This window comes from Sulfurimonas sp. (assembly GCF_028694895.1).
Lineage (GTDB): Bacteria > Campylobacterota > Campylobacteria > Campylobacterales > Sulfurimonadaceae > Sulfurimonas.
This window is the reverse complement of the sequence record NZ_JAQVKA010000002.1, coordinates 1-56,482: the sequence shown is the minus strand read 5'-3', so window position 1 is coordinate 56,482 and position 56,482 is coordinate 1. Positions and strand designations below refer to the sequence as shown.

Annotated in this window: 65 protein-coding genes (1 of these 65 cut by a window edge); 28 read left to right on the top strand and 37 right to left on the bottom strand. The window is 33.8% G+C overall.

What is annotated here, in order from left to right; translation table 11 throughout:
- Window positions 1-196 carry the end of a biotin/lipoyl-containing protein gene (locus PHI38_RS00785; protein ID WP_299851402.1) on the top strand. 1,622 nt of this gene lie to the left of the window's left edge, so only the last 196 of its 1,818 coding nucleotides appear in the window; the start codon falls outside the window, past its left edge; its stop codon occupies window positions 194-196.
- 4 nt (window positions 197-200) lie between these two features.
- A complete protein-coding gene (locus tag PHI38_RS00780) occupies window positions 201-1,532 on the top strand; it encodes a sodium ion-translocating decarboxylase subunit beta (protein ID WP_299851399.1) in 1,332 nt (443 codons plus the stop codon).
- Window positions 1,533-1,576: 44 nt separating this feature from the next.
- On the opposite strand, the gene PHI38_RS00775 is transcribed toward PHI38_RS00780, so the two are convergent.
- Window positions 1,577-2,527: a chemotaxis protein gene (locus PHI38_RS00775; RefSeq protein ID WP_299851396.1), complete on the bottom strand. Its 951-nt coding sequence runs from the start codon at window positions 2,525-2,527 to the stop codon at window positions 1,577-1,579.
- A gap of 124 nt (window positions 2,528-2,651) precedes the next feature.
- Here PHI38_RS00775 and PHI38_RS00770 point away from each other — a divergent pair, with 124 nt between their 5' ends.
- The 5 genes from PHI38_RS00770 to PHI38_RS00750 are packed head-to-tail and all read left to right on the top strand — an operon-like array spanning window position 2,652 to window position 8,521.
- Entirely contained in the window at window positions 2,652-3,449 is a 798-nt protein-coding gene (locus PHI38_RS00770) for an HlyD family secretion protein (protein WP_299851393.1), read from the top strand.
- A complete protein-coding gene (locus PHI38_RS00765; protein ID WP_299851390.1) occupies window positions 3,442-5,175 on the top strand; it encodes a molybdopterin-dependent oxidoreductase in 1,734 nt (577 codons plus the stop codon). Before PHI38_RS00770 ends, PHI38_RS00765 begins: the two co-directional genes overlap by 8 nt.
- Entirely contained in the window at window positions 5,172-6,356 is a 1,185-nt protein-coding gene (locus PHI38_RS00760; RefSeq protein ID WP_299851387.1) for an aspartate aminotransferase family protein, read from the top strand. The genes PHI38_RS00765 and PHI38_RS00760 overlap by 4 nt, the downstream gene beginning before the upstream one ends.
- Window positions 6,313-7,539 (top strand): TolC family protein, encoded by a 1,227-nt coding sequence (locus tag PHI38_RS00755; protein ID WP_299851384.1) that lies wholly within the window; start codon window positions 6,313-6,315, stop codon window positions 7,537-7,539. Before PHI38_RS00760 ends, PHI38_RS00755 begins: the two co-directional genes overlap by 44 nt.
- Window positions 7,529-8,521, top strand: coding sequence for an SAM-dependent methyltransferase (locus PHI38_RS00750; RefSeq protein WP_299851381.1), 993 nt, complete (start codon window positions 7,529-7,531; stop codon window positions 8,519-8,521). Before PHI38_RS00755 ends, PHI38_RS00750 begins: the two co-directional genes overlap by 11 nt.
- A 30-nt stretch (window positions 8,522-8,551) precedes the next feature.
- Here PHI38_RS00750 and PHI38_RS00745 read toward each other — a convergent pair whose 3' ends face one another.
- Both PHI38_RS00745 and gatC read right to left on the bottom strand, forming a co-directional pair.
- Window positions 8,552-9,634, bottom strand: coding sequence for a type IV pilus twitching motility protein PilT (locus PHI38_RS00745; RefSeq protein ID WP_299851378.1), 1,083 nt, complete (start codon window positions 9,632-9,634; stop codon window positions 8,552-8,554).
- A 62-nt stretch (window positions 9,635-9,696) separates the two neighbouring features.
- Window positions 9,697-9,987 carry an Asp-tRNA(Asn)/Glu-tRNA(Gln) amidotransferase subunit GatC gene (gene gatC / locus PHI38_RS00740; RefSeq protein WP_299851375.1) on the bottom strand — a complete coding sequence of 97 codons (291 nt, stop codon included), beginning with the start codon at window positions 9,985-9,987 and terminating at the stop codon, window positions 9,697-9,699.
- Between the two features lie 127 nt (window positions 9,988-10,114).
- Here gatC and PHI38_RS00735 point away from each other — a divergent pair, with 127 nt between their 5' ends.
- The 11 genes from PHI38_RS00735 to PHI38_RS00690 all read left to right on the top strand — a co-directional run bounded on the left by PHI38_RS00735 (window position 10,115) and on the right by PHI38_RS00690 (window position 19,839).
- Window positions 10,115-10,702, top strand: a complete 588-nt coding sequence (locus PHI38_RS00735) for a hypothetical protein (protein WP_299851373.1) — start codon at window positions 10,115-10,117, stop codon at window positions 10,700-10,702.
- Window positions 10,703-10,706: 4 nt separating this feature from the next.
- On the top strand, window positions 10,707-11,705 hold the full coding sequence (locus PHI38_RS00730; protein WP_299851370.1) for a hypothetical protein: 999 nt from the start codon (window positions 10,707-10,709) through the stop codon (window positions 11,703-11,705).
- Between the two features lie 2 nt (window positions 11,706-11,707).
- On the top strand, window positions 11,708-12,343 hold the full coding sequence (locus tag PHI38_RS00725; RefSeq protein WP_367182595.1) for a tyrosine-type recombinase/integrase: 636 nt from the start codon (window positions 11,708-11,710) through the stop codon (window positions 12,341-12,343).
- A complete protein-coding gene (locus tag PHI38_RS10270) occupies window positions 12,337-12,534 on the top strand; it encodes a tyrosine-type recombinase/integrase (RefSeq protein ID WP_367182596.1) in 198 nt (65 codons plus the stop codon). The genes PHI38_RS00725 and PHI38_RS10270 overlap by 7 nt, the downstream gene beginning before the upstream one ends.
- Window positions 12,531-13,010, top strand: coding sequence for an HD domain-containing protein (locus PHI38_RS00720; protein WP_299851367.1), 480 nt, complete (start codon window positions 12,531-12,533; stop codon window positions 13,008-13,010). The genes PHI38_RS10270 and PHI38_RS00720 overlap by 4 nt, the downstream gene beginning before the upstream one ends.
- A 143-nt stretch (window positions 13,011-13,153) precedes the next feature.
- Entirely contained in the window at window positions 13,154-13,663 is a 510-nt protein-coding gene (locus PHI38_RS00715) for a hypothetical protein (RefSeq protein ID WP_299851364.1), read from the top strand.
- Between the two features lie 2 nt (window positions 13,664-13,665).
- Complete coding sequence (locus PHI38_RS00710) at window positions 13,666-14,379, top strand: sulfite exporter TauE/SafE family protein (protein ID WP_299851361.1); 714 nt, start codon at window positions 13,666-13,668, stop codon at window positions 14,377-14,379.
- A 45-nt stretch (window positions 14,380-14,424) separates the two neighbouring features.
- Window positions 14,425-15,234: an HDOD domain-containing protein gene (locus PHI38_RS00705; RefSeq protein ID WP_299851358.1), complete on the top strand. Its 810-nt coding sequence runs from the start codon at window positions 14,425-14,427 to the stop codon at window positions 15,232-15,234.
- 1 nt (window position 15,235) lies between these two features.
- Window positions 15,236-17,956, top strand: a complete 2,721-nt coding sequence (gene polA / locus PHI38_RS00700) for a DNA polymerase I (protein WP_299851355.1) — start codon at window positions 15,236-15,238, stop codon at window positions 17,954-17,956.
- Window positions 17,957-17,960: 4 nt separating this feature from the next.
- Entirely contained in the window at window positions 17,961-19,172 is a 1,212-nt protein-coding gene (locus PHI38_RS00695) for a PAS domain-containing sensor histidine kinase (protein WP_299851352.1), read from the top strand.
- Window positions 19,162-19,839, top strand: a complete 678-nt coding sequence (locus PHI38_RS00690; RefSeq protein ID WP_367182594.1) for a response regulator transcription factor — start codon at window positions 19,162-19,164, stop codon at window positions 19,837-19,839. The genes PHI38_RS00695 and PHI38_RS00690 overlap by 11 nt, the downstream gene beginning before the upstream one ends.
- On the opposite strand, the gene PHI38_RS00685 is transcribed toward PHI38_RS00690, so the two are convergent.
- The 4 genes from PHI38_RS00685 to PHI38_RS00670 are packed head-to-tail and all read right to left on the bottom strand — an operon-like array spanning window position 19,826 to window position 24,504.
- Entirely contained in the window at window positions 19,826-21,529 is a 1,704-nt protein-coding gene (locus PHI38_RS00685) for a nitrite/sulfite reductase (protein WP_299851346.1), read from the bottom strand. The two genes, PHI38_RS00690 and PHI38_RS00685, sit on opposite strands and share 14 nt — an antisense overlap.
- A gap of 45 nt (window positions 21,530-21,574) precedes the next feature.
- Complete coding sequence (locus PHI38_RS00680; protein WP_299851343.1) at window positions 21,575-22,276, bottom strand: anaerobic ribonucleoside-triphosphate reductase activating protein; 702 nt, start codon at window positions 22,274-22,276, stop codon at window positions 21,575-21,577.
- Entirely contained in the window at window positions 22,239-22,391 is a 153-nt protein-coding gene (gene nrdD, locus PHI38_RS00675; RefSeq protein ID WP_299851339.1) for an anaerobic ribonucleoside-triphosphate reductase, read from the bottom strand. Before nrdD ends, PHI38_RS00680 begins: the two co-directional genes overlap by 38 nt.
- A gap of 16 nt (window positions 22,392-22,407) precedes the next feature.
- Window positions 22,408-24,504 (bottom strand): ribonucleoside triphosphate reductase, encoded by a 2,097-nt coding sequence (locus PHI38_RS00670; RefSeq protein ID WP_299851336.1) that lies wholly within the window; start codon window positions 24,502-24,504, stop codon window positions 22,408-22,410.
- A 174-nt stretch (window positions 24,505-24,678) separates the two neighbouring features.
- Here PHI38_RS00670 and PHI38_RS00665 point away from each other — a divergent pair, with 174 nt between their 5' ends.
- Complete coding sequence (locus PHI38_RS00665) at window positions 24,679-25,230, top strand: thiamine phosphate synthase (RefSeq protein ID WP_299851333.1); 552 nt, start codon at window positions 24,679-24,681, stop codon at window positions 25,228-25,230.
- On the opposite strand, the gene PHI38_RS00660 is transcribed toward PHI38_RS00665, so the two are convergent.
- Window positions 25,214-26,461 (bottom strand): NAD(P)/FAD-dependent oxidoreductase, encoded by a 1,248-nt coding sequence (locus PHI38_RS00660; RefSeq protein WP_299851330.1) that lies wholly within the window; start codon window positions 26,459-26,461, stop codon window positions 25,214-25,216. The two genes, PHI38_RS00665 and PHI38_RS00660, sit on opposite strands and share 17 nt — an antisense overlap.
- A gap of 119 nt (window positions 26,462-26,580) precedes the next feature.
- Between PHI38_RS00660 and PHI38_RS00655 the strand changes: the two genes are divergently transcribed.
- Window positions 26,581-27,336: a carbonic anhydrase gene (locus PHI38_RS00655; protein WP_299851327.1), complete on the top strand. Its 756-nt coding sequence runs from the start codon at window positions 26,581-26,583 to the stop codon at window positions 27,334-27,336.
- Window positions 27,337-27,361: 25 nt separating this feature from the next.
- Here PHI38_RS00655 and PHI38_RS00650 read toward each other — a convergent pair whose 3' ends face one another.
- The 6 genes from PHI38_RS00650 to pgsA all read right to left on the bottom strand — a co-directional run bounded on the left by PHI38_RS00650 (window position 27,362) and on the right by pgsA (window position 32,089).
- Entirely contained in the window at window positions 27,362-28,588 is a 1,227-nt protein-coding gene (locus PHI38_RS00650) for an ArsS family sensor histidine kinase (RefSeq protein ID WP_299851324.1), read from the bottom strand.
- Entirely contained in the window at window positions 28,585-29,262 is a 678-nt protein-coding gene (locus tag PHI38_RS00645) for a response regulator transcription factor (RefSeq protein ID WP_299851321.1), read from the bottom strand. The genes PHI38_RS00650 and PHI38_RS00645 overlap by 4 nt, the downstream gene beginning before the upstream one ends.
- Window positions 29,234-29,716, bottom strand: a complete 483-nt coding sequence (locus tag PHI38_RS00640; RefSeq protein ID WP_299851318.1) for a Spy/CpxP family protein refolding chaperone — start codon at window positions 29,714-29,716, stop codon at window positions 29,234-29,236. Before PHI38_RS00640 ends, PHI38_RS00645 begins: the two co-directional genes overlap by 29 nt.
- Before the next feature lie 91 nt (window positions 29,717-29,807).
- On the bottom strand, window positions 29,808-30,482 hold the full coding sequence (locus PHI38_RS00635; protein ID WP_299851315.1) for a YggS family pyridoxal phosphate-dependent enzyme: 675 nt from the start codon (window positions 30,480-30,482) through the stop codon (window positions 29,808-29,810).
- A 3-nt stretch (window positions 30,483-30,485) separates the two neighbouring features.
- The gene (gene rseP, locus PHI38_RS00630) at window positions 30,486-31,538 is read right to left on the bottom strand and encodes an RIP metalloprotease RseP (protein ID WP_299851313.1); all 1,053 of its coding nucleotides are present in this window, start codon (window positions 31,536-31,538) and stop codon (window positions 30,486-30,488) included.
- Window positions 31,535-32,089: a CDP-diacylglycerol--glycerol-3-phosphate 3-phosphatidyltransferase gene (pgsA, locus tag PHI38_RS00625; protein ID WP_299851310.1), complete on the bottom strand. Its 555-nt coding sequence runs from the start codon at window positions 32,087-32,089 to the stop codon at window positions 31,535-31,537. The genes rseP and pgsA overlap by 4 nt, the downstream gene beginning before the upstream one ends.
- Before the next feature lie 101 nt (window positions 32,090-32,190).
- On the opposite strand from pgsA, the gene PHI38_RS00620 reads away from it, so the two are divergent.
- Genes PHI38_RS00620 through PHI38_RS00610 form a run of 3 tightly spaced genes read left to right on the top strand, consistent with a single transcriptional unit; the run spans window position 32,191 to window position 34,445 of the window.
- Window positions 32,191-33,399, top strand: a complete 1,209-nt coding sequence (locus PHI38_RS00620; protein ID WP_299851307.1) for a 1-acyl-sn-glycerol-3-phosphate acyltransferase — start codon at window positions 32,191-32,193, stop codon at window positions 33,397-33,399.
- A gap of 3 nt (window positions 33,400-33,402) precedes the next feature.
- The gene (locus tag PHI38_RS00615) at window positions 33,403-34,176 is read left to right on the top strand and encodes a glycerophosphodiester phosphodiesterase family protein (RefSeq protein ID WP_299851304.1); all 774 of its coding nucleotides are present in this window, start codon (window positions 33,403-33,405) and stop codon (window positions 34,174-34,176) included.
- Entirely contained in the window at window positions 34,173-34,445 is a 273-nt protein-coding gene (locus PHI38_RS00610) for a DnaJ domain-containing protein (RefSeq protein ID WP_299851301.1), read from the top strand. The genes PHI38_RS00615 and PHI38_RS00610 overlap by 4 nt, the downstream gene beginning before the upstream one ends.
- Window positions 34,446-34,475: 30 nt before the next feature.
- Here the strand turns inward: PHI38_RS00610 and PHI38_RS00605 are convergent, their stop codons facing one another.
- The 18 genes from PHI38_RS00605 to PHI38_RS00520 all read right to left on the bottom strand — a co-directional run bounded on the left by PHI38_RS00605 (window position 34,476) and on the right by PHI38_RS00520 (window position 48,805).
- Entirely contained in the window at window positions 34,476-35,009 is a 534-nt protein-coding gene (locus PHI38_RS00605) for a hypothetical protein (protein WP_299851298.1), read from the bottom strand.
- A gap of 69 nt (window positions 35,010-35,078) precedes the next feature.
- Window positions 35,079-35,987: a uroporphyrinogen-III synthase gene (locus tag PHI38_RS00600; protein WP_299851296.1), complete on the bottom strand. Its 909-nt coding sequence runs from the start codon at window positions 35,985-35,987 to the stop codon at window positions 35,079-35,081.
- Between the two features lie 33 nt (window positions 35,988-36,020).
- The gene (locus tag PHI38_RS00595) at window positions 36,021-36,803 is read right to left on the bottom strand and encodes an enoyl-ACP reductase (protein WP_299851293.1); all 783 of its coding nucleotides are present in this window, start codon (window positions 36,801-36,803) and stop codon (window positions 36,021-36,023) included.
- A 1-nt stretch (window position 36,804) separates the two neighbouring features.
- Window positions 36,805-37,698, bottom strand: coding sequence for a 4-hydroxy-tetrahydrodipicolinate synthase (gene dapA / locus PHI38_RS00590; protein WP_299851290.1), 894 nt, complete (start codon window positions 37,696-37,698; stop codon window positions 36,805-36,807).
- Window positions 37,699-38,955, bottom strand: a complete 1,257-nt coding sequence (locus tag PHI38_RS00585; protein ID WP_299851463.1) for a pitrilysin family protein — start codon at window positions 38,953-38,955, stop codon at window positions 37,699-37,701.
- Window positions 38,956-38,998: 43 nt separating this feature from the next.
- Window positions 38,999-40,057, bottom strand: a complete 1,059-nt coding sequence (locus PHI38_RS00580) for a quinone-dependent dihydroorotate dehydrogenase (RefSeq protein WP_299851287.1) — start codon at window positions 40,055-40,057, stop codon at window positions 38,999-39,001.
- A 122-nt stretch (window positions 40,058-40,179) separates the two neighbouring features.
- Entirely contained in the window at window positions 40,180-40,374 is a 195-nt protein-coding gene (locus PHI38_RS00575; RefSeq protein ID WP_299851285.1) for a type II toxin-antitoxin system RelE/ParE family toxin, read from the bottom strand.
- On the bottom strand, window positions 40,371-40,586 hold the full coding sequence (locus tag PHI38_RS00570; RefSeq protein ID WP_299851282.1) for a type II toxin-antitoxin system prevent-host-death family antitoxin: 216 nt from the start codon (window positions 40,584-40,586) through the stop codon (window positions 40,371-40,373). Before PHI38_RS00570 ends, PHI38_RS00575 begins: the two co-directional genes overlap by 4 nt.
- A gap of 8 nt (window positions 40,587-40,594) precedes the next feature.
- Window positions 40,595-40,906 (bottom strand): type II toxin-antitoxin system RelE/ParE family toxin, encoded by a 312-nt coding sequence (locus tag PHI38_RS00565; protein WP_299851279.1) that lies wholly within the window; start codon window positions 40,904-40,906, stop codon window positions 40,595-40,597.
- Window positions 40,891-41,079, bottom strand: a complete 189-nt coding sequence (locus PHI38_RS00560) for a hypothetical protein (protein ID WP_299851276.1) — start codon at window positions 41,077-41,079, stop codon at window positions 40,891-40,893. Before PHI38_RS00560 ends, PHI38_RS00565 begins: the two co-directional genes overlap by 16 nt.
- Before the next feature lie 113 nt (window positions 41,080-41,192).
- Window positions 41,193-42,593, bottom strand: coding sequence for a hypothetical protein (locus tag PHI38_RS00555; protein WP_299851273.1), 1,401 nt, complete (start codon window positions 42,591-42,593; stop codon window positions 41,193-41,195).
- An 81-nt stretch (window positions 42,594-42,674) separates the two neighbouring features.
- A complete protein-coding gene (locus PHI38_RS00550; protein WP_299851270.1) occupies window positions 42,675-43,172 on the bottom strand; it encodes a hypothetical protein in 498 nt (165 codons plus the stop codon).
- A gap of 313 nt (window positions 43,173-43,485) precedes the next feature.
- Complete coding sequence (locus PHI38_RS00545; protein ID WP_299851267.1) at window positions 43,486-44,064, bottom strand: HAD family hydrolase; 579 nt, start codon at window positions 44,062-44,064, stop codon at window positions 43,486-43,488.
- Window positions 44,061-45,533 (bottom strand): glycosyltransferase family 39 protein, encoded by a 1,473-nt coding sequence (locus PHI38_RS00540; protein WP_299851264.1) that lies wholly within the window; start codon window positions 45,531-45,533, stop codon window positions 44,061-44,063. The genes PHI38_RS00545 and PHI38_RS00540 overlap by 4 nt, the downstream gene beginning before the upstream one ends.
- A complete protein-coding gene (locus PHI38_RS00535; protein WP_299851260.1) occupies window positions 45,530-46,261 on the bottom strand; it encodes an SDR family oxidoreductase in 732 nt (243 codons plus the stop codon). The genes PHI38_RS00540 and PHI38_RS00535 overlap by 4 nt, the downstream gene beginning before the upstream one ends.
- Window positions 46,258-47,550, bottom strand: coding sequence for an FAD-binding oxidoreductase (locus PHI38_RS00530; protein WP_299851257.1), 1,293 nt, complete (start codon window positions 47,548-47,550; stop codon window positions 46,258-46,260). Before PHI38_RS00530 ends, PHI38_RS00535 begins: the two co-directional genes overlap by 4 nt.
- A gap of 2 nt (window positions 47,551-47,552) precedes the next feature.
- Entirely contained in the window at window positions 47,553-47,942 is a 390-nt protein-coding gene (locus PHI38_RS00525; RefSeq protein WP_299851254.1) for a GtrA family protein, read from the bottom strand.
- A complete protein-coding gene (locus PHI38_RS00520) occupies window positions 47,939-48,805 on the bottom strand; it encodes a UbiA prenyltransferase family protein (protein ID WP_299851251.1) in 867 nt (288 codons plus the stop codon). Before PHI38_RS00520 ends, PHI38_RS00525 begins: the two co-directional genes overlap by 4 nt.
- 163 nt (window positions 48,806-48,968) lie before the next feature.
- Between PHI38_RS00520 and PHI38_RS00515 the strand changes: the two genes are divergently transcribed.
- Both PHI38_RS00515 and PHI38_RS00510 read left to right on the top strand, forming a co-directional pair.
- Window positions 48,969-49,904: an HD-GYP domain-containing protein gene (locus tag PHI38_RS00515; protein ID WP_299851248.1), complete on the top strand. Its 936-nt coding sequence runs from the start codon at window positions 48,969-48,971 to the stop codon at window positions 49,902-49,904.
- Between the two features lie 14 nt (window positions 49,905-49,918).
- Window positions 49,919-50,476: a DJ-1 family glyoxalase III gene (locus PHI38_RS00510; protein WP_299851244.1), complete on the top strand. Its 558-nt coding sequence runs from the start codon at window positions 49,919-49,921 to the stop codon at window positions 50,474-50,476.
- A gap of 120 nt (window positions 50,477-50,596) precedes the next feature.
- Here the strand turns inward: PHI38_RS00510 and PHI38_RS00505 are convergent, their stop codons facing one another.
- A complete protein-coding gene (locus PHI38_RS00505; RefSeq protein ID WP_299851241.1) occupies window positions 50,597-51,508 on the bottom strand; it encodes a class I SAM-dependent methyltransferase in 912 nt (303 codons plus the stop codon).
- Between the two features lie 76 nt (window positions 51,509-51,584).
- Between PHI38_RS00505 and PHI38_RS00500 the strand changes: the two genes are divergently transcribed.
- Window positions 51,585-52,781 carry an FAD-dependent oxidoreductase gene (locus PHI38_RS00500; RefSeq protein ID WP_299851238.1) on the top strand — a complete coding sequence of 399 codons (1,197 nt, stop codon included), beginning with the start codon at window positions 51,585-51,587 and terminating at the stop codon, window positions 52,779-52,781.
- 4 nt (window positions 52,782-52,785) lie between these two features.
- Here the strand turns inward: PHI38_RS00500 and cysS are convergent, their stop codons facing one another.
- The 3 genes from cysS to PHI38_RS00485 are packed head-to-tail and all read right to left on the bottom strand — an operon-like array spanning window position 52,786 to window position 54,752.
- Window positions 52,786-54,186 carry a cysteine--tRNA ligase gene (gene cysS / locus PHI38_RS00495; protein WP_299851235.1) on the bottom strand — a complete coding sequence of 467 codons (1,401 nt, stop codon included), beginning with the start codon at window positions 54,184-54,186 and terminating at the stop codon, window positions 52,786-52,788.
- Window positions 54,187-54,201: 15 nt separating this feature from the next.
- On the bottom strand, window positions 54,202-54,507 hold the full coding sequence (locus tag PHI38_RS00490) for a CcdB family protein (RefSeq protein WP_299851232.1): 306 nt from the start codon (window positions 54,505-54,507) through the stop codon (window positions 54,202-54,204).
- On the bottom strand, window positions 54,507-54,752 hold the full coding sequence (locus PHI38_RS00485; RefSeq protein ID WP_299851229.1) for a type II toxin-antitoxin system CcdA family antitoxin: 246 nt from the start codon (window positions 54,750-54,752) through the stop codon (window positions 54,507-54,509). The genes PHI38_RS00490 and PHI38_RS00485 overlap by 1 nt, the downstream gene beginning before the upstream one ends.
- A 127-nt stretch (window positions 54,753-54,879) precedes the next feature.
- Between PHI38_RS00485 and PHI38_RS00480 the strand changes: the two genes are divergently transcribed.
- Together PHI38_RS00480 and PHI38_RS00475 are read left to right on the top strand one after the other, a co-directional pair.
- A complete protein-coding gene (locus PHI38_RS00480) occupies window positions 54,880-55,134 on the top strand; it encodes a type II toxin-antitoxin system Phd/YefM family antitoxin (RefSeq protein WP_299851226.1) in 255 nt (84 codons plus the stop codon).
- Entirely contained in the window at window positions 55,127-55,414 is a 288-nt protein-coding gene (locus tag PHI38_RS00475; protein WP_299851223.1) for a type II toxin-antitoxin system RelE/ParE family toxin, read from the top strand. The genes PHI38_RS00480 and PHI38_RS00475 overlap by 8 nt, the downstream gene beginning before the upstream one ends.
- Window positions 55,415-55,421: 7 nt before the next feature.
- Here PHI38_RS00475 and murJ read toward each other — a convergent pair.
- Window positions 55,422-56,482 (bottom strand): murein biosynthesis integral membrane protein MurJ (gene murJ / locus PHI38_RS00470; RefSeq protein ID WP_299851220.1); only part of this gene is annotated, 1,061 nt, incomplete at its 5' end.

Here is a 56,482-nt window from a genome sequence, read left to right as displayed (position 1 = left end):
GCTCCTTCCAGGTAGTGTTTGGAAAATAGTTGCTAATCCAGGCCAAAGTGTAAACGAAGGTGATGTGATTTTAATTTTAGAATCTATGAAAATGGAGATAGATATAGTAGCACCAAAAGGCGGTGTGATTAAATCTATTAATGTTGCTACAAATGATAAAGTAGTTGAAGGTCAAGTCGTAGCAGTATTAGGTTAGTAGTATGAGATTTATGATAATAAAACTACTTACATTTTTAATGCTTCTTAGTGCAACTGTTTATGCAGATGATGCAGCTCCAGTTGAAGCTCCACAAAAGGCTTCTACGCATAAAGAAGAGACTTATAAAACACAACCTTTTAGTGATATGATTGGTGGATTTTTAACGTCAACTGGTATTAATGCTCTTGTAAACCCAAATCCAAATGAAATGAATGCACATGGCGAAGCTATGAGTGACTTTCATAAAGGTTGGGGTAGAGTAATTATGATCTTAATTACATTTCTTCTCTTCTACCTAGCTATCGTAAAAGGTTTTGAGCCATTACTGCTTCTTCCTATAGGCTTTGGTGGACTTTTGGCAAATATTCCAGTAGCAAATATGGCTGGACCAGATGGTTTCTTGGGCATAATTTATCATATGGGATTAGCAAATCAGCTCTTTCCAATTCTGATATTTATGGGTGTTGGAGCTATGACTGACTTTGGTCCACTGCTATCAAACCCAAAAACAGCATTCCTCGGCGGTGCTGCTCAGTTTGGAATCTTTGGAACACTTGTTGGCGCTGTTGCTCTAGCAGAGTACACACCATTTTTTGATTTCACACTTCAACAAGCTTCAGCAATCTCTATAATTGGTGGTGCAGATGGTCCAACTTCTATATTTATAGCCACACAGTTAGCTCCTGAACTCTTAGGAGCAATCGCAGTTGCATCTTATTCATATATGGCTATGGTTCCTATAATACAGCCTCCAATTATGAAAGCGCTTACAACTGACGCTGAGAGACGAATTAGAATGAGTACAATGAGACACGTATCTCGCTTAGAGAAGCTTGTTTTTCCTATTATGGTACTTGTTCTTGCTATTTTAGTTCTTCCAGATTCAACGCCTCTAATTGGTGCATTTATGTTTGGTAACTTCTTAAAAGAGAGTGGTGTTGTTGATAGACTCTCAGATACTATGCAAAATGCTCTTATCAATATAGTAACTATATTTTTAGGGCTTGCTGTTGGTTCAAAACTAGCATCTGATCAGTTCTTAGTTGCAGATACATTAGCTATTTTGGCTCTTGGAATCGTTGCATTTTCTGCTGGAACAGCAGCGGGTGTAATTATGGCTAAGATTATGAATCTCTTCCCTGGAAGCAAGGTTAATCCGCTAATTGGTTCAGCTGGTGTTTCCGCTGTTCCTATGGCTGCTCGTGTATCAAATAAAGTTGGTATGGAGTATGATAGAACAAATATGCTTCTGATGCATGCAATGGGCCCAAATGTTGCGGGTGTTATTGGTTCAGCTGTAGCAGCTGGTGTTCTTATATCTATCTTTAAATAATTAAACTATAAATATACTCCTTCTTTAAAGGAGTATAAGTTTTTTTATATCTGCTCTTGCACCATGATTTCTACAATAAGTGGAATTATATTTTGGCTCTTTGTTTTATCTACAAAGCCATTGGCTCCTAAAACTTCTGCCTCTCTTTTATTATTTTGTCCAGTCATTGAACTATTTACAATTATTGGTATATTTTTTGTTAATGGATTGCTCTTTAAGAGTTTAACAACCGTAAAACCAGACATCTCTGGCATCTCTATATCTGTAATGATAGCTGGAATGTTTGCTATCTCTTCTCCAAGCGAATTTACATACTCTACTAGAAGTTTTCCATTATCAAAAAGCTTCATAGAGAGGTTTGCATTTTCAAAAATCTGTCTTAGATGTTTTTGTGCTGTTTTAGAGTCTTCTGCGATTAAGACAGTTCCATTTTTTAGTTTATTAGGAATAGTTAGACTCAATAGGTTTACAGGAGATTCAGTTACATCAACCATTGCTTGTGGAATTACATCTGCTAAAAGTTTTTCATAATCTAAAACAAGGCACAAGCTACCATCTTCAAGTCTAGTATCATTAATAACTACATTATCACTGCCAATTCTATAACTATCTGGTGCGTGCATTTCATTCCAATTCTTTTTTACAACTCTAAATGCAGACATAATTCTAAGCCCAATAACGACTCCATTAAAATCACAGACTAATATGTTTGATTTTTTTATATCTTCTTTACTTAGCGTTACACCTAGCCATAGAGGAAGATTTAGTATTGGGATTTGAAGGCCACGAAGAACTATAGTGCCCTCTAAAAGCCAATGTGATGAAGGGAGCTGAGTTATATAGTGATTTTTTGACTCTACTACCTCACGTGTTTTAAATACGTTGATTGCATAATATGCAGAGTCTAATTTATCACTAACTCTAAATACTAAAAGTTGGACTTCATTGTTTTTTGCTAGATTGGTAGCTGCATCAACATTATCTAAAACAGACATATCTCTCCCTTGAGTTATATTGTAAGATAGTACCAAAAATATGATGAATTATGCTTGAATATTAATAATGAAATGGTAAAATATCTCCCATTATCTAGGGAAGATACAACTAAAGGTTCAGTTTATGAGATTTTTAATAGCACTATTATTTTTGCTTGCTTATTTAGACGCAAAAGTTTATTATGCAAAAGTTGAGCCATATGAAATAAGAGATATCTCCTCTAATGTCTCCGGATTAGTTATTAGCGCAGATGAGAGTCTTGTAGGTAAGAAACTATCACAAAAGCCATATATAGAGATAGATTCTGAGCTTGATGAAAAAGAGCAAATAGCTGTACGCGAAAAATTAAAATATATAGAAAATATCATTAAAATAAATGAAGCAGAACTGATTAATCTCAATGAATCACTTGCTAAAAAGAGAGAAAATTATAAAAAGATAGAACCACTTAAATTTAAATCTTCTGTGGAAAAAGATAGAGAATTTTATGACTTGATCTCAAGTGAAAATCTATATCTAAATACAAAAAAAGAGATTCAAAACTTAAAAATTCAGGCTTCAGACTTGAAATTAAGAGATGCACAACTACAAAGAACTATTTCAGATAAAAACCTTGTTGCTAAAGATTTTGTTTTGTATGAGATGCTTGTAAAGAGTGGTCAAGTTGTAGGAATTTCAACGCCTTTGGCAAAAGTTGCAGATGTCTCAAAGGCTAAATTAACTATCTATCTTGATGAATCAGACGCAATAAATGCACAAAAAAAAGTTATCTATATAGATGGCCAAAAAAGTAGTAACAAAATTTCAAGACTTTTAAATATTGCTGATAGTAAAAATATCTCTAAGTATATGGCTCAAGTGATTATAGACTCTCCAGAGCTGTTTTCAAAATTAGTAAAACTTGAGTTAAAGGATGAGTAATATTACGGCATGTCCGCTAGATTGTTATGATGCATGCGAGATACTCTTTGAACAAGGAACTATAAAAGGCTTAAAAGAAGGGCATACGAATGGTTTTTTGTGTCAACATTTAAACCATTATGAAAAGCACGAAACTATACACGTCCCAAGATACAAGGGCTCTGAGATAACCATTGATCAAGCACTTTTAAAGTTGAAAGAGATGATAAACTCCTCTAAAAATGATGAGATTCTTTATTATAGAGGGACTGGTAATTTTGCTCTTATGCAAGAGGTTGGTGATCATTTTTTCTCCTCTTATGGAGCGACTTTAACTGATGGAAATTTATGTGATGGAGCTGGCGAAGAAGGAATTATTCAAGGTAGAGGCAGTAATAAAAATATGCCTATTCATGAAGTGGCTAAATCTGAGGTAGTCATTTTTTGGGGTAGAAATCCACATGTAACTTCTAGTCATATTTTACCGCTTATAAAAGGTAAAACTATAATTGTCATAGACCCTATAAAGACTAAAATAGCTAAAGCTGCAGATTTACATATTCAACTAAAGCCACATACTGATCTCTTCTTGGCGATGTTACTTAGTCGTTTTTTACACATAGAAAATGGTTGCGATGAGGAGTTTTTAGATAAGTATGCGAGTGGTTATGAAGAGTATTACGAACTAACTCAAAATCTAAGAATAAAAGCTACGCTGGAACAAATTGATGTTTCACTTGGAGAGTTGGGTGATTTACTGAGGCAGGTAAAGGGCAAGAGAGTAGCTATAGTGTGTGGTGTTGGAATTCAAAAATATAGTGATGGTGTAGATGTAATGCGAGCAATTGATGCTTTTGCAACTATGCTTGGACTTTTTGGCAAAGAGGGATGCGGAGTTAGTTATCTTGGTTCTTCAAGAGAAGGCATTGCATCTCCATTTAAAAAAGATGCAAAAAAGGTCTCAAAGGTAAACACTGACTTTAGTCTCTTTAAGACAGTTTTTATTCAAGGCTCAAATCCACTCTCTCAAATGCCCGATTCAATAAGAGTTAGAGAGTCAATTAGTAAAGTAGAGAACGTTGTCTATTTTGGGCTTTATGAGAATGAGACGAGCGAAATTGCAGACTTGGTTATTCCAGCGAAGAGCTTTTTATACAAAGATGATGTAAGAACATCATATTCACATAATAGAATCTCTATAATGTCAAAAGTTGTTTCTTGTGATATAGGTATAAGTGAGTATGAACTCACTGCATATCTATGTAAAGAGTATGCTCTGCCTATAGAGAGTGAAGAGTTTTATCTGAAGTATTTTAAAAGTTTTGCTATCAAGAAAATGGATGGACTCTCTTATGTAGATAAAAGAGAAGAGATACCATATAAGGATGGTTTTGATACAGAAGATAAAGAGTTTATCTTTCCTGATGAGTTTAACTCAAAGATAGGCGAAAAAGATGGCATGCATCTTATAACGTCTAAGAGCCAAAATAGTTTAAACACTCAGTTTAATCGCGAAGAGTCTGTATATCTACATAGCTCTTTAGGCTTCAGTGAGGGCGAGATTGTCACTGTTAGTTCAATTAATGGAAGTGTTGAGTTACCAGTGAAGCATAATGATGATTTAAGAGCGGATTGTGTTTTGATTTATAGCGGCACAAAAGGTGTAAATAACCTAACATCTTCAAAGCACGCATTAAGTACAAAAAGCGCAATATTTCAAGAAAATAAGGTAGAAATCAAAAGATGAATAGTATAAAAGAATTAGATAAAAAATATGTTTTACCAACTTATGCAAGAGCAGATGTTGAGTTTGTAAGTGGCGATAACGCAAGACTTACCGATGCCAATGGAAAAAAATATATAGATTTTGCTTCAGGTATCGCAGTTTGTAGTGTAGGACATGCAAACAAAAGAGTAAATGATGCTATCACTAAACAGATATCAAAGATAACACACACTTCAAACCTATACTACATAGCACCACAAGCACTTGCGGCTCAAAAGATTGTTGAAGCGAGCGGCTATGACATGATGTGCTTCTTTGGAAACAGCGGAGCAGAGGCAAATGAGGGTGCTATAAAGATAGCAAGAAAGTTTGGTGAAAAAGATGGAGAGCTAAAGCGCTACAAAGTTATAACACTTCAACACTCTTTTCACGGAAGAACTATTACTACTGTAAAAGCAACTGGGCAAGAGAAGATGCATAACTATTTTGGGCCATATCCTGATGGTTTTGTATATGCGGATAACATAGACCATGTTGCAAGTTTAGTTGATGATCACACATGCGCTGTTATGATAGAACTTGTTCAAGGAGAGGGCGGGGTTCAGCCTCTAGAGAGAGACTCAGTTCAAAAACTAGCAAAATTTTTAAAAGAGAAAAATGTTCTGCTTATAATTGACGAGGTTCAAACTGGAGTTTATAGAACAGGGAAGTTTTTAGCATCAAACTATTATGACATTGAGCCAGATGTTGTAACACTTGCAAAAGGTTTAGGCGGAGGTGTTCCAATAGGCGTTGTTATGACAACACTAAAAGATGTCTTTAGCGCAGGAGATCATGGCTCTACATTTGGCGGTAACTATTTGAGCACAACTGCTGCATGTGAAGTTGTAGATATTTTAAATGAGATGTATGAGAGTAAAGAGCTACAAAGAGGTATAGATTATTTTGATAGTGAATTAGAAAAATTTTATAACGCAAACAAAGGCATTTTTACATCAAAAGTAGGTATTGGAATGATGTGTGGTCTGCGTGTCAAAGATGGTGATACTTTAACTAAAATTATCTCAAATGCAAGAGAAGAGGGTGTTATAGTTCTAAAGGCTGGACGAGATACACTAAGACTACTACCAGCTTTAACAATAACAAAAGAGGAAATGGATGAAGGCTTTAAGTCTCTCAATCGCGCTATTAGCTCTTTATAGTAACTACTTATGTGCTCAAGATAAACAAGACTCTTTAGAAGAGTATATATCGGGGAATAAAAAAGAGTTTTATAAATTAGAATCAGATAAGGTAGACGCAAGCAGTAACGTTTTACGCGACTCTTGGATATCTCCTGTTATGCTTAACTACTCTTATGGAGTTAGTGAGGCGTATGATACTGAATCAATTACGAAAAAAACCTCCATTACTATCGATCAGCCGATTTTTCAAAGTGGAGGCATCTACTTTGGGATTAAGTATGCTGAGGCGACAAGGCTGTACTCACAATATTCAGTTGATGTTGCAAAGAGAAAAATTATAAAAGATGCGCTCTCTCTTTTGATACAGATAAAACAGAGTGAGATGAGAATCCAGAAGCAAAAACTACTTATAGAAAATGCAGAAATAAACTTGGCGCAAAAAAAAGAGAGTTATTTAAATGGCCAACTTGATTCTGGTTTTTTAAACAGCGCAATCATAGATAAAAACGTGGTTATTCAAGCTCTTTATGATGTAGAAACAAATAAAGAGAGACTTATATCAAAGTTTCGCGTTATTAGCGATTTGGATCATGGTAGCGCTATCTTACCTCATTTAGAGATTATACAAAAAGATGAGTTTATGGCAAATAACCTCTCTTTTAAACAATCACAAAGTTTGAGTGAAAAAAATAGATACTTTAAAAGTACGACTATCTCAAAGTATCTTCCAAAAGTCAGTATCTATGGTGGATATAACTGGGATAGAACTGAAAACTTTGCATTTCAAGCAGGAAGCGTTTCTGGTTCTAGAGCAACAGATTATGTAAGTTATGGTCTCAAAGCTTCTATACCTCTTAACATAAGCACTTTTGATGATATCCAGAGTGCAAAAGTTGAGTATCTTGAATCAAAGATAGAAGAGTTAGATAAGAAAAAAGAGATAAACGCGTTGTTTGAGCAAGTAATGCAAAACTTAGAAAGTTTAGAGAGAAAAAGAATCTTGAGTGTTGAAAATACGGAACTTTATGGAGAACTTTTAGCAGAGACACAAGAACTTTATGAGGCTGGCTATAAAACCAAGTACGATGTAGAGCTTCTTAGAAACTCTCTTGAAGTTCAAAAAAACGATATAGATATTTATGAACTTGATAGACAACTTGAACTTTTAACACTTTATGAGATGTATAAAAATGACATTTAGTGAGTATATGGGCGAGTGGCTGTACTCTGATGATGGCTACTATGCAACATATAAAAGTATTGGTAAAGCGGGAGATTTTTATACATCTGTTAGCTCGAGTAAATTTTTTGGTGGAACAATTGCAAAACATATCATCTCATTAGTTGATGATGGGTTTTTAAAAGAAGATAGTGTTATTTGTGAAATTGGTGCACATCATGGGTACTTTTTAGCAGATATTATTGAGTTTATATATACACTCCGGCCAAAACTCTTAAAGAGTTTAGAGTTTGTGATAATAGAGCGATTTGACGCTATGCAAGAGTTTCAAAAAAATTATCTCAAAGAGAGCTTTGGTGATGCTATAAAGCTTACACACTATAAATCATTTCAAGAACTAAAATGTAAAAATGCTTTTTTTGTTGCAAATGAGATATTTGACGCATTTGCGTGTGAGCTCTATTTTAAAGGCAAAATAGCAAGAGTTGATGATAATGGCGAGATAATCTTTGATATAGATGATGAGTGGGTTAGCAGTAAAGCTAAAAAGTATCATAAAGATAGGGGCGAGATAGCTCGTGGATATGAAGAGTTTGCTTTGGACATGGCAAGCAGTTGTGATAAGTTTGAATTTATGAGTTTTGACTATGGAGAGATGCAAGCGCGCCCAGACTTCTCCATAAGAGTTTACTCAAAACATGAAGTGATTCCTTTTTTTGATGAAAATATAAAAAGAGATGAGTTATTTGCTAAGTCAGATATAACTTATGATGTGACATTTGAGCATGTAAAAGATGCTTATAAAGAGGCAGGCGTAGAATTTGTAGAGCTAAAGGCTCAAATGGTTGCACTTGTAAATATGGGAATATTAGAACTACTAGAAATTTTAAAAGAAAATGTAGATGAGAAGATATACAAACAAGAACTAGAAAAAGTTAAAATTTTAATAATGCCAAACTTCTTAGGCGAGCGTTTTAAGATGATAAGATTTAGAAAAAATTAACACTTTGGCACAAAGTGCCAAAAATGTTAATTAGAGGTTATTTATAATTTTTATAATCTCTTCTGGTCTATTTGAGGCTGTTATTGCAGTCTCTTTTGAGATAACTTTTTTACGCAAAAGAGTGATTAGCTGATCTGTTTGTGTAGTCATATGTGTCTCATTTTGATTTAACTGCATTTGAGAGTAGATTTGATGAACCTTATCTTCTCTGATTAGGTTTTGAATAGCTGGATTTGCTATTAGAACCTCTTGAGTAGCGATAATTCCTCCGCCAACTCTTGGCATAAGCGATTGAGAGATAACAGATATCAGCGAAGATGCAAGTTGTGCTCTAACTTGTGATTGCTCTCCTGCATCAAAAACATCTATGATACGGTTTATTGTCGAAGGCGCAGAGTTTGTATGAAGTGTTCCAAAAACGATGTGACCAGTCTCAGCCGCAGTAAGAGCTGCAGAAATTGTCTCTTTATCTCTCATCTCCCCAACTAGGATAACATCAGGGTCTTGTCTTAGAGCATATTTAAGAGCAGTTGCAAATGAGCTAGTGTCTGAACCTACTTCTCTTTGTGAAAAAAGAGATTTTATGTTTGTATGAACAAACTCAACTGGGTCTTCTATCGTTATTATATGCTTGCTAGCAGTTAAATTTATCTCATGAAGCATGGAAGCTAGTGTAGTTGATTTACCGCTACCAGTAGGTCCTGTTACTAAAATAAGCCCTTTTTCTTTTTTTACAAGCTCTTTAAATATAGGGTTATTGTTAAATTTCTCAAGAGGAGGTACGTCTATTGGAATCATACGAAATGCGCAGGCAATTCCGGCAATAGTACGGTAGTAGTTAGCACGAAAACGGCCAACTTCTTCTAGTTCAAATGAGAAGTCAAGTTCATTTTTATCTTCAAATATCTTTTTTTGCTTATCTACTATAAGCGCATAAGCCATCTCTTCTATCTCTTTCGCGTTTAAAACAGGAAGATTAAGTGGTTTTAAAGATTTATCAATCCTAATCTGTGGCTCACTACCAGGAACTAGATGTAAATCAGAAGATTCAAAATGCAAAACACTCTTAAGTAACTTTTTTATATCTATTGGTTTGTTTGTTTCTTGACTCATGATTACGCACCTCTGTTTTTTAAATTTTGGGCTTTAAAGTTTAACACTTTTTAAATAGGTACTTACTCTATAATCTTTGGTACAACAAAGAAATTATCTCTGCTAAGAGGTGCGTGTTGAATGATACTTTCATTTATCGATGTATCACAAAAGGCAACATCTTCTCTTAAGAGGGTAGCATCATCACTCATCGCAAATTTTTCATCAACATTTTGTGTATCTAAGAGACTTAAATTATCAACAAAATTTACAATCTCTGAGAGTTGAGATATGATTTCGTCCCTTTTATCATCAGCAATTTTTAAAAAAGATAATTTTTCTAACTTACTCAATAACATATCATCTACTTGCATTTAATTACCTTAGTATTAATTTATAAGATTGTAACAAAAAAAATCTATCTCTTTGATGAAAGTTTAACAAAATATGCGATACTATTTTAAACTTTATGATACATACAAAGAAACACTAAGGAATATTTTGAGTTTAAAAGATAATATTGAGATGATAAGACAGGAGTTAAACTCCGAAGAGAAGTTTTTTGAAAAAGCAGTTGTTACTGAGAGATTTATTAAAAAATACAAAAAAGCAATTATAGCTTCTATTGCTGCTATCGTTGTGCTTGTAGCTGCAAATATCGCTTATGAAGCAAATGAAAAAAGTAAAACAAAAGAAGCAAATATTGCTTTTTCAAAACTTGCATTAAACCCAAGTGATGCAGCAGCACTAAGTGAGCTTAAATCTTTAGCACCAAATCTTCATGACGCTTGGATTTTCTCACAAGCTATTGCAAATAAAGACATAGAAAAACTTAAAAGTTTAAAACATACGAAAGCCCTTATTGTTAGTGATATGGCTGAGTATGAGATGGCGACAGACAACTCTATGCTTGCAGAATACGCTTCAAAGCAAGATGCAATCTTTAGAGATTTAGCACTTGTTCAAGGAGCGATTATGCTATTAAATGAAAATAAGATTGATGAAGCTAGAAATTCACTTGAGAAAGTTTCAAAAGAGTCATCATTAGAAAAATTAGTTGCAATACTTATGCACTACGGAATAAAGTAATATTTTGAGAACTTTATATACTATTTTCATACCATTAATAGTTGCTTTACTATTTAGCGCATGTGGCTCAAAAGAAGTTTTTAAACCTAAAGATGTAGTTGATAGTTGGGATTACTCTGGTAGCAGTGATGTAACTATAAAAGGTATTTCTCAAAATGCCGCATTAGTTGACGATAGAGAGATCCTTGCTAATGGAAAAGTGGTTAATGTTTTTATTGCTGAGGATGAAAAACTTTTAGGCGAGAGTGATGGATGGATATTAAGCTCAAACATTGATGGAAACTTAACTCTTCAAAGTATTGCAGATAAAAAAAATATTGAAACATTTAACTTAAAGAAGACTATTGCTACAGCTAGTGTTAAAAAAGATACTCTAGCTGTTCTTTTCTCAGATAATGAAATGGCGCTATACTCGATAAAGAGTAAAGCACTACTTTTAAAAGAGCAGGGAAATCCTCCGATAGTTGTAAACTCAAAGATAATTAAGCCTTATTTTAGGGATGAACTTGTTATTTTTGCAACATTAGATGGAAAAATAGTAATCATAAATGAAGAGACAAAAAAGAGACTAAGAACGATTATTGTAAGCACTGAAGAGCATTTTAATAATGTTATCTTCTTTAATTTACTAGATAATAAAATCATTGCAGCAACCGGAAATAAAATACTCTCTTTATCTCAAGATGAGATTAGATTGCCATTTGATATAAGAAGCGTAGTAACTGATGATAAAAACATCTATATCGCTACAAAACAAGGCGAAATCGTATCTTTAACATCTGACTTAAAAGAAAATGCAAGACTTAAGTTTGCTTTTGCACACTTTTTAGGACTTATTTTAAACAATAATAAACTATATGCTTTAGAAAAAGAGGGATATCTTATCGAGATGCCAATAGATTTATCATCATCTAGTATCTATGAAGCAGATGTTGAAGATGGATATGTTTATATAGATGGTAAAATCTTTTTTGTTCATGATGAGTATATTTCAGTAGAGTAGAGATGTCAAACGAGTTAGAGGCTTTTATAGAGTATATAAGCGTTATAAAAGCTCTTAGTAAGAGAAGCGTTGATGCTTATAGAAGTGATTTAGAACAGATAGAATTATCTCTAAATAAGCCGCTGATTTCATTAGATTCAAAAACCCTTTTTAATCTTTTAAGCCAATACAAAAACAAAAGAACTCTCAATAGAAAACTATCCTCAGTAAACGCTTTTTTTGATTTTTGTTATAAAAATCAATTTGTAGATGAGAAGAAAAAACTAAAATTTTCTAAAATCTCAAAACTGCTTCCAAAGTTTCTTTCATATCAAGAGATACAAAATGCTCTATCTTTGATTGATAGAAGCACAATTATAGGCCTTAGAGACTATGCTATAATAATTTTTTTATATGCAACAGGAGCAAGGATTAGTGAATGTCTAGCATTAAGCAAAGAAGATATTGAGGGTGAGTGGCTTTATATAAGACATGCAAAGGGCGAGAAAGAGCGTATCGTTCCAATCGCTTCTATCGCTAAAGTAGCTGTTGACGCTTATCTTAATGAACTCGATAAAACAAAAGAGTATGTTTGGCAGAACTACAAGGGCGATAGGCTTAGTAGAATATCTGCATATAAGATAACTCAAAAATACTAGGAGTCTCTCCTCATGTTCTTAGGCATTCATACGCTACAGCGTTAATTGCTGGTGGAGCAGATTTAAGAGTTGTTCAAGAGTTACTAGGACACTCTTCACTTCTAAGTACGCAAATATATACGCATATACAAAAACAAGATTTAAAAGAGACATTGGAGGTTTGTCATCCAATGGCAAAAGAGAGCATATGAGTAGAGTAAAAAACAATCTGATATCAAAAGCTTTTTGGAAATCTCTTCTTTTTACACAAAATAAATGGCATCAACACGGAGTTTTAGTTCACACTCTTCGTGTTGTATATAATGTTATTAAAGCCAGAGAGTTTAGGTTTTTTACTGCAGCATTACTACATGACATAGGAAAACCATATGCAGCTTTTAAAAAAGATGAAGAAGATATAAAATTTAATGAATATAGTTTTACAGATCATGAAGAGAGAAGCTACCAGATTATTAAAAATTGGTACTTTGTAGGCTCATATACCAAGAGCATAGTTCGTTACCACTATCTTATACGAGATTTGAGTAAAAGTATAAAAGAGAATCCAAAAAGATATGAACGCAAAAAAAAGATATGGGATAAGTTAAGTGATGAGTTAAAAGATGATTTAGCTCTTTTTTTGATTCATGATGATGTTGCCAAAGGAAAGAAACGAAGAGATACCTAATACTAATGTAACGCTTACTTATGTAAAATATGATGTTTGTTTTAAAAGAAGCGTAATATTAATGTTTAATGCATTCTATTTGATAAATCAAATAGAATATATATATAAAATATGATTTATCAAAGCTGATAAAGGTTTAAAAAATGAAAAAAACTTTACCGTTTCTTTTTCTTGCTCTTTTTGTTGGTACGCTTGTTTTAATTTTTATATTTTTAGCCTCTAGTAAAAAAATGATTGTTGTTCAAGAGGGTAACTTTGCACAAATTCCTCTTGAGATGAGTGCTGGAATCTATCAAGATAGTGATTGTGGAATGGTTATAGATGATTTAAGAGATGCTTCTCAGATAATCGCTAAAGATGGTAAAAGCTGGTTTTTTCATGATCATGGTGGATTTATAAGATGGTTAGAAGATAAAAACCTTGAAAATAGCATTAAAATCTGGGTAATGAGTAGAGATACAAAGAGATGGATAGATGCTAAAGATGCTTTTTATTCATTAACAGACGATACCCCCATGGGATATGGTTTTGGAGCTTATGAGCATAGTTCTAATGGGCTTGTAACTTTTGATATAATGCGCCTTAGAATGCTAAGAGGAGAGACTCTGCGCAATCCGCTAATTAGGAAAAAACTTTTAAATAAAGAGAACTAGATTTGGAAACAGTAAACATAATAACTATCATGACCATAGCCTTTTTAGGTTCTTTTGGACACTGTATAGGAATGTGTGGAGGTATAGTCTTAGCTTACTCATCTATAAAAATCGAACCAAGTAGCTCAAAGGTTTCACAAAGTACTGCCCATCTTCTTTACTCTTTGGGGAGAGTCTTTACATACTCAACTCTTGGTGCTATCTTTGGAACACTCGGTGGTGTTGTTATTTTTAGCAATAGTGCAAATGGAGTGCTTCTTGTAGTTGCTGGGGTTGCTATGGTTTTAGCTGGTCTCTCTTTAATGGGTAAAATAAAATTTTTAACACTTATAGAGCACTCATTTTCATCTTCATCTGCATATAAAGATATATTTAGAAAAGTATTAAATTCAAAATCAAACTTTAGTTTCTTCACTCTTGGAATGTTAAATGGTCTTATGCCATGTGGATTTGTATACTTCTTTGCTATTACAGCAGCTAGTACTGCTAGTCCTCTTTATGGAGCTTTTGTGATGATGATATTTGGACTTAGTACAATTCCAGCTATGTTTGGACTCGGTTTCTTGGCATCTCTCTCACGTGCAACAAGCTTTAGAAACATGATGGTGAGCCTTTCATCATTTGCAGTGGTTTTGTATGGAGTATATACAATTTATAATGGTTATGATTATTTCACAAGGGCTGAAAAGACATTAAGTGAGTGCCACAGCAAATAATTTTAATATATAACTTGCTATAATAATTTTAAAAAAGGTGCAAATTTGAAAAGCTCTATTATAGATAATATTAAAGCACTACCCCCACTCTCATCTACAATTCTAAAAATAAATAAGATATACGCTGAGGAAAGCTCCACTTTAAAAGATATGGCAAGTGCTATAGAGAATGACCCTATGATTATTGCAAATATTTTAAAGATTGCAAACTCTCCTCTTTATGGATTTGGTAGTGAAATAAAAAATGCTTCTCAGGCAGTAAGTCTTTTTGGAATGAGTATGACTCGCTCGATTGCTATAGGAAACTCAATAAGAAAGCTATTAAATGTAGATATGCAACCATACCGAGTAACATCAGATGAGTTTGCTCATATTTCATCACTACAAGCTGCTTTGATGCTTAATTGGTATAAAAAAATTGATAAACAAAAGGCTGAAAAGCTCTATTTAGCAGCATTTTTGCAAGAAACTGGAAAGATACTAATCGCTAGTGAAGTTATTCAAAATGATGAAGCGATAAGATTTGCAAATGAAATAGAGGACTCAAATAACTTAGCAGTAGTTGAGAAGGCCTATGTTAATGCAAGTTGTGGAGAAGTTACCGCACTTGTATTTAAGCACTGGGGATTTGATAATGAATTCATTGAGATGATAAAATACTCAGATACTCCTTCAAGTGCGCCAGATGAGATAAGAGAGTTTGCAACAGCTCTAAATATTGTAAAAACAATCATCCCTATCAATAAACCTTTCTCAGAGATGGCCATAAATTTTGGACTTAAAAAAGCTCTTGATGCAGGGTATAAAGTTAAACTATTGGAAGAGTCTATAGATAGTATGACTCAATCATTTTGAAATGAAAAAAACAGTAACTGTCATCGATACATTTGGCTTTTTTTTCCGCAGTTTTTACGCTCTACCACAACATCTAAAAAACTCTCAAGGCTTTCCTACAGGCCTTTTAACTGGCTTTACTAACTTTATCTCAACTCTTCAAAAACAGCACGATAGTGATTATATTGTATTTGCTATAGATACAAAGGGAGATAGTTTTAGAAAAGAGATAGATCCAAACTATAAAGCAAATAGACAACCACCGCCACAAGAGCTAACTATGCAACTTCCAATTGCAATTGAGTGGATTGATAAGATGGGATATAAAACTCTGGGCTATGATGGTTATGAGGCTGATGATGTTATAGCAACAGTTGTACGCTTTGCAAAAGAGATGAGTTACAACGTTAGAGTTGTATCGCATGATAAAGATCTTTTTCAACTTATCGATGATGGTAGCGTTGTTTTGGTTGATGCTATAAAAAAACAGATTATGGATGAGGATGGCTGTTTAAAAAAATATGGAATATCTCCAAAACAGTTTATTGACTATCAATCCATATTAGGGGATTCAGCAGATAATATCCCTGGTGTAAAAGGGATAGGAAAAGTTGGAGCGGAGAAACTCTTAGTTGAGTATCAATCTCTAGATAATATTTATGCAAATATAGAGGATATTAAACCACTTGGAATCCAAAAAAAACTCTTAGAGTCTAAAGAGCAAGCTTATATGTCTAAAAAGCTTGTAACACTTAGTCACAGTGTTTTTGATAATTTTGATTTTGAAGAGTATAGGATGGATATAGAAAATCCATTTTTAAATATCTATGATGAGCTTGTGAAGTATGAACAAAACAGTATTTTGAGATCTCTTGCTGCTAAGAGTATGGTTACACAAGAAACTCACGAAGAAGCTCTAAAAAAAGTTGAAGTAGAAGTTCAAAATAACAAAAAGGTAAACTTTAAAGCAACGCTCCTTGATGATGCACAAGAGTTACATAGAATTTTATCCGCATTAAAAGAAGATACGATAGTAGCTTTTGATACGGAGACAACGGGCCTTGATTATGAAAATGATTCGCTTGTAGGCTTTAGTTTTTGTTTTAATGAAGATGAGGCGTATTATGTTCCTATCGCACACTTTTATCTTGGAGTAGGCGAGCAAGTCTCAAAAGAAGATGCAAAAATTGCTATTAAAAAAATCTTTAACTCCCGTGTTGTAGGGCATAATATAAAGTTTGATCTCCACTTTGTCATAAGATTCTTGGGTGAAAACGACCTTGATATATTTGCTGATTCTATGATTTTGGCTTGGCTAATAAATCCTGAGAGTGCACTCTCTCTTGATAAACTCTCAGAAAAACTGCTAGAGCATAAGATGATTACATTTAAAGATAGTGTAAAAAAAGGCGAGACATTTGCTAGCGTTGCACTAGAAGATGCATGTGAGTATGCGGCAGAAGATGCTTACATAACCTTAAGACTTTACTATCTTTTTTTAGAGATGTTAAAGCAGCAAGGAGCGGAGCACCTTATACAAGAGGCAAAAGAAGTTGAGTTTCCGTTTATAAAAACACTTCTTAAGATGGAGACTTACGGTATAGAGTTAAATAGCTCATTTTTAGAACAGTTTTTACAAGAAGCAAAAGAGTCTCTAGAAGAACTTACTAAAAAAATCTATGATTTGGCTTCGATGGAGTTTAATATAAACTCAACACAACAATTAGGTGGCGTGCTTTTTGAAAAACTAGGACTTCCTACTTCAAAAAAGACAAAAACTGGATATTCAACTGATGAGAAGGTTTTAAACTCTCTCATTGATGAGCATGAAATCATCCCATATCTTTTGGAGTACAGAGAGGTTTATAAACTATACTCAACATATATAGAACCACTCTTAAAGCTCAGCAAACAGGATAAAGAGAGCCGTATTCATACCTCTTTTGTTCAGACTGGAACTACAACGGGAAGACTCAGCTCTAAAAATCCAAATCTTCAAAATATACCTACAAGAACAGCTCTTGGCACAAAAATAAGAGAAGCTTTTGTCGCGCCAAAGGGTAAAAAACTCATAGGTATAGACTACTCACAAATTGAACTTAGGCTTCTAGCACACTTTACACGAGATAAAGTTCTTGTTGATGCATTTATGCAAGATAAAGATATCCATATGCAAACAGCGATTGCTCTTTTTGGCGAAGAAGAGGCTCCAATGAAGAGAAATGTGGCTAAAACAGTTAACTTTGGGCTTTTGTATGGGATGGGACAAAAAAAGCTCTCTGAGACTCTAAAAATAACCACAGCAGAGGCTAAGGGAATCATTGAGAGATACTTTAGCAGTTTTCCAAGCGTGAAGTCATACTTTCGCTCTATTGTAGATTTTTCAAAAGAGAAAGGATATGTTGAGACACTTCTAAAAAGACGTAGATACTTTGACTATGAAAATGCTGCACCAATGTTTAAGGCAGCTTATGAGAGAGAGTCTGTAAATAGCATATTTCAAGGAAGTGCTAGTGATCTTATAAAACTAAGCATGAATAAGATTCATAAACTAATCGAAGATGAGAAACTAAACGCCAAGATGTTATTGCAGATTCATGATGAACTTATATTTGAGGTAGATGCTTCTGAAGCAGAAGTTCTAGGTGAGAAGTTTAAAGAGGTAATGCAAAATATTATGCCATTAAATATTCCACTAAAAGCCAGCATGAAGATTGGTGATAAATGGAGCGAGTTAAAGTAACGATATGTTAAAACAGTATAAAGAGGCTATTGAAAATAGCAATATCATCTCTAAAACTGACGTTAATGGCATCATTACTTTTGTAAATAGTGAATTTTGCAAGATTAGCGGATATACAAAAGAAGAACTTCTAGGTAAAAACCACAACATAGTGCGCCATCCAGATGTGCCAAGTGAGAAATTTAGACTTCTTTGGCAGAGCATATCGCAAAAACATGTATATAAAGGTACGGTCAAAAATCTAGCAAAAGATGGCTCTACTTTTTATGTAAACACCACAATCATACCTATTCTTGATGAAGATAAAAATATACTAGAGTATGTAGCTATCCGTTATGATGTAACTAAAGAGGTTCTACTAAAAGAGGAGCTTCTTAAAAAAGAAGCAGAGTATGAAGAGCTAAACAGAAGTCTTGAGAAGAGAGTAGCTGAGCAGACTAAAGAGTTAAAAGAGTTAAATAAAACACTCGAAGTTCGTGTGCGTGATGAGATAGCAAAAAACGAAGAGAAGCAACGTGTTATGTTTTGGCAATCTCGCCATGCAAGCTTAGGACAGATGCTAGCAAACATTGCTCATCAGTGGAGGCAACCTCTAACAGAGCTTAGTCTAGCAATGTTTAACATTAAAAAAGCTATGCAAAATCAAAATCAAGATGACGCTTCAAAGTTTTATAATGAGAGCAAACATATTATAAAAAACATGTCTCAAACTATTGATGATTTTACAAACTTCTTCTCTCCAGATAAAGAGAGACACTATTTCAACATTAAAGATAGTATTGAAGAGGCAGTTTCGCTTTTGGAGAATATGCTAAATGAGCAGATGATAGGTGTTAAAAAAGAGCTTATAGATATAGAAGTACTTGGTATTTCAAATGAGTTAACGCAGGTTATAGTTAATCTTATAAACAACTCTAAAGATGCTTTTATACATAATAGTATTCTTCTTAGAGAGATTTCAATACGCATAAAAAAAAAGAGCGATTTTGCTCTTATAGAGTTTGAGGACAATGCAGGCGGAATAATAAAAGAAAATATAGAAAAAATCTTTGAACCATACTTTACAACAAAGCATAAAAGCCGTGGAACAGGGCTAGGACTGTTTATGTCAAGGATGATTTGTGAGCAGGGCCTTGGTGGTTCGCTTGACGCTATAAGCAAAAAAAAGACTACAATATTTAGTATAAAAATTCCATTGGATGAACATGAAAAATAGAGCACTCAAAGATTTAAAAATAGTTCTTGTTGAAGATGAAGAAAATCTAGCACGTCTGCTAAAAGAGGCGATTGGAGATAATTTTCATAGCTTTACAATTGCAAAAGATGGTCTAGAGGGGATAGAGCTTTTTAAAAAAATAAGACCAGATATTGTCATCACTGATATCATGATGCCTCATCTTGATGGGCTAAAGATGGCAAAAGAGCTAAAGAGAATCAATCCAAATATTCCTATCATTATACTAAGCGCTTTTAGTGAAAAAGAGAAGCTCTTTGGTGCTATAGATGTTGGAGTGACAAAATACTTCTTAAAGCCTTTTGACGCGGAAGAACTACTAGAATATATAAGCAGTATAACTTCAAAGATAGAAAATAAGATAGTAAAGCTGAGTGATTGTTATGTCTTTAATAAAAACACAAACTCTCTTTATAAAAATGAGAAGTATATTGCTCTAGCAAAAAACGATATAAAGTTTTTATCTCTTTTGCTAGACTCTAAAAACAGAACGGTCGATGATATGTCTATCAAAGAGGCTCTTTGGGGTGCTGATGCGAGTGATGAGAGGCTTAGAACTTTCATCAAACGCTTTAGAGAAAAAACCTCAAAACTTCTTATAAAAAATATAAAAGGTTTTGGGTATCAGCTTTTACTTAACGAAAGTTAACTCTATCTATCTTTGGTGTATACCTAGGATCTTCACCCTCAATGGTCCACAATTTTTTGGATAGGTAGCTGATAGCATCATGGAAGTTTTCACCTACATGTTCCCAAAAATCAAGTTCACTAAACTCTTTTTTTAGTAACTTTACTTCATACTCAAATGTTGTTGCAGAGTCCATTCTTAGAAGTTTTATAGATTTGTCTGTCTCTAAATTTGCTAAAAACCATAAAGATACAAACTCCTCAGAGTAGTTGTTAAATATCTTTGTAGCAAACTCTTCAAAATCACTATATGAGCTAAGTTCAAAGAACTTAATCGCCAAAGAGACAACACTATCTAAATGTATAAAAGGTACCATTGAGAAGAGTTGTCTTCCAGCAGAAGCACCATCTGAGTGACTTGCCCCTATAAAAATTCTAGCTCCGCCATCAGTATCTCCAAAGTTGTTTGTTTTTAGGCCTATTAACCCAATATCTGTATGCTTATGTCTTCCACATCCCTTAGCACAACCAGAGAAGCCAACTTGAATACTATGCTCATTTATTTTCTCTAATGGAAGGTATGAAGTCTCATCTTTAATGCTCCAAACAGCGTAAGGGCAAAGGTTTCCAGCGCATGCAACGATTGTACTACTTAATGCTTGTGATTTTAATGTAGTTGATGGTTCATCTAAACCAATTAGATAGATATTTTGATCCATCCCAAGACGAATTTCCAAAGAGTTCTCTGTAGCGTATGAAGCTATGTTTTTAATCTCATCGCTCTTTAGTCTTGAAAAATCTGTTTGATAACAAAATCCATACTTGCCATTCTTTAGTTTATGAAACTCTGTAAACTTTGTCTTTTCAAAGATTGTCTCACCTTGACTTTGGAAATTACTTTTATATTCGTGTATGATTAGAGATTTAATCGCATCAATTCCTATCTCTTCTATCATATGAAAGATTCGTGTTTTTGCTCTTGAAAAGCGAGATCCATGTATGTAAAATGTTTCTATAAATGCTTTGAAAAAATTAAAAACTTCACTCTCTACTAAAAATATATCAGCATTTTGAGCTACATCCGTATTTTTACCACCCATATATACATTAAATCCAAAAACGCCATCTTTTTTTGCAAGTGCAAAATATAGATCATTTGCAAAAAACGAGCTCACGTTTGAGCGATTGCCAGATATTCCAACAGAGATACGCCTAGGCAACATTCCAACATAGCGAGGATTTTCTATAATATAATCATGCATCGCCATAACTAGAGGATAAGTTTCTATTACAGAGAACTCTCCACACCCATCATAGGCATCTGTAATGATGTTTCTAACGTTATCACCAAAGCTTTGCCACGTAGATACGCCAAGAGCGTTTATGCGTTTGTGTATCTCTAAAACATTCTCGGCCTCAACATCATGAAGCTGAATCCCGCCTCTTGCAGTTAAGATGATTGTTAAATCATACTCATCAACAATATCTGCTATCTTTTTAAAGTTCGAAGCACTGATTTTTCCACCAGGAATTCGGATGCGAATGGTAAACTCATCTTCAAGAAAATTAGTATTGAATATTCCAAAATCTTGAAGATAAAATCTATCTGCTTCATTTAGACTCTCAAAGTCAATATCTTCAAAATCTTTGTAATAATCTATTGGTTTTAATTGAGCTTTATATCGCTCTCTTTTATTGAGTTTATTTTCCATAGGTGTATTCTATCAAATAATTAAAATAAATTCTATTGATATATGTCATCTAAAAATAATTTTAAGGTCACTTTTGAGAAATGCTTTGTTAAATGCATTTTTTGGGCTTTTTAAATCTCCAATATTTGAATCTGTTTCTACAAATTCTTGAATATAGTACTCTTTTGCATATCCACGCTCTGTTAAATCACTCATAATCTCATTTATATCATTATAATCCAGCAAATCACTATGAAGCGTAGTTCTAGCTTCAAAATCAAAATTTTGCTTTATCAAAAAATCAAGGGTTTTACTAAATTCATCAAATTTATTTGAGTGCGTTATTTGAGTGAATTTTGCCTTTGGGGCTTTATAATCAAGTGCAATATAATCTAGGAGATTAAGTTCAATTAACTCTTTTACATTTGCAAAGTTTGTTCCGTTGGTATCTAGTTTGATTTTAAATCCGAGTTCTTTTATCTTGAGGCAAAATGGCACAAGTTCATGCGAGCTTGCTTCGCCACCAGATAAAACAACTGCTTCTAGTAGATTTACTCTAGTTTTTAAAAAATCAAGGATGTCTCTGTAGCTGAACTTGCCATCTTTGGCAAAAACTATATCTTTGTTGTAGCAGTAATCACATCTCATATTGCACCCACTAAACCACACTATACAAGATAGGTGGTCTTGGTAATCTAAGTGGGTGAATGACGTTAAGTCATATATTACATTAGCACTCAGTGAATTGTTTTCTCTGTTTGTGCTCACCAGTTTTTCCTACATTAAAACTCTCAACAGGTCTGTGATAACCCATTACTCTTGTGTAAACTGTACACTTTTGTCTCTTGTCATTTAACATAGCTAAAGCTTCATTCTTACTCATACTTGTGCCTCCTTTTTTAAGATGCGATTGTAGCATCGCTAAGTAATTCTTCATCACACTTTGGACAATACTCATGCTCACCTGCAATATATCCATGCTTTGGACATACTGAGAAGAGTGGAGTTACCGTAATGTAAGGAAGTCTAAAGTTCGTTATTACATTTTTAACTAATTTTCTACACGCTTCAGTTGAGCTGATTTTCTCTTGCATATAAAGATGTAGAACTGTACCGCCAGTGTATTTACACTGCAGATCATCTTGAAGCGTTAACGCTTCAAATGGGTCATTTGTTAAATCAACTGGTATTTGAGATGAGTTTGTATAGTAGATATTCTCACCCATTCCAGCTTGAAGTATAGAATCGCCATAACGTTTCTTATCTTCTTTAGCAAATCTATAAGTAGTTCCCTCAGCAGGCGTTGCTTCAAGGTTGTAGAGGTTTCCAGTTGCTTCTTGAAACTCAACCATTCTACCTCTGATATACTCTAAGATTTCAATAGCAAACTCTTCGCCTCTTTTATCACTGATATCATAAGCATCACTTGTAAAGTTTCTAATCATCTCATTTATACCATTAACACCGATAGTTGAGAAGTGATTTCTAAACCCTGGCAGATAACGCTTAGTATATGGGTAAAGCCCTCTATCGTACATCTCTTGGATAAATACTCTCTTTTTCTCTAGAGTAACTTTTGCATGTTCCATTAGTTGATCAAGACGAGTATAAAGAGCTTCTTTGCTTCCCTTATATAAAAAGCCAAGTCTTGCCATGTTTATAGTTACAACTCCGATACTTCCAGTCATCTCAGCACTTCCAAAAAGACCACCGCCACGCTTGAGTAGTTCGCGCAAGTCTAGTTGCAGACGACAACACATACTTCTTACATGTCCTGGTTTATAAGCCTCTTCATTTGGAACTAGATTTCCAGATGCATCACGCTTATATTGAGAGCCAATGAAGTTTTGAAAATATGATGAACCAATTTTTGCAGTATTTTCAAAAAGTATATCTGTGTTTTCTCCATACCAGTCAAAATCTTCTGTTATATTTACAGTTGGGATTGGAAATGTAAATGGTTGACCAGTTAAATCACCCTCAGTCATAATCTCGTAGTAAGCTTTGTTTATCTGATTCATCTCTGGTTGGAAATGCTTATATGTCATCTCACTAATAGAGTTACATCCTCTTTGTTGAGCCATCTCTTGTAGTTCTTTATCAAGTAAGTTTTTAAAGAGGTGTACTTGCTTAGATGTTGGTATCTGATCTTTTAAGTCTTCAGGTACAGTCCAGTCAATAGTAATGTTCGTAAAAGGAGATTGACCCCAACGCGCTGGTACATTTAGGTTATAAATAAAGCTTCTAATAGCCTTTTTTACTTCATTATATGGGAGTTTATCTTTAAATACATAAGGCGCCAAATATGTGTCAAATGAGCTAAATGCTTGTGCTCCAGCCCATTCGCTTTGAAGTATCCCTAAGAAGTTAGCCATCTGACCTAGTGCTTCTCTGAAGTGTCTTGGAGCATCACTCTCAACTCTACCTCTTACTCCGTTAAATCCCTCATCAAGTAAAACACGCAGAGACCAACCAGCACAATATCCTGTTAAACAGTCCAAATCATGGATGTGATAGTCGCCATTACGGTGAGCATAGCCTTCCTCTTTTGAGTAGATTTTATCAAGCCAGTAGTTTGCTATTACTTTACCTGCTGTGTTGTTTACAAGCCCAGCGTTTGAATAACCTGTGTTTGAGTTAGCTTTAATACGCCAGTCAGTTCCAAGGATATACTCTTCAATAGTTTGAGTAGAATTTATATATGTTGTGTCTTCGTTAAGAAGGCTATCTCTTTGCATCTTGTGAGTGTGACGATAGATCATAAAAGAGCGCATTACATCAAAATATCTTGATTTGTAAAGCTCTTTTTCTATTAAGTCTTGAATGTCTTCAACAGCAACAACTCTTCTAGTTTTAAGCTCATCAAGGACATTAAAAAAGATTGAACTATCATAGATAACATTTTGAGATTTAAACGCTTTTTTAATTGCATCTTCAATTTTGAAAGGTAAAAACTCTTTATTTGTGCCATCTCTTTTTAATATATTTTCAACCATAATTTTCTCCTGTCGCTTATAGAAAGTTTGATAGTTTATAGGATATGAAGTTAAAAGTATCTAATGAAAAATGTCATATTGGCGTCACTAAAAGCTCTATTAATTGCTACGAGGTATAATTCTCAGATATGAACTTTTTTTAAAAAACAGTAAATTTATACTAAAGTAGCAAAAATGCAAAAATACCTTATAACATCAAGAGAATTTTATACGCAAGATAGTGATATTTTTTCTAAAACATTATATGAACAACTAAAAAAACACAAGCCAGAGTATGCACTTTTTCGTGATAAAACAGCTACAAATTATAAAGATTTAGCTTCTATCTTCACTCTTACATGTAAAGAGATTGGTGGTATCAAATCCTTTATTCACCAAGATATTTCCCTAGCTAAGGCTCTTGGAGCAGATGGTGTTCATCTTACATCAAAACAGTTCTTAGAGATACAAAATGCAAAGAGCAAAAACCTTGAAGTGATGATAAGTGCGCACACTCATGATGAAGTACTTCAAGCACAGAAACTTGGCGCTGATGCTGTGACATATAGCCCGATTTTTGCCTCTCCACATAAAGGAGAGCCAAAAGGTGTTGATGACTTGGAGGAGCTTCTTTACAAGTATAAGATAAAAGTTTTTGCTCTTGGCGGGATACTCACAAACGAACAGGTCGAGATGATTGCAAAAACTAAAGCTTATGGTTTTGCTTCTATCAGATATTTTTTTTGAGTTTTCCTGCTAAGTAACCGCTTGAAAAGCTCCATTGTAGATTATAACCGCCACATGGGCCATCAAGGTTCATAATCTCTCCACAAAAGTAAAGTCCTTCTATAACTCTGCTTTGCATAGTTTTTGGCTCTATCTCTTTTAAATCAATCCCACCTCGTGTAATCATCGCCATTTTAAAGCCATCATGGCCTGTTATAGTAAGTGGTGTCCATGCAAGAAGTTTGATGAGTTTTGCTCTACTCTCGCCTGAGATTTTGCCATATGTTAGGTTTGGCTCAATGCCAGCGAGATTACATAACTCGCCCAAGAGAGGAGTTGGGAGTAGGGTGCCAAGGAGCTCTAAGATAGTTGCACTCTGATTTTTTGCTACTTCGTCTCTTAAGTGTTTTGTGAGTTGCTCCTCATTCATCCCTTTTGTAAGGTTGAGTAAGATTGGCACCTCTCCATACTTATCAAGAAGTGGAGTTAAATCCCTTGCAGCGTCAAGCACAACAGGACCTCTGATACCATTTTTTGTAAAAATCAAATCTCCAAAAGCTTTTATTTTTACATGTTTTTTAATATCAACTCTAAGTTCAACTTTTGCAATTGTATCAGCGCGGCAATTCTCCACCCAACTCTCTTTTGCTTTTAGTGGCATCATGGCAGGATGAAGATCTGTAACTTTATGTCCTGCATCTTTTGCCATCTCATGCCCATCGCCCTCGGCTCCAAGTGTTGGATATCCAAGTCCGCCTGTTGCTACTATGATGTTTTTTGCATAAAATGTTTGGGACTCTGTTATCGCTCCAACTATTTTGCCATCTTTATGTAGTAGTGTCTGAACTCTCTGGGATTTTAATATCTCTACGCCAATCCTTTGCATCTCACCAAGAAGTGCCTCGATGATAGTAGAAGAGGAGTGTGATGTTGGAAAAACCCTAAATCCATCAGGTGCGTGAGTATCCACACCAATCTCTTTAAAAAAATCTACGAGTGATTTGTTATCAAATAGGTTGAGTGTATCTTGCATAAAACGCCCATTTTTTCCAAACCTTTGCATAAACTCTTTATTCTCAAGCGTGTTTGTAAGGTTACATCTTCCGCCACCAGTTGCTTTTAACTTTGCAGCAATTTGTGGTAGTTTCTCTAGCAAAAGAACACTTTTTTCATCTCTTGCAGCAGTAATTGCAGCCATTATTCCAGCAGCTCCGCTACCAATTACAATGAGGTCATATACTTTATTATTCATGCGCTATTTTAATCTAAATATTATTATTTTATCAATTTTTTAACTTTACTAATAGACAAAACTAGCTTTAAAATTTATAAGGTACAATTTGTGACAAAATTTATAACAAAGGTTTATATATGAAATTAAGCAAGATTTTATCGAGCTGTGTAGTGACAATGTTATTAGGGGGCTCTGTATTTGCAGGGAGTGAGACTCATTGGGGATATACTGGACACGAGGCTCCACAAAACTGGGGAGAGTTGTCTCCTGATTATAGTGCATGTAAAGATGGACGTTCTCAATCGCCAATCAACATCTCAAAAGATGGTGTTGTAGCTACAAATGGGCTTGAAAATATAGAGTTTAACTATAAAACTAATGCGACTGAGGTTGTAAATAATGGACATACAATTCAAGTTAACGTTAAAGAAGGCAGCAGTATAAAAATAGATGGGATTGTCTTTAATCTTGTGCAGTTTCATTTTCATACACCTAGTGAAAATATGATTGAAGGTAAAAGTTTTCCTCTTGAACTACACCTTGTGCATGCTTCAAAAGATGCAGAGTTAGCAGTTGTTGCACTTATGTTTGAAGAAGGGAAAGAGAATAAAATTCTTGGCAAGATTTGGGATAAAATGCCTCATGTTGCTGGCGATAAAGTAACATGTGGACTTCCATCAAGCACGATGAATGATATGCTTCCAAAAGACAAATCATACTTTAGATTTAATGGCTCACTTACAACACCGCCTTGTAGTGAAGGTGTTAGATGGTTTGTACTAAAAGAGTACGCAACTATATCAAAAGAGCAGGTAAAAGAGTTTTTTGATGTTTTTGGACATGAGAACAACAGACCAACTCAGCCACTAAACGCTAGAAAAGTGATGAAGTAACAAAAAATTAAAGATAATTAACTATTTATTGCAAGCTAAAAATATTTAATTCATCTTTGTACTCATATTCTAGTTTGTATCCACTTGCTTGAAGTATGTTTTGTACAATGTAGAGACCAAGTCCAAAACTTTGGTTTGACTCTGTGGTATCTGAGCTAAAAAATGGCTCGTAGTATCTCTCTAGCTCATGCGCTAGAGCTTTTCCTCTATTTTGAAAGATTACCTTTGAACCTTCTGTTTTTATAGTTACTTTTTTATCAGGTGAGTATTTGATAGCGTTATCAATGAGGTTTTTTATAGCTATACTAAATAGTTTAAAGTCAACTTTTAGAGTTATATTTTCATATTCCGCGACTACACTTGTCTCATCACACATCAAAATATCAATAGCATTATCTATGATGTCTTCTAAGTAATACTCTTTTGTTTGAAGAATTTTTTTAGTGGAGATCAACTCCTCAATAGAAGCAAACTCATTTATAAGTGATTCAAGTCTATAAAAAACTTTTTGCATCTTAGTGTTGTTCTGTGCGCTAAATGGGAGTTCAGTTAAAAATTTTCCTTTTGTGATTGGTGTTTTTAGTTCATGCATAATATTTCTAATAAAAATATTTCTAGAATCTTTTAGTTTTTTTAGCTTTTTAGCTGATTTGTCAAACTCATTTGCGAGAAGCGATATTTCATCTTTTTTATCACTAGCACATGAGATATCAAACTCCTCATCTGCAAAGTTTTTAACCTTCTCTTTTAGGCTTTTTAACGGTTTTAACTTTTTTAATGTTATGAAGTATAGAAAAACAAATACAAAAAATATAAATATAAAAATAGCTATAATAATTTCGCTATAACTTTGAACTTGATTGTTAGAGGCTAAAAGAGTATTGCCTCTTTTAGTCTCTATGTAAACATACTCTTTATTATGAAGTATTAGTCGTTTTACATGTGCATTTTTATTAACTCTAGGGTGTGATTTTTTATATTTTAAGTTTGGATTCTCAAGTATCTTTTTTTGCTCATTTTCACTTAAAATCGAGTAGTTTATAAGAGCTAAATCTTCTTTGAGTTCTTCTGTTATGCCATTATGTCTTAACTCTTTTAGAAATATATGTACAGCTTGCATCTCTCTATTTAGATTAAAAACCTCTTCTCTTTTTTGGCTAACTTTATAAAATATGCTAAAGCTAACGAAAATTAAAAGCATAGATATAACAAATGTTATGGTTATTGAGAAAGTTATTGAGTTCTTATTCATTCTACTAACTTATATCCAATGCCTCTGATGGTTAAGAAGTGTTGTGAGTTTTTAGGATTATCTTCTATTTTATTTCTTATTCTATTTACTATTACTGCTATGCTTCCACTATCTTCATCGCTACTAAAAAGATTACAACTCTCTAAAATATCATATCTTGAAACTACAAAACCTTTTCTTTTGCACATTAAAGACATGATGGCAAACTCTGCTGGGGTGAATTTTATGAACTTACCATTTTTCTTTATCTCTTGTTTTTCTTCATCCAGACTAAATATCTCTTCTCTTTCTTCTATGTCTTTTGGTATTGATTTGTTTAAGCGTCTTAGTATAGTTTTTATCCTAACTTCAAGTTCTCTTGGATCGTAGGGTTTTGGGAGGTAGTCATCAGCACCAAGTTCAAGCGCTATAACTTTATCTGTAATATCACTTCTTGCACTAGATATTATGATGGGTATATCATACTTTTTAAGCAACTCTTTGCACACTTCTAACCCATCCATGCCTGGAAGAGTAAGATCTAAAATTATAAGATCAAACTCTTCTAGGGCAATTGCACTTAGTGCCAAAAATGGGTCTTGAAAGTTCTTAACCGAGATATTGAACTTTGAGAGATACTGAGTTAAAACGTCAGCTAAATCACTATCATCCTCTACCATTGCAACTTTTATCATTACAATTCATACCTTTACCTATCTGTTTTTTCATAATCGAACTCATCTCAAACATTGTCTTTAAATCTTTCTTTTGAGAAGGGTTTAAAACTTTATAAATCTTCTCAATCATATCTGCTTTACGTTCAATTCTAGCTTCTCTTTGCTCTTTTGCTAACTTTGTAAATGCTTGTTTATCAAAAGATGTATCTGTAAATGCATTGCTAGGGTTTGGCATGTTTTTTCTGCTCTCTTTGAGAATAGAGACAACTTCAGCTCTTTGTGCATCTGTTAAATCTAGCTTCATTATCATATTCACAAATTTGTGAGAACCTTTATGCTTATTAGCATTTTGCATATTACAAACAGTGCTTTTTTCGCAGCCTTGAGGCATTTGTTGATTTTTATTATAAGCCATGACTGATGTGGTTAAAAACAACGCTGTTGTTAAGCCTAAAATTATCTTCTTGTTCATGATGAACTCCTTTGTTTAGATAAAAGAAGTATAGACTCACCACATTAACGATGTTTTAATTGAAGTTTAATGAATTATTAATGAGGTGTCTTTATTTGTTAAACATGATAGAGCCGAGTCTTATCATGTTTGAACCACACTCGATTGCAAGTTCAAAATCTCCGCTCATTCCCATAGAACATATATCCGCACCATCTAGCTCTTTATAGATACCATAAGTTATATCAAAACTTTTTTTGATTACTTTTTTATCATCTGTATGTGCGCCTATGCTCATAACACCACGAAGAGTTATATTTGGACACTCTTTTTTTATTTGGTTGTAGATTTGCACTGCAACTTCTGGCATAACACCATGTTTAGACTCTTCTTTCGCGGAGTTTATTTGTAGAAGCGCATTAAGTGTCATATCTCGTGATAGAAGTTTTTTTTGTAGCTCATAAGCTAACTCTAGTGAGTCAAGAGAGTGAAATAGAGTAGGGTTAATGTCTAGTAGATTGTTGATTTTGTTTTTTTGTAAGTTTCCAACAAAATGCCACTCTAAAGGCAACTCATCAAGTTCATCACTCTTTGTTTTTAAGTCTTGAACTTTGTTCTCTCCAAAGGCTCTTTGACCTATCTCGTAGAGCTCTTTTATCTCATCGGAGGTTGAGTATTTGCTAATTGCTACAATCTTTACGATATGTTTTTCATCAAATCTAACTCTTGCAAACTCAACTCTTCTTATAACATTATCAATATATAATTTGTACTCTTCTTTATTCATCTTCTATCCTATAAGTCTATTTATATCGTTATAAAGCCCAAGTCCCATAAGTGAGAAAAGTATCACCCATCCAGCTATAGTTAGTTTTATCATAATAGCTTCATTTACTTCTCGTCTAAAGAGAAATTCATAAAGATTAAACATGATATGTCCGCCATCGAGTGCGGGGATTGGTAGGAGGTTTAAAACGCCTAGATTTACAGAGATAAGTGCTGCAAAAAAGAGCACGCTCATCCATCCAGCTTCACTTGCATCAGAGGTTAATTTAACTATGGATATAACGCCGCCAAGCTCATTAGCGGGGACTTCACCAAAGAGTAGTTTTTTTAGTCCGCTAAAGATTAGAGTTGAGGCAAAAATTGTCTGGTTTGTTGCATAAGATAGAGTCTCACTGATGCCAAGATCTAGTTTATGAGTAACTCCCGCACTTCCAATTCCAATCATCTTTTTTTCAATCACTTCATTGAAAATATTTGTTGTTTGTGTTGTTTTAGGAGTTAAAACGATTTGCTTTATAGCCTCGCCTCTTTTGATTTCAAGTTCTAATGAGCCATCTGAGAGTTCTATGAACTTCGCCATCTCTTCCCATGTAGCTATCTCTACGCCATTAATTGAGCGGATTGTGTCATTTGTTTCTAAACCAGCCACATATGCAGGAGAGTTCTCTACCACTTTTCCAATTACTGCCGAGAGAATGTTTGGTCCGCCTAACGCGATGATAAAGTAGAGGAAAAATGCTAAAACAAAGTTTGCAAAAGGGCCAGCAAGAAGGATAAATATCTTTTGTAAAGGAGTCTTTACATTGTAGCTATCACTATCGTAGCTCTTCTTTGTTGGGTCGCTATCATCTTGACCTTTCATCCTTACATAACCGCCAAGAGGGATAAGTGCCAGTCTCCACTCGCATCCCCATCTGTTAAATGAAGCAATTTTTCTCCCAAAACCAATACTAAAAACCTCTATGCGAACGCCCATAAAGCGAGCTGCAAAGTAGTGGCCTAACTCATGAAAAAATATAAGCGCAGATAAAACCGCTAAAGATACTAAAAAACTCATTTGCTACGCTCCACTAAAAGGGCTCTTCTAAATCCCCAAAGATACTCAAAACCAGAATATAGTGTAAGGGCAACTGCAAGCCATAAAAGTTCAGTCCCAAATGGCCAGTGCATAAGTAAAAATCCAATAGCAATCATCTGTACAACAGTCTTTACCTTTCCAGCAAATGATGCTTTTATGTCAAGCCCTTCACTAAGTGCAACAGTACGAATTCCTGTGATAAAGAGTTCACGAATAATGATGATATAAATAGCCCAAGCACTAGCTTCTCCTATCATCATAAGCCCTAAAAATGCCGCAATAATAAGCATTTTATCAGCTAAGGGGTCGATTATCGCTCCAAGCATGGTCATCTGATTCCACTCTCTTGCAATATAACCATCAAAAAAATCAGTAACGCTAGCTAAAACAAAAAGAAGTGAAGCCGCAAAGTAGCTCCATGAGATGTGATAACCAGCATCAGTAAAAAGAGATGGATTTAGGATTATCCAAAACATAATTGGAGCTATAAGAATGCGCAAAGATGCTAATAAATTAGGAAGATTTAACAAAAAAAGCCTTGTTTTTTTTCGCGTATTTTAACCTTTTGGCTCTTAAGGTAGGCTTGACATTAAGTTTGATATAAATAGAAATCTTATATTAAAGAAAAAAAATGGATTTGAATAACAAAGAGCAACTACTACTCTCGTACAGCCCGTATATAAAGGAAGCTCTTATAGTTATGCGAGATGGCCACTACTTCGCATTTGTCTATCCAGATTTTGACGCCCTTAAAGAGGCAAAAATTATCAATATTACAGAAGAGATAAGGTGGTATGGGGTTGAACTTTATAACATTGATGCTAAGGCAGAGGATAAAATAAAGGGCTATAAAATCCTTCTCTCGCCTATTGGCTCACGCACTATTGATGAACTCTTCAGTGATAAAGAGGAACATATAAAAGAGGACGATATTGATGATGATATTTATAAAATACTAAGAGGTTATATATCAACAATTACTAAAAGAAAAATATATCCATCTTCTCATCTTGAGCTTGATTTAGGGCTTGATTCTCTTAACTATGTAGAGCTTTTTGTCTTTATAGAGCAGAGTTTTGGAGTAAAGATTGATGAAGCTATATTTTCAAATATTATGAGCATGAGAGCTTTACATGCTTATATCAAAAAAAATAGCCTTACGATGGAAGCATCTATGCCAAATTGGGATGAGATACTAAAAGAGGATATTGATGAGAAGCTCTACTACTCACCGATCATTATGTCCATGTATAAGAGCGTGTTGTTTCCCCTTTTTAAACTCTACTTTAGACTTGAAGTAAAAGGCGCTGAGAATATTCCATCTTATCCATGTATCTTAGCACCCTCACATCAAAGTATGCTTGATGGTTTTTTGATTGAGGCTATCTTGCCTTACGCTGTTTTAAAGAAGAGCTTTTTTCTTGCCTACAAACAGGTTTTTGGGACCAAACTCTTGGGTCCAATATCAAAGCATGGACAAACTATACTTATTGATGCTAATCAAGATTTAAAACATACTATGCAGTATTGCGCACTTCCTCTAAGAGAGGGCAATAATCTTGTTATATTTCCAGAGGGTGCTAGAACTCGTGATAGAGAGCTCTTAGAGTTTAGACCTTTCTTTGCGATGCTCTCAAAGATATTTAACATTCCAGTTGTACCTATCACAATTGATGGAAGTTACGAAGCGCTAGAAACTGGTAAAGTGTTTCCAAAACCTAAAAAGATAATAGTGACTTTTTCTGCGCCGATATATCCAGCTAATCTTAGTGTAGAGCAGATAACTAGGTTAACTAAAGAGAGCATCAAAGACAAACTCTCAATAAAGAGGATAAAATAAGATATGAATTTTTTAGAACTACTGAGTAAACCTGCGCTTATCGCTGCTCATAGAGGAGCGAATTCACTCTCACCCGAGAACACACTTAGCGCGCTTAAAAAGAGTATTGGTAGAGCTGATTTTATAGAGATAGATACTCAACTAAGTAGAGATAGTGTTGCTATAATTATGCATGATGATACACTTCTAAGAACTACAAACGTCTCCAAGATAGAAGCATTTAATTCAAAAAAGCCATATAGAGTAAGTGATTTTACATTTGATGAGTTAAAGAGTCTTGATTATGGAAGCTGGTTTTATAAAAATAATGCCAAAACAGAGCCACTCTTAACACTGCATGATGCCCTCATGTTTATAAAAGAGAACAACCTTTTTTTAAATCTAGAGATAAAAGATATGAGCGGTGCATTTGGTGATGAAGAGGTAGTTGATACGGTTATAAAAGAGATAAATGATACTGAGTGTAGTGATAGGATTTTGATATCTTCATTTAGACACGAGTATCTAAAGATGATAAAGACAAAACTTCATATCCCAACTGCAGCTTTGGTAGAGGATTCTCACCCAAAAGAGTTACTCTCATATCTAAGAGAGCTTGGAGTTGATGGTTATTGTTTAAATGATGAATTAGTTGATAAGAAGAGTGTAGAGATGCTAAGAGAAGCTGGTTTTTTTGTAGGAGTTTATACAGTAAATAGTGCTGCGCGCTCACGTGAACTATTTGAGATAGGTGTTAATTTTATATTTAGTGACTCTTTGTATAAGGATAAGGTATGAACTTTGAAAAGTTCCAAGAAGCTGTTGATACACTAGAGATAGCATCAAAAATAACGCAAAGTGAACTTAAAAAAAAGTATCAGAAGTTATCAAAGAAACATCATCCAGATATGCCTAGTGGAAATGCAATAAAGTTTAAAGAGATAAATGAGGCGTATAAACTAGTAAGTACGTATATACAAAGTTTTAGATTTAAGCTTGATGAAGAAGAATTTTATGAGCAAAATCCATTCTTAAAAAAGCCAAAAGATTGGTTTTATGATTTTTAAAAAATAAATACCGCCAAGAGGCGATATACTTTAGAACATATTCACAACGCCATAATCAAGCATCTCCTCAAACTGTTCAGGAGTGAGGATTGCTTTTACTTTTTCTATACAATCAAGATGTATTTTTGTAAGCTCTGCTCTTAGTTTTGCTATCTCATCAACTGCTGGATAAAACTCAGTAGCTTTTTTAGAGTTTTGTGTAAAAGAGATCTCTTTCATCATATCAAGTTCTAAATTTTTAACAACAAGAGCTTTTTTTGCAGCCTTTGCCATTAGTTCATCTTTTATTTTAAGTATTGCTTCAATTTGTTCTTTTGATAGGTTTAATTTTGCACTTGAGCTATCATAAAGCGTTATTCCAACTAAGTATGGAAGATTTTTTGGCATCAAAAAGTAATCTTTTGGAAAGTTTTCTTTTGTTGTAAATGCTCCTGCTGGGCCAGCTAGTTTTTCCATTTTTACCATATCTTGTATCGGTGGAGGAAGTGTTGGATCAGCTACCACATTTGAGCTAAGCAGAAGAGAGCAAGATAGAGCGACTAGCTTTATTTTTATAGTTTGCATATAAGATTTCCTTTTTGATTTATATAGTAAAACATTATACAGTGCTATATGAAATAAAATCTTAACGTTTTATTTTTTTGATAATAACTCTATAGCTTTTTTAACACATGAATCAAGAGAAGGTGTATCAGCAACGATAGGAGTTATATATGAGGGAAAGTATTTTTGAGTTGTGTTACCTATAGATACAGCTTTGTAGCTCTCATCCCAAGTAGCATTTTTCAAAAAACACTCTATCGTAGAAGGAGAAGAGAAAATGATTACAGATTTTTTTGGGAGTTTTATCTTTTTTTTGAACTCAACACAGACTGTTTGATAAACTATAGCCTCATCACATACAACTTCGTTTGCATTTAAAGTTTCTACTAAATCTGAGACAACTTTAGAGCCTCTTATGTAGAGGACTTTTTTATTTTTTAAAAGAGGAATTAACTCAGCAGCAAACTCATTTCCATGTTTCTCTTTACTAACAAATTTTATTTTACCGCCTAGATTGCTTGCTACTTTAGCAGTCTGAGGAGCTATTACATAAAGAGGTTTACTCTTCCACTCTTTATTATAAGAGTTTAGTGTATGAACTGCACTTTTTGACGTAAAGATTAAAGCATCATAAGATGCGATATCAAGAGTTGTATTGATTCTCTCTATTTTGATAACAGGTAAGTTTTTAGCCCATTTTACTTTTTTATCATTTAATACATAAATATTTAAAGAATTGTTTTTTATGTTTTCAGTAAAAGAGCATATTATTCTTTTTATTTTTGAAGAAAAACTATTTTTTTTATTAAGCACCAAAGATTTGTTCTCATCAACAAAAAAACTTATATTATATTTGCTTAAAATATAAGTTATTTTTATAAGTTCCTCAAAGACATGCTCATTAGAGTAGCTTCTATCAAGGATGAATGAGTGCGTGGCCGCATCATACTCATAATAGATAAGATTTAAGTGTTCAAATAATTTTTCAATCTTTTTCATGTAATGATAGTACCATTTTTTAGTTAATATTTTTTATTGAAAAGTTGTTCCGCCATCGATGACGATTGTTTGTCCTGTAAGCCAAGATGACGCCTCTGAACACAAGAAAAGACATGCACCAGTTAAATCCTCAGCTTCTCCCATACGAGAGAGAGGAGAGCGTCTTACTACTTCGCTCTTTACCTCTTCATAGTTTGGAAATGCTTTTAGTGCGTCAGTATCAATTGGTCCACCACTTACGGCATTTACACGGATACCTTTTTCGCCAAGTTCAGCTGCTGCGTAACGTACCATTGCTTCAACTGCAGCTTTGTTTGTACCATGACCTGCATAGTTTGGAGTATATACAAGATTACCAGTTGAACTCATGCTTATGATGCTTCCACCACCTGTAAGCTCCATTCTCTTAGCTGCTTCTTGAGCTCCAACAACAAATGCATCAACTGTTGCTGTATAGATGTTATTTAATCCTTTTGGTTTTAGTCTCATAAATGGACCAAATCCACCAACAACAGCGCGTCCTGAGATGATAGCGTTTGAGATAAAGAAGTCTAATCTATCAAAATCCTTATCAAACTCTGCGTAAACATCTCTATATGTATCTGGTTCTAAAATATCAAGTTTATAAGCTTTTATTTTTACACCATATTTTGATGTAACATCAGCAATTATTTCTTCTGCTGCATCAGCTTTTGTTGCGTAAGTAAAGGCTACATCGCATCCTCTTTGAGCAAACGCATATACGATTGCTTTACCGATTCCACGAGTTCCACCACTTACAAATAAAGTTTTACCTTGCATACTTTTTTCTACCATTTTATAGACCCTTAATTTCATAATTTTTCATAACACTCTCGAGTTTTTTCATATTTTCAACACTTGGAGCAACAAGAGGAAGTCTGTATTCCAGTGTATCAATGAGCCCAGCTATATACATAGCAGCTTTTATCATGATTGGATTTGACTCTATAAACAAGGCTTTATTGATTGGAAAAAGCATATCATTTATAGCTTTTGCACCTTTGAAATCACCACTTAATGCTTTTCTTACTAACTCACTTTTTAAATCAGGAAGAAGGTTTGAAGTTACAGAAGTTATTCCTGCTCCTCCGTTTGCTAGGATTGGATAATCAATCGCGTCATCACCACTAAATACTTTAAGTTCAGGTCTGCGTGAGAGAAGCTCTACGGTGCGCTCTAGGCTTCCTGTTGCCTCTTTTATGCCATAGATATTTTTAACGTCATCAAATAGTCTTATAACTGTGTCTGCGCATATATCAACAACAGTTCTTCCCGGAACGTTATAGAGCATAAAAGGCGTATCTGCTACAGACTCAGCAATAGCTTTATAGTGTTGATAAAGACCCTCTTGAGAAGGTTTTACATAGTAAGGTGCAACTGAGAAAATCGCATCAACACCGCATTTTTGAGCAGTGATTGCAGCTTCTATCGCTTCAGAAGTTGAGTTGCTCCCTGCACCTGCTAAAACCTTAGTAGAAGTCCCACGGCACATTTCAACAGCTATCTCAATACATCTCTTATCTTCAGCATAACTAAGTGTAGCACTCTCGCCAGTTGTTCCAACTGGACAGACGGCATTTATACCATTTTTTATCTGTCTTTTTATGAGATTTGCATACGCGCTCTCATCAAGTTTTCCATTTTTAAAAGGGGTAATTAGTGCAGTAGTTGAACCAGTTACAATATCCATTTAGTTACCTTTTTTTAGAATAAGTGTTGTTGATTTGTTAAAGTTGAAATATTTTTGTGCAACTTCTTGAACTCTCTCTTGAGTGATTTTCTCAATGTTTTGTTCATATGTTAAAAGAGGCGTTAAATCGCCTCTAACAAGGTAGCTTCCAAAGAGGTTTGCAACTGAAGTAGAGCTCTCTAGTGAGTAGATGAAATCAGCTTTAGTGTTGATTTTTATCTTTTGTATCTCTTTTTTGTCAACTTTTGTATTTTTTATAAGTTCTATCTGCTCAAGAAGCTCTTTTTCTACATCTTCAGCTTTTACATCTGGGTTACATGTAGCTATGAAGATGAAAAGGCCTGGATCGATGTTTTCCATATTGTAAGCGTATACGCTGTTTACTAGCTCTTTTTCTTCAACTAGTTTTTTATAAAGTCTTGAACTTTTACCAGAGTAGAGTATCTCTGAAATCATGCTCAGAACTATTTGGTCTTCATGTTGAAAGTTTGGGATATGAAACGTCATAGCTAACATCTCTACTTCGCTCTCTTTGTGAATAATTACTCTTTTTGCTCCATTTTGCTCAGGTTCTACAAACTTAAACTCTGGGATTTTTACTTTGTTTATTATATGACCAAATTTTTCTTTTGCAATTTTAAATACATCTTTAGGCTCAACATCACCAGTAACCATCAAGATAGCGTTGCTTGGCTGATAGTAAGTTTTATGAAAATCTTTTATATCTTTAATATCCCATGTCTGAATATCATTCATAAATCCAATCGGTGTCCAGTGGTATGGATGGTAAACATAAGCGTTGTTAAAAAGAGCAAAGTACAAGTAACCCATCGGAGAGTTCTCTGTTCTCCATCGTCTCTCCTCAGCTACAACGTCGCGCTCTGGCTGAAACTCTTTGTCTTTTAGAAGAAGATTTTGCATAAGTTCTGCATAAAGGTCAAGAGATTTTTCTAGGTTTTGTGTGCTTGATTTTATGTAGTAGTGAGTATAGTCAAAGCTAGTTGAAGCGTTATTTACGCCTCCTATGCTCTTTACTTCTTTATCAAACACACCAGCTGGAAGATTTTTTGTTGATTTGAAATTCATGTGTTCAAGCATATGAGCGATACCTGTTTTACCCATTACTTCGTTTCTACTTCCTACTTTATAAAAAATATCTGTACTAATAACCTTAGTAGAGTTTTTAAGTGGAATAACCACAATTTGAAGTCCATTACTTAGAGTTTGTGTCTCATATTTTGGTAGTGATGATGCCATTAAAGTTCCTAAAATAAATGTAAGTGCTAAAAATATTTTCATACTATTTTCTATCTGCACCTATAGCCTCAGTGATATTTGTATATCCATCAGCTTTGATAAGCTCTGTAAGCTCGTTGTTTATGTTTTTTACTAAATCTGGGCCGCCAAAGATAAGCGCGCTATATATCTGGATGAGTGATGCTCCAGCCTTGATGCGTCTATAAGCCTCCGCGGCAGATGATACGCCACCTACAGAGATAAGAGTTGTTTTGCCATAAAGCTCTTTTGCTATTGCTTCAAAGATCTCAAAACTTTTCTCACTTAAAACCGCTCCGCTTAAACCACCAAAACTCTTTGGCTCTTTTACAAGCGAGTAATCAACAGTAGTGTTTGTTGCGATAATACCATCAGCACCATTTTTAACTGCAAGTTTTGCTAGTGTAACGGCATCTTCTTTACTCATATCAGGCGCTATTTTTAACAAAATTGGCTTTGAAGTTAGTGCTTTTGCCTCTTTAAAAAGTTTCGTAATAAACTCCTCATTTTGCAAATCACGAAGACCGGGAGTGTTAGGAGATGAGATGTTTATGACTAAATAATCTCCTAACTCATGAAGTGATTTAATAAGAGTTGTGTAGTCATTTATAGCTTGAGCATCTGGAGTGAGTTTATTTTTTCCAATGTTTATGCCAATAGGAGTAGTAAATGGAAATCTTTTTTTTAACCTTTTTTGAGCACTTATAAGTCCCTCATTGTTAAAGCCCATCGCATTTTGGATACTTTGCTCTTCAATATGACGAAACATTCTAGGTTTTGGGTTTCCAGCTTGAGCTTTTGGTGTGATAGTTCCAACCTCAGTAAAGCCAAAACCTAAAATCTGAATACCACGAATCATGGTTGCATTTTTGTCAAAACCAGCGCCAAGGCCGATTGGGTTAAAAAATGTACGACCAAAAAGCTCTTGTTTTAGGATAGGGTTTGTTATGAAGTGAGACTCTAAAAATGGGTTAAAGGCTACTTGACAAATATTTGGCACTCTGAGTGCTACCTCTGCTAACATGTGAGCATTTTCAGGATCAAGTTTAAACAGCCAAGGTTTTATGCTTTGATAACTTATCATTTATTTTGCCTCTTACCTTTTATAAAAATTTAGTGATTATACAAAAAAAATGTAAAGAGTTTGATTAGCCCGTTTTTGATTTGTTATCTACACTACGAAATGAGTCTATATTTTTGATATGCTCAATAACTATCTTTTTGAAGTTCAGGTACAATACGACTTTTTAAAGGGAAAAAATTGCTCGATTTGGCTTTAGCTCTAATTTTTAAATAAATCTCATTAGCTATATGAGGGCTATCTTTTTTAATGTAATCAACAATATTTAAAAGGTCATTTTTTGCATTTATAGTCCATTGAAGTTTATACGTTTTATTCATTTTTTAAGTAGTTCTTCTACAGAACTAAAGACATCTTCTTCATCATGAAGGTTTCCGTTTTTAATATCTTCTTCTGCAAAAGAAAGAAGCTTTAAAATAGAAATTGCATTTTTCATGTCTTCATAACTTTTTGGATCTTGGATAACAGCCTTGGCTTCACCATTTTGTGTGATTATCATCGGTCGGTGTGTTTCGTTTATATGCTTCAACACATCAGCTGCTATGTTTTGTTAGATATATTTTGGTGATTTTCAAGAAGTCTTTTACCATGTATTATGGCTACAAATAAAACTGCATTTTCATCTATTTTGTAAATCAGTCTATAGCTATAAACAAATATTTCACGAATGTTATTATCATTAAGTTCAGGAACTTTGCGTCCAAGGGAAGAAAATTTTTTTAAAATCTCCGCTTTTTCAAAAAACTTTGAAACAACGGACTTTGCATACGCAGGCGAATCTTTTTCTATGTAAATAGCAATAGATTCGATATCTTCAAGAGCTTCTTCTGACCACTCTAGTTTGATAGCCATTTAGCCATTCTTTCTTTTGCGTCTTGATGAGATGAGACTTCACCATTTTCTGCACGATTAATGCCATTTTTGATTTTTTCTACAACATAAAGATGATACTGAATATCTTCATATGTACAGTTGTCAGGAAGATTTTGAATCATATCTTGTGCTTCTTGTTTTACAGCTACCATGCACTTTCCTTTTTTCTTGTATTATAGCATATTTATTTTTTGGGTATAACGTTTGAATATAGTCAATAAATTGCCGCTAGGTAATTTATTGACTACTATGTTTTGTTGTACTTTTACGACTTACTTGCTGACATCTTTTTTGTAGCGTCAATAACTACTATGTTTGGAAGTTTTTTATCTACTGTTTCATGTTTATTTTTATAGTCAAACACCTTTTTTATTTGCTTGTCATGCCTATCGTATAGTTGAATAATTAAAAAAATACTTTTATTAGTTTTTTCTGCTTTATCATATATTGGTAATTGAGTTTGAAATCCATGCAATAATCTGTTAGTGGAAAGTTTAATTTCAACATTTATTTTATCATTAAAGCCTTGGCTGATTTTAAAGTCAACAGGACCTCTCCCTGCATCTGATTCTGGACTTAAGTCTAAGTTATTAGTTTCGCAATATGAATGAGCTATTGCAAAAAATAGTAATTGTGAAAATGTTTCATTTTTATGTGTCCCATCACTATTATGAAAAAACTTCCAAAGTCCATTATTTTCAACCATATCTTGAAATTTATTACATATATCATTTACTATTTCAATAGGCTTTTTATTATTGTCTAACTGTAAAGGATACTTGTTGATACTATTTTCTGCTATCTCTTTCCAAATAAAATCTCCATTTGGGTCTTTATCAAAATCATAAAAAGTACTTTTATCTTTATATGTAGCTATAGCTTCTTGAACAAGTTTAGGATTAGCAAGTATGAGTGACTTTAAATTTTGTTTATATAATTTAGAGTTAACCGTGCCTTGGGAAAAACCATCTGCAATAATCTGATTTGCTTTATTTCGTAAGTCTTCATTATGAGAACATACAGTACTTATATCTTCTGAATCAAGAGCAACTGGTAAATCTGTTAATAGTGATTTTGGACAAAATATTATTGGATTATCTTGATAAAAAGGGATTGCATAGTCAATTTTATTATACGAGAACTTATTCGTTTTAATTTTTAATTTTAAAGATACATTTTGTGTATAAGTTAAAAAATCATCTAATAATATAGCAACTGTTATATCGCTAATTCTATCTGCACCTATTCCTTCTTCAAGTAATCCAACCAAATGAAATACTTCAGGATCTTTGATTCCAACTTTTACAAGTTCATAAGCAGTCTGAGTTAATTTTTCTGCTAATTTTGGACCAATACCAGAACCTTTTTTGCTATTTTCTGAATAGCCCAAACCTATATGTCCTACTTCATGTAATCTAAATAATTTTTCAACTTGTCTATATAGCCTATCATTTCCATTTGAGTTGTCTAATAACTTAATAATGTTTTCAAAAAATAATTTGTATTTAGAATAAGATTTTTTAAATTCTGTTATTTGAATATTTTCAAGTTCACTAGGAACTATATAATAAAGTGAATCTTTATTGATAAAGCCATTGAAAACATCATATGTTTTTAAATCTGAAGGTTTTACTTGAAATATATCACTATAAAAATTATTTATCATTTAGTGTTCCTTTTATAGTACAACGTTTGTCGTGAGCAATAATTTTCCCGCTAGGGTAAATTATTGGTCTCCTCGTACTTGTTATGTGTTTGCTAATTCATTTAGATACTTGTTTACTGCTTCTTCTATGCCTTTATTGATTTCAACTTCTGACTTTCCAGTATCTTTTAGTCTTTGTACTGACAATTCATGTATGGCGTCACATACAGTTTCTAAAAATAACCAAATATCAATAAGTTCTTGCGTTACTTTTTTTTGAAGCTCTACATTAAATACAATCGCACCATATTTACGAAAAAAGTGATGTGTAACCCAGTTTCTTTTTTCTAAGGCATTTTTTAATTTTTCTTGTAATGAAATAGGTATATCAAGCGTTTTAAACGCATCTGTTATCAGTCGTCCTAAGGTTTGCTTGTATCGCGTATCCATTAGATCTTGAATGATATTCTTTTCTGGTTTTTCATTCTTTCGGACTGTAACTGCATGCAATGTAACAAGTGAATATTCAAGTGCTTGTGCCTGAAATGTAGCCATTCCTAAAGCAGACATCATTTCTTGTACAGATTTTTCTTCATGCATATTCATTCCTTCACATAACTATTTATTCAAACACATTATATACACACCAACTTAAAAAAATAAAAATAACTTACATGTTAAATGTGTGTTAATTATTAAAATTTGATGAAAAATATGACAAATTACAATATTTTTTAACTTTAGGAGAAAATATACTTATTATTCTTAAATATTTAGTGTGTGTTAAATGTCATATGGAGAAATAACATACAAAAGTGTTTGTTAATTGTTGAAAAAACTACATAACAAACACGATGTAGCTTAAACAAATAAGATTAACAAGGCTAAAGTTATTAGCCCATTAGATTTTTAATTAGTACTTTGTTGGGAAGTGTGCCATAGCCAGCATCTGCATATCTCCAGAGCTATCTCCGTATGCATAAATAGTCTCATACTCATCAAGATTTAGATACTCTTTTATGCGATTGGTTTTCTCTTGTCCATGGCAGTTTGGGGTTAAAAATTTGCCACTGTATTTGCCATCTTCAAACTTTAGTTCAGTGGATAGAAGTTCAATATCATTTTTTCTACACCATGGCTCTAACCAACACTTCATAGAAGCTGAGACTATTACTACTCTTGTGTTGCTCTGTTGATGTTCTTTAAGGATGTTCATTCTCTGCTCATTTATGATTGAGTCAAGTTTATATAGAGAAAAACTTTTTGCTTTAGCTCGAAATAGTGCCTCGTCCATGCCTTTGAAAAATATCTCAAATAAACGTTCTTTTGCTTTTGAGTTTGATATAAATCTTAATTTCCAAAGAGCAAAATTAGGAATGAATTTGAGCATGTTTAGTAGGTATCTATTTTTGCCAACGCTGTATCTTAAAAACTCATCTAAAGAGTCTTTTGTAGTTAGTGTTCCATCAAAATCAAATAAGGCTAGATTCAATTAAAATACCTCTCTTTAAAGTAGCATTTCCCAAGTGGAAGCCACGAAGGGATGTTGTAAAAGTGCTTATTTTGATACTCAAGATATAGTTTTTTATACTCATCATAGTTGAAATCTCTACATTTTGCAGTGTAAAAAGTTGCATCATTTAGCTCGAAACTGCTAAGTTCAGATGAAGAACATACACTTTGTAGTTGCTCTTTTTTTATAGGGCTTTTGTTAAAGATGGTGATATCTTTGCCCTCTAGAGTTCTTACATCTAAGAGTTTATCATCCATACGTCCGTATTTTGAGTTGTTAAAGATGGTATATACCTCTCTTTTGCAGTAGTGAGAAAGAAGAGACGCAGTTGAGTAACCAAGTGTAAAAATCTTCTCATCATCAAAGATTTCAAGCTTTTTACATAAAACCTCTGGCTGGGTATACATAACAATGTCAGAGTATTTTTTATGCTCGCTAAGAAGTGATGGAGGAGTGTTTAAAATACTCATCAAGATAATAATATGAACAGAGGTAAATATAACATTATATTTGAGTAGTTTTTTTAGATGCTTATCATCCATAAAAGTAAAGAGCAAAAAGATATATGGTACAAATATCAAAAACCAGTGAAGGCCTATATTGTTCTTTAAAGAGACTATAAAAAAGATAAAAAATGCAACGCTTAGTATTGATATAAGAAGCTTTAAAAGATTGTTTTTACTAAACTTTGTTTTGTACAAATAGTAGAGTCCCCAAGGGGTTAGTATATATAAAATAAGTCCAAAATATCCTAAGACAGAGCCGATGTTATAGCTACTACTCTGTGTTCTTGCAAAGAAATTAAAGAGTATGTTATTCCAGCAACTGTTATAGTTAAAGTAGAGGTTTTGAGCAATGAAAACAGAGACGATAAATGCGACGATAAGTACGCTCTTTAGGGCTTTGCGACCATATATATAAAACGAGAAAAGAAGTAGAGATATCATTAAAAAAACAGCGAAATATTTACTTAAAAATGCAGCTCCTAAAAAAAGACCAGCCAAGATAGCGTAAGATAAACGTCCTCTCTCTAGTGAGTATAAAAAGAAAAGAGTTCCAAGCGAGCTAAAGAAAAGTAGGGCTACATCGTTTGTCATAAGTACCAGCAGCACATCGATAGGAGAAGCTAAGAAGATAAATGAGACAAGAGCGGCTTTATGCTTTTGTACATGGTAGAGTAGGGCTATTTTATAGATAACATAAGCAGTTACAAAAGTTGTAACGACTGCAAAGAGTCTAAAGAAGATATGCGAATCGCTAAGGAAGCTCATCAGATATATTATCCAGCCAACCATTGGAGGGTGATCATAATAGCCAAAGGATAAATTGTTACCCCACTTTATAAAGTAGGCTTCATCGCCCGTAAGAGGCAACATGATAAGAATGGCTATCTTAAAGATAAAGATACTAAAGAGCCAAAGGAGCTCTTTTTGATAACTTCTAATCATATGCTCATTTTCTTAAATATGAACTCTGGGATATGCTTGATTATGAGCATAATAAACATCCAGATAGACTTTGTATATATGATGTTTCGCCCACGCTGTTGTGCTTTAAATATATCTTCAGCCACGTCCTCTGGCTGTGCTGTTAGGTTTTTAGGCAAATCAAGTGATTCAGTCATTTTTGTATTTACAAATCCTGGTTTTACAGTTAAAACACTCACGCCACTCTCATAAAGTCTGTTTCTTAAACCACTCAAATACGCAGAAAAACCAGCTTTTGCACTTCCATAGATATAGTTTGTTTTTCTTCCTCTATCACCTGCAACTGAACTGATTCCAACTATAAAACCGTGTCTCTCTTTTTCAAAATCATTTGCAACTATATTTAAGATACTAAGTGCGCCTGTGTAGTTTACGTTTATGGTTTGTAGCGTCTTGCTCCAGTCATTTTGCGCTACTTTTTGCTCACACATAAAACCAGCTACAACTATTACGCCAAGAGGTCTCTTCTTTAGTGAAGTGTAAAACTTCTCATGAGTCTCAAAGGCAGTTATATCAAACTCTACTAGCTCAACATCAACTCCACTTCTTACTTCAATGTCTTGTTTTAAATCCTCTAGGGTTGAAGCCTCTCTTGCCGCTAAGTAGAGGTTGTAACCATTTTTTGCATATACACGTGCTAACTCTTTTGCCATGTCGCCTTTTGCGCCTAGTATTAAAACATAACTCATATTTGAACCCTTTTTGATTGTAGTGAATTTAATTTTTTATCCATTTTATGCTCTTTTCTGTATGCTCTAAACTTCTCTATTTGAGGATAACCTTTCTCAAATGTCTCTTTACTTACACGCACATCTTTTGTGAGGTAGATTCTTCCACCGTGTCTTATAACTACTTCATCAAGCGCATCTAAAAGCTCAAATAGCCCGCGCTCTATCTTAAAATCAAGTGCTAAAGAGTAGCCTTCAAGAGGAAATGAGAGGTAGTTTTTATTCTCTTTGCCATAAAGTTTTAAAACAGCCAAAAATGAGCCTTTTCCTGAAGCGGAAATCTTAGTAAGTATCTCTTTTAAACCCTTGTAACTCTGCTCTTTAGGAAGTATAAACTGATACTGTGTAAACCCACCACTTCCATAGATTTTATTCCAATCTCCAATGGCATCAAGTGGATAGAAAAAAGTATCGATATCTACTTTTTGCTTTGAGATACCATCTTTTGCCTTTGCGTAGTAAAGATAGTTAAACGCCTTTACGCTTAGTGTATTTAGCGCAAATGAGGGGAAGTTAAATGGAATGGTTAGCTTCTTTTTACTTTTATACTCTAAGTTGCCATCATCTGCAAAATCTCCAACCATAAGCAGACATTTTCCAATATCTTTATCCTTGGCTAAACAGTCTATCCAAGCCACAGAATAGGGCTTTTCCTTATTATTTTCAAACGCTTCAAATGTCTCTTTTAAGTTTTTTGTCTTGATAGTTGTTTGATTTATATTTTTAGAGTTTATCTTCTTTAGCGATATCTTTGCACTTAGTATTACGCCAGTTAAACCCATGCCGCCACATGTAGCTAAAAACAGCTCATCGCCTCTTTTACAGCTCTTTATTTTGCCATCAACACCCATGATAGTAAACTCTTCAACGCACTCACTAAAACAGCCTTCAACATGATGATTTTTACCATGAACATCACTAGCAATCGCTCCGCCTAAAGTTATAAGTTTTGTTCCAGGAGTTACTTTTAAAAACCATCCACGACTAACAAAGGCTTCTAGTATCTCGCTTAGAAGTACACCAGCTTGAGCATGCAATATCCCTTTTTTATCATCAAAAGATAAAAAATTGTTGTAAGGTTTTGCGTAGATGATATTGTCGTTCAGTGCACTATCTCCATAGCTTCTGCCATTTCCATAAGGTATAAACTCATCTGTCTCTTTTATGTATGAAGAGAGGCTTTTCTCATCTCGAAGAGTAAATATTTTGTTTTGTATGTTTGGAAACATTCCCCAACTAAGCAGACTCATAACTAATCCTTAAAGACAAATTTTTTATCTAGAAAATACTTTACAACGTATCCGATGCTAAGGCCTATAACAGCACCTATGTATTTTGCATTTTCATTCACAAACAGAGCATCAAAGCTGATCTCAAAACCCCAAAAGATAAAAGTTGTAAAGAGTCCCATCAAAGAGTATAGAAAAAACTTCCGTCCATCATCACGTTTGCTCTTTGGTGTGTGAAAAAAGATGTACTTTTTATCTAATATATATTTTAAAACTAAACCAGCGACAGTACCGATAAACATTGCAACATAGAGCGATAAAAAGCCACCGTAGAGCATAAAGCTAAGGTACTGAAAAAGTATATTTAGCGCAGTTGAGAGAACTGCAAATAGTATATATCTAAGTGCAATCATATAAGTTTTGTAACTACCAAAAAGCTAATGAGCCAAAAGAGTATAGTGACTTTTAAAAAAGTATCTTTTATTACGATTTTACTCGGACTACCGCTATCTTGTTCTACAAAAGTTATCTGCATATATCTAAGTATGCCAAGGACTACAAAAAATGAGGTTAGATAGAGATACTCTGTTCCGATTCGCTCAATTACCTCAGGAGAAATTGTGTACTGTATGTAGCTAACAACCACAACACCAGCCATAAGAACCATAGCCGCATTTACAAACTCAAGGTTATATCCATCTATGTTTTTTCTAGTCTCTTGACCCTCAAGGGAAAGGAGCACGTCATCTCTTCTTTTTGCTAAAGCTAAAAATATAGCAAGAAGAAAAGTCATAAGGATAATCCACATAGAGAGGTTTATGTCTGTTACAACAGAACCCGCAAAGAGTCTCAAAACAAAGCCTGTAGCGATTATAAATATATCTAAAATAGCAATATGTTTTAGTTTTGTTGAGTATGAAATATTTAAAATAAAGTAGATTAAAAGAACAATAAAAAGCTTAAAACTAAGTACAAGCGATAGAGATAAAGATGTGAGTGATAATACTAATATAAGTGATTTTGCTCTCTTTGTTGAGACTGCTCCACTTGCAATTGGGCGATATTTTTTAGTTGGATGGGCTCTATCTTCATTTATATCCATAAGGTCGTTAAAGATATAAACGCTACTTGCTAGAAGAGAAAAAAGAACAAATGTTATAAGAGTATAGATGTTGTCGTGAGCGTCCATGTAAGAGAACGAAAAGAGCAGTGGCATAAATATAAAAAGGTTCTTTATATATTGATGGACTCTAAATAATTTAAAAATCTCTACCAAAATTTCTCCTATTAATTTAAGCCAAATTATAACACTTTAGTTATAAATGTAACCAAAAAAGTATAAAGTGAGATAATTGGCTCTTGTATAAAAGAGTTATTAAAGTAAGGGAATGTATAATTTTTTAAAATACAAATCTATATGATAAATTGGGTAAATAATAATGTCAAGTAAGTATATTTCAATTGATAAAAACATCATTAAAGAAGGTCTTTATTATGATTTTGATATCTTTTTTTCGTTAGAGTCTAAAACAGATATAAAGTGTTGTATAAGTAAGGGTTTTGTTATAGCTTGCGAGAACAAAACAGAGTTACAAAATGCAGAATTGATCTTTGTAGTTGATTCTGAGTATATTGAGTATAAAAAATACTATAAAACATATCTTAATTCTATAGTTAAAAGTAAGAACGTTAGTTTTGAAGCAGAATCTAAAATATTATACAAGAACGCTTCAGAAAAGTTACTTGAGTTCTTTGACAATCCAGAAGACATTACTAACTATGATTGCATCAAAAAAATAGTAGGTGATATTGTTGGAACAGTAGCAGATGAAAAGTTTAGAGTAAAGTCGTTGATGAGTGAAGCAACAAGTGAATACTATGTCCATACGCACTCTTTAAATGTGGCTATTTACTCTTTGTGTCTAGGTACTTGCATTGGACTTGGCAAAGATGAACTTCATGAACTTGGTGAATCTGCAATGTTGCATGATATAGGAAAAATTAAAATTGATTCTAATATTATAGATAAAAATACAAAGTTAACAAAAAAAGAGTTTGAAGAGGTAAAGAAACACGCTCTCTTTGGGTATGAGATGGCAAAAAAAATTGGTATAAAAAATGAAAATATTCTAGCTGGTATAATATATCATCATGAAAAGATTGATGGGAGTGGTTATCCTTGCGGACTTAAAGAAGAAGATATTCCTCTTTATGCTCGTATTATAAGCATATGTAGCATTTTTAACGCAATAACAAGCAAAAGAACATATAGAGATGCTATGCTTACTTTTGATGCCCTAAAGCTGATGAAACTTCAAATGAAGGATTATTTAGATTCTAAATTGATAAATAAATTTATAGAGATATTTAAATAAAAAAAGGAGAAATTATGAGTAAAGTTTTAGTACCTCTAGCAGATGGATTTGAAGAGATAGAGGCGATTAATATCATAGATGTTTTAAGACGAGGCGGGATTGAAGTTATCATGGCTTCCCTTGGTAGCAAAAAAGAGGTTAAGGGTGCACACGGCGTTAACGTTTTAGCTGATGTAGAGATAAAGAGTGTTGATGTATCTACTCTTGATATGATAGTTCTTCCTGGAGGATGGGAGGGAACTTTGGCCCTAAAAGATGATGAAAATGTTCAAAAAATCCTCAAAACTATGGACAAGGATAAAAAATTAATAGGTGCAATTTGTGCAGCACCGCTAGCACTTCACAGTGCTGGAGTTCTCAAGCATAACTATACATGTTATCCAACGATTGAAAAAGAGATAAGAGAAGATGGCTTTAGCGATAAAGAGATGGTTGTCGAAGATGCTAATGTTATGACATCACGCGGACCTGCTACAGCTATCTGTTTTGGTCTGCAAATAGTTAAAAAGCTTGCAGGCAAAGAGAAGTATCAAGAGGTAAAGAGCGGACTTCTGGCAACTTACTGTCAATAAATTTACGCTATTTTTTTGTATAAAGTAGTGTAAATTTATTTCTCGAAAAACAAAGTTTTTCGTAGCTTCAGGGGGTTGGAAGGGACATTTGTCCCTCCCACTAAAACGGACGAGTTCGTTTTAGTGTGTATGATAAAATAGAAGGTTTTTAAGAGATTTTTGCTCATCAAAATTTGCAAATTCTTTTACGTTATCAAGCCTTCTTACAAAGCTAAACTCAGGTGCGAACTCTTTAAAGAGGTTGATAACAAACTCACAATCTAGCTCAGTTGAGTTTAGGCATGCTAATACCAAGCAATCATCTGAGGCGATTTGAGAGAGTTTTTTTACAATCTTTTCATAATCTTTGCTCGCTTCAAAACTGCCTCTCTGGAAGGTCGGTGGATCTATGATGATGAGGTCGTATGGAGAGTTTTGTTTTATTTTTGAGAATGATTTTAGTATGTTGTGTGGTAGATAACTAACACCTCTTGGCTCTATTTTATTTAGATGATGATTTGCTTCACCGATGGATAAAGATGCTTTGCTCATGTCTATGTTTGAAACGCTTTGTGCGCCCCCTAGTTTTGCTGCCACGCTAAATGCGCATGTATAACTAAAGAGATTTAACACTTTTTTATCCTTAGCGTTTTCTCTCACAAATGCTCTGCCATTTTTCATATCTGCAAAGTAGTAACTGTTTTGATTTGAGAGAAGATTTAGTTTGAACTTCATTCCATTCTCAAGCGCATAAAGATTCTCATCAAGTTCACCTATTAAAACCTCACCAACAGAGCCTTTTTCATAACGTCTTTGCACTACCAAAGTTTTATATCTGGAGGTGGTTATAAATTCTTTTAGCATCAAAAGAAGTTCTTCTTCAGCCTCATCTTTAATAAAAAGAGCAACACTTAGTACTTCATCAATAGAGTCGATTGTTAGGTACTTAAACCCATCATAAATTCCACCTCTGCCATGAAAAAGTCTCTTAAACTCCTCACTCACATCTTTTGAGCTTTCTCTTAGTAAAATTCTTAACTCTTCAATACTCATTTTTATCCAATAGTTTTTGATTAATAACTCTTATAAATTGTATAATTTTAACTATTTATTGAATAAAAGGCAAAATTTGAACAAAAGAGTAGTTGTTATTGGCGGTGGTTATGGTGGACTTCGCGCTATAGAGTTTTTAGCGCAGCAGAGTGACATTGATGTAACACTGATTGATAAACACCCATATCACTACCTACAAACCGAAGCCTATGGGTATATAGCTGGTAGATTTGATCTGCATGATGTTGTTATTGATTTGCAAGATTGGTGTGGTGGTTTTAAGAAAAAGGTTACATTTGTTTGCGATAGTGCAAAAAATATTGATTTTGAATCACAAAGTGTTGAAGTGTGTAATGGAGTAATATCTTATGATTATCTCATAATAGCAACAGGTGCTAAAACAAACTTTTTCTCTTTTATAGAGGGATTAAGAGAACATAGTTTTGGTGTTAAAAGCCTTGATAGAGCGCATAACTTTAGAGTAGAGTTTGCAAACCTAATATATAAAAAATTACAAAACGAAGAGATGCAAGAGATAAATCTTGCAATTGGTGGAGCAGGGCTTAGTGGTGTTGAAGTTGCAGCTGAGATGGCAAAGGTATTAGAGGTCTATAAAAAGACGATAGGCTGTAGTGTAAATAGTATAAAGATACATCTAATAGACGCAAGCAAGACTATCTTACCGGGGATGAGTGACTTTTTGATAAAGAGTACGCACAAAAGACTAGAAGCTTTGGGAGTAAATATTTTAACAAACGCTTTTATACAGAGAATGGATGAAGATTTTATCTATTTTAAAGATCAAGATGCTCTAAAGTACCACTTTATGATATTTACAGGTGGTATAAAGGCATCTGATTTGAATGATACTGTTGATGTGCAAAAAAATAGAATTTCTCAATTCATTCCAGACAAGATGCTAAATATTGGAGAAAAAAAGAATGTATTTGCCATTGGTGATTGTGTAGAGATACGTGATGGTTCAGGTTGTATGCTACCTCCAACAGCTCAAACTGCTGAGAGAAGTGCTGAGTATGTCGCAGAATCTATCCGTAAAAGAATTGACAATAAAAGCATAAAACCATTTGACGCTAAAGTTCTTGGAGTCTTTATCGCTCTTGGAGGACGCTGGGCAAGTGGGGAACTCTTTGGTGTGATAAAAGTAAAAGGATATAGCGCGTATCTGCTAAAAAAAGCTATAACATACGCTTACCATTTAGGGCTTCGTCTTAGAATTAATACGGGATATAAAAATAGGATAAAAAATCCATAAATTTTTATATCTTCTCCCAAAAACTCCCATGTGGAGTATCCATAAGGTTTACTCCATAAGCTAAAATCTCATCTCTTAATGCATCAGAAGCTGCAAAATCCTTTACTTTCTTTGCCTCATCTCTTTTTTGTATAAGTGCTTTTATCTCTTCTTTTATCTCTTCATCAACACCAAATTGAAAGTGCTCATAAGGATTTTTAACGCCAAAACCAAGTAGCTTTTTTATATAAGCGAGGTTTGAGAGAGTTTCGCGTTTTAGCTCTTTATGTTTGCCTGGAGTATCTAGTGTCTCATTTGCACGAGTTATCATCTCATCAATGAGAGCTAGTGATGCAGAGATATTAAGGTCATCATTAAGAGCCGCTAGTAACTCTTCTTGAAAATCTGTTTTTTCATCCTCATGAGTCATATCAAAGAGTCTTTTTTTAAGTCGGTAGATTTTATCAAGGCGTTTTTTTGCAGTTGCTAAATCTTCTTCGTTAAAGTTAAAGTTACTTCTATAGTGAGTGCTAAGGAGATAAAAACGTAAAACCTCTCCATCATATATTTTTAGAGCGTCCTTTAGAAAAAAACTGTTTCCTAAACTCTTACTCATTTTTTGACCATCAATGTTAACAAAACCGTTATGCATCCAATACGCAGCTAATGCGTGGTTAGTTCCACATCTAGTTTGTGCCGCTTCGTTTTCATGGTGAGGAAAAAGCAGATCAGCTCCACCACCATGAATATCCACAGCGAACTTTGCTTCAGGTTTGCTCAAGTGCTTTTCTATCATAGCAGAACACTCCAAATGCCACCCTGGACGGCCTTTGCCAAAAGGGGAGTCAAAAGTTATGCTATCGTCTTTTACGCTCTTCCAAAGTGCAAAATCAGCAGGATTTTTTTTATGCGAGGAGCTCTCAACACGTTGGAGTTTTTCACTCTCATCTTGAACTCTTTTTGAAAGAGTTAGATAATCGCTATCGCTTGAAGTATCAAAATAGACATCTCCATCATCTGTTTTATAAGCATGTTTGTTATCAAGAAGCTTTTGTATAAGAGCGTACATAGCATCAAGTGATTCTGTTGCTTTTGGCTCTATATCTGGGCGTTTTACACCAAGAAGCGCCATCTCTTTATGATAAGCATCTGTATAAAAATCTGTAATCTCTTTTATGGTTTTGTTTTGCTCTACTGCTTTGTTTATGATTTTATCATCTATGTCTGTTATGTTTCTTGCGTAAGTTACTTCATAACCATTTGCACTCAGTACTCTTGATAAAAGGTCAAAAACTAAAGCACTCTTAGCATGTCCTAAATGAGCATCATCATAAACAGTTGGACCACAGACATAAAGACTAACTTTACCTTCTACTTGAGGTATAAACTCTCTTTTTGTTTTTTTGGCTGAATCGTAAAGTGTCATTTATTTATTTCCTTTTTAAAAACCAGTTATCATAAAATCAACAGCTGCTATTATTTCATCTCTTTTATCTTCTACACAGCAGACAAATGAGCCTAAGTTATCTTTTGATATACCTGCTAACTCAGCTGTTGACATAGTTAGAGTTAGAGAGTTGATTTCAAATTGTGGGTTTAATATTTTTGCAGGTTTCATGTTTAAAACCAAAGGTATAACCACTCTTGTTGATAAACTCTTTAGTAAATCATTTTGAATGTCAAGTAAAAATGGTATATCTTCATTTGTTTTAAGGTTTGGATTTGTATATACATCAAACTGAGCCATTAAAAACTTCTCATATCATCACCAAAGAGACCATTTTTAGCAACTCTTTTATTATAACTATTAATTGAAGTTTTGTTTTTGTCTTCCCAGCTCTTCATCTCTTGCTCTTTTATAAGTTCTATAAGAGTTTTTTCTAAAGAGTTAGAGATATTTATCTGAAGCTCTTTTGCTTTTTTAAGTAAGTCAGAATTAATACTAAGATTAGTAGCTTTTTTCTTTGCTTCTGAATTATAAAGTATTGTCATTTTTGTCTCCTATGTGTATAGATAATGTGTATGATTATATCACATATAGATAATTTATAAAATATAATTAGTTTATTCTATTTGATAAGATGCTATAATGACAATATTCTGTCATAAAGGTTTAAAAATGCAAGCTATAAATTATACAAATGCTAGGAATAATTTAAAAAGTATTATAGATGATGTGTGTGACAATAATAAAGAAGTTATTGTAACTACTAAGGGTGAAAAGTCGGTAGTAATTATTTCACTTGATGAATATAATGCTACACATGCAAAAATAAAACAAGATATAAAAATAGCACTCAAAGAGATAGAAAGAGGCGAGTTTATGGATATTGATGATGCTTTTGAAGTAGCTAAAAAATCGTATCGTGTATAAAATTAATTTCTCTAAAGTAGCTCTGAAAAATTTAGTTGAACAAGCTAAATATATTTATGAACAAACTAAAAGTGAAGAGTTAGCAGATAGATACTTAGATAAGATGAAGAGTTATATCGTAGGTACTTTGCAAAATTTTCCAAAATCAGGAAGAGCCACAGAAGAGCTAGCTGCTGATAGCAGAAAATTAGTCTATCAAGGCTACTCAATCATATATAAAATAATAGGTAATGAGATAAATATATTGATTATTTTTAGGGAAAACTTACCTAAATTTTAATACTTTATCAAATATAAACACTGATAAAATCCTTGAAAATCATAAGTAAAATTATTAAAACAAAAGAACCAGCAAGAAGATAGATAGCTTTTTTATCTTTAAGTATATCAAAAAACTCTTTTACACCAAAAGCTTTGATAGTCATTACAAAGCCTATAAAACCGCTAATTGTCCCAGCAAGTGCTAAACCAGCTGCTCCTAGAGGAGTAATGAGAAGTAGTGCAAATGCTATATAAAAAACAAGAGAGAATGTTGCAATTTTTGCTGCATGAAGCTGTCGCTCATTTGCATATAACCAAAGTAAAAAAAGCTTTTGAAGGCCAAGTGGTAGCAGTCCTATCATATACATCTGAAGCACATAAGAGCTAATAAGTGTATCTTTTGCCACAAATGAGCCTCTCTCAAATAAAAGCCAAATAATCTCTTGTGAGAGTATATATCCGCCAATAGTACTTGCACTGAGTAAAGCGGCTAAAAACCAAAATGCTTTTTGCATATAGTGTCTAGCTTTTTGCTCATCATTGTTTTTTATATATCTTGCGATTGAGGGAAAGAGTGCTATTGAAGTGGCTATTGCAAAAAGAGCTAGAGGGAGTTGAAATATACGATTTGCGTAGTAGAGATAACTGATAGAACCAGTTGCTAAAAATGAAGCTAAAAAGGTATCTAAAAAGGCACTAACTTGTGGTGTTGAGTTTCCCCACATTGCAGGAAAAAACTGCTTTTTAAATCTTTTGCTCTCCTCTTTTATGAGGTGTGATTTTTCTCTTAAGTATTTAAACCCGCCAACTAAAGGTTTAAAAAGCCCTAGATTATAAAGAGCTATGATATGCACGATAAGCTGTAAAATACCGCCAATAACTACACCAAAGCTAAGATAATAGACTATATCGCTTTGGCTTTTATCTTCACTAAGCAGTAACGCTATTATGAGCGAGATATTTAAGAGTGCCGTAGAAAATGCTGTTGTAGCAAAGTGGCGTTTGTACTGAAGCATAGTGCTTAAAAAAGTAACCCCAAAGATAAGAGGTAAGTACCAAAAGTTTATAGCAACAAATGGGGCTGATA

What these genes read in the sequence shown, in the direction of transcription:
- PHI38_RS00780 (WP_299851399.1), top strand. Translation starts at nt 201, where the DNA reads ATGAGATTTATGATAATAAAACTACTTACATTTTTAATGCTTCTTAGT.
- PHI38_RS00775 (WP_299851396.1), bottom strand. Translation starts at nt 2,527, where the DNA reads ATGTCTGTTTTAGATAATGTTGATGCAGCTACCAATCTAGCAAAAAAC.
- PHI38_RS00770 (WP_299851393.1), top strand. Translation starts at nt 2,652, where the DNA reads ATGAGATTTTTAATAGCACTATTATTTTTGCTTGCTTATTTAGACGCA.
- PHI38_RS00765 (WP_299851390.1), top strand. Translation starts at nt 3,442, where the DNA reads ATGAGTAATATTACGGCATGTCCGCTAGATTGTTATGATGCATGCGAG.
- PHI38_RS00760 (WP_299851387.1), top strand. Translation starts at nt 5,172, where the DNA reads ATGAATAGTATAAAAGAATTAGATAAAAAATATGTTTTACCAACTTAT.
- PHI38_RS00755 (WP_299851384.1), top strand. Translation starts at nt 6,313, where the DNA reads ATGAAGGCTTTAAGTCTCTCAATCGCGCTATTAGCTCTTTATAGTAAC.
- PHI38_RS00750 (WP_299851381.1), top strand. Translation starts at nt 7,529, where the DNA reads ATGACATTTAGTGAGTATATGGGCGAGTGGCTGTACTCTGATGATGGC.
- PHI38_RS00745 (WP_299851378.1), bottom strand. Translation starts at nt 9,634, where the DNA reads ATGAGTCAAGAAACAAACAAACCAATAGATATAAAAAAGTTACTTAAG.
- gatC (WP_299851375.1), bottom strand. Translation starts at nt 9,987, where the DNA reads ATGCAAGTAGATGATATGTTATTGAGTAAGTTAGAAAAATTATCTTTT.
- PHI38_RS00725 (WP_367182595.1), top strand. Translation starts at nt 11,708, where the DNA reads ATGTCAAACGAGTTAGAGGCTTTTATAGAGTATATAAGCGTTATAAAA.
- PHI38_RS00720 (WP_299851367.1), top strand. Translation starts at nt 12,531, where the DNA reads ATGAGTAGAGTAAAAAACAATCTGATATCAAAAGCTTTTTGGAAATCT.
- PHI38_RS00715 (WP_299851364.1), top strand. Translation starts at nt 13,154, where the DNA reads ATGAAAAAAACTTTACCGTTTCTTTTTCTTGCTCTTTTTGTTGGTACG.
- polA (WP_299851355.1), top strand. Translation starts at nt 15,236, where the DNA reads ATGAAAAAAACAGTAACTGTCATCGATACATTTGGCTTTTTTTTCCGC.
- PHI38_RS00695 (WP_299851352.1), top strand. Translation starts at nt 17,961, where the DNA reads ATGTTAAAACAGTATAAAGAGGCTATTGAAAATAGCAATATCATCTCT.
- PHI38_RS00690 (WP_367182594.1), top strand. Translation starts at nt 19,162, where the DNA reads ATGAAAAATAGAGCACTCAAAGATTTAAAAATAGTTCTTGTTGAAGAT.
- PHI38_RS00685 (WP_299851346.1), bottom strand. Translation starts at nt 21,529, where the DNA reads ATGGAAAATAAACTCAATAAAAGAGAGCGATATAAAGCTCAATTAAAA.
- nrdD (WP_299851339.1), bottom strand. Translation starts at nt 22,391, where the DNA reads ATGAGTAAGAATGAAGCTTTAGCTATGTTAAATGACAAGAGACAAAAG.
- PHI38_RS00670 (WP_299851336.1), bottom strand. Translation starts at nt 24,504, where the DNA reads ATGGTTGAAAATATATTAAAAAGAGATGGCACAAATAAAGAGTTTTTA.
- PHI38_RS00665 (WP_299851333.1), top strand. Translation starts at nt 24,679, where the DNA reads ATGCAAAAATACCTTATAACATCAAGAGAATTTTATACGCAAGATAGT.
- PHI38_RS00660 (WP_299851330.1), bottom strand. Translation starts at nt 26,461, where the DNA reads ATGAATAATAAAGTATATGACCTCATTGTAATTGGTAGCGGAGCTGCT.
- PHI38_RS00655 (WP_299851327.1), top strand. Translation starts at nt 26,581, where the DNA reads ATGAAATTAAGCAAGATTTTATCGAGCTGTGTAGTGACAATGTTATTA.
- PHI38_RS00650 (WP_299851324.1), bottom strand. Translation starts at nt 28,588, where the DNA reads ATGAATAAGAACTCAATAACTTTCTCAATAACCATAACATTTGTTATA.
- PHI38_RS00645 (WP_299851321.1), bottom strand. Translation starts at nt 29,262, where the DNA reads ATGATAAAAGTTGCAATGGTAGAGGATGATAGTGATTTAGCTGACGTT.
- PHI38_RS00640 (WP_299851318.1), bottom strand. Translation starts at nt 29,716, where the DNA reads ATGAACAAGAAGATAATTTTAGGCTTAACAACAGCGTTGTTTTTAACC.
- PHI38_RS00635 (WP_299851315.1), bottom strand. Translation starts at nt 30,482, where the DNA reads ATGAATAAAGAAGAGTACAAATTATATATTGATAATGTTATAAGAAGA.
- rseP (WP_299851313.1), bottom strand. Translation starts at nt 31,538, where the DNA reads ATGAGTTTTTTAGTATCTTTAGCGGTTTTATCTGCGCTTATATTTTTT.
- PHI38_RS00620 (WP_299851307.1), top strand. Translation starts at nt 32,191, where the DNA reads ATGGATTTGAATAACAAAGAGCAACTACTACTCTCGTACAGCCCGTAT.
- PHI38_RS00615 (WP_299851304.1), top strand. Translation starts at nt 33,403, where the DNA reads ATGAATTTTTTAGAACTACTGAGTAAACCTGCGCTTATCGCTGCTCAT.
- PHI38_RS00610 (WP_299851301.1), top strand. Translation starts at nt 34,173, where the DNA reads ATGAACTTTGAAAAGTTCCAAGAAGCTGTTGATACACTAGAGATAGCA.
- PHI38_RS00605 (WP_299851298.1), bottom strand. Translation starts at nt 35,009, where the DNA reads ATGCAAACTATAAAAATAAAGCTAGTCGCTCTATCTTGCTCTCTTCTG.
- PHI38_RS00600 (WP_299851296.1), bottom strand. Translation starts at nt 35,987, where the DNA reads ATGAAAAAGATTGAAAAATTATTTGAACACTTAAATCTTATCTATTAT.
- PHI38_RS00595 (WP_299851293.1), bottom strand. Translation starts at nt 36,803, where the DNA reads ATGGTAGAAAAAAGTATGCAAGGTAAAACTTTATTTGTAAGTGGTGGA.
- dapA (WP_299851290.1), bottom strand. Translation starts at nt 37,698, where the DNA reads ATGGATATTGTAACTGGTTCAACTACTGCACTAATTACCCCTTTTAAA.
- PHI38_RS00585 (WP_299851463.1), bottom strand. Translation starts at nt 38,955, where the DNA reads ATGGCATCATCACTACCAAAATATGAGACACAAACTCTAAGTAATGGA.
- PHI38_RS00580 (WP_299851287.1), bottom strand. Translation starts at nt 40,057, where the DNA reads ATGATAAGTTATCAAAGCATAAAACCTTGGCTGTTTAAACTTGATCCT.
- PHI38_RS00575 (WP_299851285.1), bottom strand. Translation starts at nt 40,374, where the DNA reads ATGAATAAAACGTATAAACTTCAATGGACTATAAATGCAAAAAATGAC.
- PHI38_RS00565 (WP_299851279.1), bottom strand. Translation starts at nt 40,906, where the DNA reads ATGGCTATCAAACTAGAGTGGTCAGAAGAAGCTCTTGAAGATATCGAA.
- PHI38_RS00560 (WP_299851276.1), bottom strand. Translation starts at nt 41,079, where the DNA reads ATGGTAGCTGTAAAACAAGAAGCACAAGATATGATTCAAAATCTTCCT.
- PHI38_RS00555 (WP_299851273.1), bottom strand. Translation starts at nt 42,593, where the DNA reads ATGATAAATAATTTTTATAGTGATATATTTCAAGTAAAACCTTCAGAT.
- PHI38_RS00550 (WP_299851270.1), bottom strand. Translation starts at nt 43,172, where the DNA reads ATGCATGAAGAAAAATCTGTACAAGAAATGATGTCTGCTTTAGGAATG.
- PHI38_RS00540 (WP_299851264.1), bottom strand. Translation starts at nt 45,533, where the DNA reads ATGATTAGAAGTTATCAAAAAGAGCTCCTTTGGCTCTTTAGTATCTTT.
- PHI38_RS00535 (WP_299851260.1), bottom strand. Translation starts at nt 46,261, where the DNA reads ATGAGTTATGTTTTAATACTAGGCGCAAAAGGCGACATGGCAAAAGAG.
- PHI38_RS00530 (WP_299851257.1), bottom strand. Translation starts at nt 47,550, where the DNA reads ATGAGTCTGCTTAGTTGGGGAATGTTTCCAAACATACAAAACAAAATA.
- PHI38_RS00525 (WP_299851254.1), bottom strand. Translation starts at nt 47,942, where the DNA reads ATGATTGCACTTAGATATATACTATTTGCAGTTCTCTCAACTGCGCTA.
- PHI38_RS00515 (WP_299851248.1), top strand. Translation starts at nt 48,969, where the DNA reads ATGTCAAGTAAGTATATTTCAATTGATAAAAACATCATTAAAGAAGGT.
- PHI38_RS00510 (WP_299851244.1), top strand. Translation starts at nt 49,919, where the DNA reads ATGAGTAAAGTTTTAGTACCTCTAGCAGATGGATTTGAAGAGATAGAG.
- PHI38_RS00505 (WP_299851241.1), bottom strand. Translation starts at nt 51,508, where the DNA reads ATGAGTATTGAAGAGTTAAGAATTTTACTAAGAGAAAGCTCAAAAGAT.
- cysS (WP_299851235.1), bottom strand. Translation starts at nt 54,186, where the DNA reads ATGACACTTTACGATTCAGCCAAAAAAACAAAAAGAGAGTTTATACCT.
- PHI38_RS00490 (WP_299851232.1), bottom strand. Translation starts at nt 54,507, where the DNA reads ATGGCTCAGTTTGATGTATATACAAATCCAAACCTTAAAACAAATGAA.
- PHI38_RS00485 (WP_299851229.1), bottom strand. Translation starts at nt 54,752, where the DNA reads ATGACAATACTTTATAATTCAGAAGCAAAGAAAAAAGCTACTAATCTT.
- PHI38_RS00480 (WP_299851226.1), top strand. Translation starts at nt 54,880, where the DNA reads ATGCAAGCTATAAATTATACAAATGCTAGGAATAATTTAAAAAGTATT.